The following is a 50,067-nucleotide window of genomic DNA, read 5'->3' as shown; positions in this document are numbered from 1 at the left end:
CAAGATAGGAAATGTTGTTTTGGGAATGTGAATAGGGCAGGAATAGGGCAGGGACAGGTCGCGACCTGTCCGTACGTTAGTGATTATTCGCAAAATAATTTATATTTCGTTACGATTTGTGTACAAAATAGAAAATGTTGTTTTGGGAATGTTAATACGGCAGGAACAGGTCGCGACCTGTCCGTACACGAGCCAATGAATCCGTATATGGAATGGAATGAATATGGTTCTATTGCACAAAAACAATGGAATTGGTTGGATAATCAGTATGCGTATGTTATTTTACATTCTTTTATAGTAATGCCGAATCATGTCCACGCAATTTTGGAAATTGATAGTAATTTGATTTCTGATTGTGAAATAAAAATAAAATCAGTATCGGAACTAATTGGTGCTTATAAAACGACCTCATCAAAACAAATTCATTTAGCCGGTTTGTCTGATTTTGCCTGGCAGCGTTCTTTTCATGATCATATAATTAGAAACGATGGGTCTTATGAAAGAATTTATAATTATATCGAAACAAATCCTGAGAGGTGGAATACAGATGCGCTTTTTGAAAAATAAAATTATTGTTTAAAACAATTCCAACTGTGTTGGGGCATTACTATTTTCCTGTTTGGCTTTTCCTAAATAGTTGATAATCATTCCAAATTGTTTGTCGGTAATACGTAAAACACTAACTTTTCCTAACGAAGGAACGAGTCGGTTAATGCGTTTTTCATGAACATCAGCACTTTCTCCACTCGCACAATGCCTAATATAAACTGAAAATTGCATCATGCTAAAGCCATCTTTTAAGAGATTTCCTCGAAACTGAGAGGCATTCCTTTTGTCTTTTTTAGTTTCTGTAGGCAAATCGAAAAACACGAACAGCCACATTATTCGGTATCCGTTAAGTTCCATAATTTAGGATATTTAATTTTTTTTCGGTGACCTGTAAAACAGTGCTGGAGCGAACTAGCCGTTTTTTGCAATCCTACCATTAAAGGGCTTTTTTCTTCTTTGAAATAAACAGTTTGTGTCAGCATTTGTAATAGTTCCGCTTTTATTGCGGTGTTTAGTTCTTGTTCTTGATACCGGTTCATAATATCAAAAACTTTTTCGTCAACAATGGGACGAAAAGGTTCCATAATATCATCAGCAAGTGCAAAAGCATTGTATTTACTTTTATGATGAATACCAAGTGTATTCAATAATCCGCTTCCGGAAAGTGCTCTAGCTGTAGCGGCTCTTAAAATAGCATACCCGTAGTTTAAAAAATTGTTGGGATAATCACCATAACGTTCTCTTTTTATGCCATTTTTTGCATGATTAGGTAACGGAAAATTTTTCCAATATTGTTGTGCAGCAACGCCTTCCATATTTGTGGTGTCACCGCTTAATACTTTGCTAGCCAGAAACTCAAACGTATTTTTATTTTCAGTTATTTTTGCTAACAATTCCCCTTGATTTTTAATTTTTTCAATAATAGTTTGTTGCCATAGTTGTTTTTTCAGAGGAATTGAAGCTTCGATTTGATTTTTGAATATTTCCTGCTGAATGTGATGGCTGTTGAGGTTGAGTAACATTCCATTGGGTAAGTGGTTGCTACCACAAATAATAATAGCAGTATTATTTTCTACAATTAAGTTCATAGCAGGAATACTCAGATAAATTTCAGCATGATCGAGTACCAGAAAACCAATGTCTTCTATTGGAATGGTACTTTCTCTTATTTCTGATTTTAGTATTAGCTGTTGGTTTTTTGTCGTGATTGAGGATTTATTTTCGATAAGAATTGTTCTTTTGATCATAATTTAAGCCGTTAAATTAATTGCAAATATTTGATTATCAATCAAATTAACATATTTAATAATCAGTTATTTTACGGGAAACCTCAATCTGCCTTTTAAATTGCTGATATAAAAAAAGCGTCTCGTTTTAAAACAGTTTGATGCTGTTTTAAAACGAGACGACCTAAAGAAATTTTAATACTAATTATTTAGTTTAAGCGAGAGTTAAAACAATAATCTTGATTACGCTCGATTTGACAAGAAATAAACTTCTTAGTTATTTATTCCAAATCTTCCACGCTTTCTCTGCTTGAAAAATAAGCATATCCAAACCATTTTTGATTTGTGCTCCTTGCTGTTTGGCTTTTTTTAGGAATTGTGTTTCTGCAGGATTGTAAATCAAGTCAAATGCAATGTGCTTTCCTGTGAAAAACTCATACGGGATCAATGGAAACGCATCCACATTTGGACTTGTTCCTACTGGAGTCGAGTTGATGATGATTTGGTAATTGTCGAATGTTGTTGCGTTGATTCGGTTATACTCAATCGCATTTTCTTTAGCTTCTCTCGACACAAAAGTATAAGGAATGTCCAGTTCATCCAAAGCAAAAGCGACTCCTTTAGAAGCTCCTCCTGTGCCTAAAATCAAGGCTTTTTTGTGGTGCGGTTGCAACAGGGGTTCTAATGATTTTTTGAAACCATAATAATCGGTATTATACCCTTTCAACGTTCCTTTTTTGGTAATTTTGATGGTATTTACAGCGCCAATTAATTCCGCTTTTTTAGATAATTTATCCAGAAACGGAATGACGGTCTCCTTGTATGGAATAGTTATACTTAACCCTTTTAAATTTAAAGTGTTTTTTAGTATCTCTGGAAGTGCTGTTATTTCTGGAATATCAAAATTTTCATAGGTGCAACCAGTAAAATTTTCATTGTTAAATTTATCGGTAAAATATCCTTTAGAAAAAGAATAACTAATATTGCGACCCAGTAACCCAAAACGTTTTCTAACTGTTTCTGTCATTATTTTTTTTTATGTTTTGCAATGTAGTTTTGCACCATTTTTTTGGCCCAAACTACTGGAAATAAATCTTCTAAAAGGATGTAATTATCAAAATTTAATCGTAAGGCATTGCTTAAATGGAATTTTGCTTTTGTATTATCTGTTAGCATAAAATACAATCCTGCTAAGCGGTATTCAACTTCATTTTCTTCCGGAAAATATTCTGAAGCTTGTAATAAGGTTTGAATGGCACTTTCGAATTCTCCTAAAAATTGTAGAATATCCACCCAGAATAACCAGGTGTCAAGTTCAGTATCGCCAAATTCAACTGCTTTCCTGTATCCAAATTCAGCTTCTTCAAAGAAGTTCATTTGCTTATTGATAGTCGCAAAGCGTTTCCAATACAAGCGATTTTGGTTGTCAATCGCTAATGCTTTATTGACATAAAATAATGCTTTTTGGTAATTTTTTTGACGTACGTAAAAGTCCGTGATGGCAATCCAACCTTTATCTAAGAGTGGATCTTCATGCACTGTTTGATTGAAATATTTTAAGGCTAAAGCTTTGTTTCCTAATCTTTCATAACATTTTCCCATTCGAAGTAACGCATACGAAGTTGCATCATCTAATTCAATGGTTCTGCTATAACTTTCTATGGCTTTCTCGTATTTTTTTAATCGTTCAAAAGCTTTTGCTTTTTCCATGAAAGCACCAAGGAATTCATCATCAATTAAAGTAGCGTAATCAAAGGCACGAATCGCATTTTCATATTCTTTTACACCATAATGCAAACGGCCCAGTTGGTGCCAGGCAATTTCGCTGTATGGATTTTTGTCAATGTATTTATTTAAATAAGTAATCGCTTCTTGGTTTTGATCTAAAAATTCAAAACAATACACTACGTTATACAAAGCGGATTGGTCTTCCAGATCTTCTTCTAAACACTTGATGAAGCTTTCTTTTGCCAGTTCAAGATTGTCCATAAAAAGATATTCCATGCCTATTAAATTATAGACATCAGCATAATCATCTGTGTATTTTAACGCGGTTTGTAATAATTCAACCGCCTTTTCGTGTTGGTCTCTTTTGGAGCAGATATTGGCTTTTTGAATGTAAATTTCTTCATTGGTTGGTTCAATGGCATACAACTCGTTCAATAGCTTTTCGGCTAGTTCGAGTTTGTCGTCATAAACTAGCATTTCCACCTGAACTAATTTTAGTCCGGTAGATTTTGGGTGCTGTTCTAATGCCAGTTTGAGTGCTTTTTTTGCTAAAGCGGCCTTACCCATATCGAGGTAATGAAGAATAATTTCTTCAAATTCTTCGGAGTCAAAAAAGAGTACTTTGTTGGTTTTCAACATGGACTCAAATTTAGACAATGATAAGTTATAGTCTTCTTCTTCGTTGCTTAATTGCATACTGTGTGTTTTTAATTTGGCCTAAATAAATTTAGGGAATCGTGCGTGTACTGCGAGGGAAAGTTGGAATTGTTGTGAACAATTTAATTAACAAAAAAAGAGGTAGTTTAAACGTATGCCCTAGCCCTGATAAGAGTGGAAATCCTTTTGCTTTTTGCTGACAAAAAGTAAAAGATTAAAACGGATAGCAGGAATAGCTCCCAATTTTTTTAATTGTTTTGAATAGGTATTTCAATATGTATCCAATAGTACAACTTCTGCTATCAAAAATCGTTAATCATTTTTCTTCAATCATTATTCCATCCATTACTTCTAATATGATGCTGCAACCTTCTCGTATCTCTTGTTCAGAAATGGTAAGCGGTGGCGTAATTCTTATGGCGCAATCTTCAAATAATAACCAGAATAAAATGAGTCCTTTGTCTTGACATTTAAGAATCACTTCGTTTGTTATATCGGCACTTTGGGTCATTGCAGCCAGCATCAATCCTTTTCCTCTTATATCCTGTATCAAAGGATGTACCAAAAGTGATCTGAATAGCTTTTCTTTCTCCATCGCCTCATCCATGAGATTGGTCTCGGTAATTTCCTGCAAAGTAGCCAAGCAGGCTGACGCAATGACAGGGTGGCCTCCAAAAGTCGTGATATGACCCAGTTTTGGATTATCGCTCAACAAATCCATCATTGCTGATGAAGCCGTAAAAGCACCTACAGGCATGCCACCTCCCATTCCTTTTCCCATAACTACGATATCAGGAACAACATCATAATTTTGGAATCCAAAAAGTTTTCCGGTTCTCCCAAAACCTGGCTGAATTTCGTCCAGAATCATTATCGCGCCCACTTCAGTACAGCGTTGACGAACTTTTTTAAGGAAATCATTATGCGGCTGAATAAATCCGGCGCCACCTTGAATGGTTTCCAGAATAATTCCTGCAGTTTTGGTCGTTATTTTTTGTAAATCGGCTTCGTTGTTGAAGGTAATAAAATCAACATCAGGTATCAATGGACGAAAAATTTGTTTGCGTTCTTCAAATCCCATGACGCTCATAGCACCCATTGTATTGCCATGGTATGCGTTATGACACGAAATCAATTGGCTTCTTCCGGTAGTTCTTCTAGCTAGTTTTAAAGCACCTTCAATGGCTTCTGTTCCTGAATTGACCAAATAAGTTTTATCTAAAGGTGCGGGCAGGAGCGAGGCTAACAATTTGCAATACTGAACCGCCGGACTTTGTGAATATTCGCCATAGACCATAACATGAGAATATTTGTCTAACTGATCCTTTATGGCTTGATTGACTCTAGGATGTTGGTGTCCCAATGTGCAAGCGGAAACTCCCGCCACAAAATCCAAGTATTTCTTAGAATTAGTATCGTAAATGTAAGAGCCTACAGCATGCGAGACTTCCATACCCAATGGATATGGTGAGGTTTGTGCTTGGTATTTTAAGAAATCGTTGTTCACGGTTATTTTTTTAATCTTTTATTTGTTAAACTGAGAGAATAGTGACTGACCAGTATACCTAGCAGACTGACCACTAATCCCAAAGAGTCAGGACTGCTCACTGATCACTTACTTCTTCTTCTTCTTATCGTAATTCAGAGTTTCTTTTCGGATTTTCATAGGAATATCCTCTTTGGCCTCTGCCGCTTTAGTTGCTTTATCTATTTTATCGTTGTCTTCATTTTCTTCGGCAGGAAAAATATCGTCCTTGGATTTTATTCGTTCCTCTCCTCGCCAAAGCAGTCCTCTTAGAATACGTGCATTTTCTGGCAACTCTTTCTCTGGATAAATATCGCCATCCACTTGCTGGAAAAACGTAATAGTTTCTATCGCATTTTCTTCTAAAATAAGATTGATTTTGCTGCTTACATTCTTATTGATACCAATGAGTTCCTGAGCTTCGTTGCGCATGTAATAAATGACTTCGGCATTCTTTATTATATCAACATCATGGAGTTTTCCGTCTTTAAATTTCCCATAGAGATTTTGACCCTTGACTTGATTATATCCAGTTCCTATCGTGTCTTTGGAGACTATAAATGTGTTATTGAGTACTTTGAGCGAATCTAATTTTTGGGTATTGTTGTCTCCTATGAGATGCATGACATCTCCTGTGATTTGGTTTTCTGCGTTCCAAAGTATTGGATTTCCAATCATTTTGGTCAACGCTGTTTTAGAACTTGAATGAATCGAATCACATTTTCCGCTCATATCAGTTTTGAAAAACCGGACATTGTTAAACGCTCTGATAATTCGGTTTCCTTCTTTTCCAGTAACCATTAATTTTTTTCCATGGATGTAAACCGAGTCATTTTCGACAAAATTCACGGCAACAGCTCTTTTGGTTACGTACATAGAATCCAGTTTTTTATACACCTCAGCATAATGCCCTTTTATAATTCCGCGATTGATGGAATCCGTTATTTTTACGTTTCGCGTTGCCGATGCAAATTCCCGATTTCGGTCATAGTACAAACTGTCGCCTTTAATCACCCGATCATCGTATTTGATGTACGATTTATTCAGGAAATGAGCCAGATTTTTTTTGGTATCATAAAATCCTTTTTCGGTATATATATAATTGGCTTTACTGGTAATTGTGGATGGTCCAAAAAGATACGAATGCCCGGAATTACTGAAATAATCCAAGTGATTTGATTTAATTACATAGGTTGGATTAGTAATAGTAACAGCTGTAAGGAATTGGAATTTCTTTTGTTTCACATAATATCTTCCTGAATTGCTTTTTAGCGTATTGTCTTTATTGGTAATTGTTCCTGGCGTATCGTAAAATACTTCTTGAGTGTTTCGGTCAAAATTAATAATCTCTGTTACCAAAGTCGCATCAGGGGAACTCATTACGGCATCTCCGGAAGCATAGGCTTTTTTTACATTTCCATTGTATTCCGCATATTTACTGTTTAGGAATAAAGTGTCACCTTGCACCATTTGAACATTGCCAAAAGCCTTGATGTAGTTTTCTTTTTGAAAATAATACGCTTTATTACAAGTCATTATCACGCCATCATGATTGACACGTACGTTCCCAATCAGCAATAATGCATCCGGTATTTCTACCTGATTTACATCGGCAAAATCTGAGTTTTCTACAATAATTTTTTTTGGAGCTTGCGCCAAAACTAAATTAGCAGTGAACAGTATGAAACAATAACGAAGGAAAAAAAACGATTTTTTCAATGGATTTAATTTTTGTCAAATTTATGAAAAAGGATACAATCCTAATCCATATTAGGATTTATTTATAATTAGTCAAAAGTGCATGATAAACGATGATTTTTCCTTTTTAAAGTTATCAACAAATGCGGCAACTCCTTCGTTGTAGTTTGTTCTAATGGAGAGATGATTATATAATTTCAAATAATATAGAGTTCTTTATATTTAAAAAATATTAAATTTAAAAATTGATATTCATTTTAGTATCAAAAGAATTAAAATCAGCATAAATAATTTTATATGATGAAAAAAACAACTATTGTTGCCGGTATAAGCGTAGTGCTTTTGGCGACAGCCTGTAAAACGAAAGAGTTAAAAATGAATACGGAACAAAAGGAGTCAGTTTCCCATAAAAAAGAAGTGGTGTATCAGGTTTTTACCCGATTATTTGGGAATAAAAATACGAACAACAAGCCTTGGGGAACCATTGAAGAAAATGGAGTAGGAAAGTTCAACGATTTTACAAATACGGCCTTAAAGGAAATAAAGGATTTGGGAGTTACTTATATTTGGTACACCGGAGTTCCGCATCATGCTGTGATTCGAGATTATTCCGCTATTGGAATTTCTAATGATGATCCGGAAGTGGTCAAAGGACGAGCCGGTTCTCCTTATGCCGTAAAAGATTACTACAATGTGAATCCAGATTTGGCTGTAAATCCTGAAAATCGTTTGCAGGAATTTGAAGCTTTAGTTGTGCGAACTCACCAAGCTGGATTAAAGGTGATTATCGATATTGTTCCCAATCACATTGCGCGAAAGTATGAAGGAAAAAGTAATCCGGTTGGTGTCAAAGATTTTGGTGCAGATGATGACACGACCGTTGAATACAAAAGAGACAATAATTTTTATTATATTCCAAATACACACTTTGAAATCCCTGACACAGACAAGCCATTAAATGGAGAAAAGAATCTGTTAATTGATGGAAAATTTGTAGAAAGTCCAGCAAAATGGACTGGTAATGGTTCTCGTATGGCAAAACCAGATCGAAATGACTGGTACGAAACCATCAAAGTAAATTACGGTATTCGTCCGGATGGTTCCAAAGATTTTCCGGAACTTCCTGCTGGTTTTGATTCCAAATCCTATCAGGAACATTTCGATTTTTGGAGAGGAAAAGATGTTCCAAACTCTTGGGATAAATTCAAAGACATTGCCTTGTACTGGACGGCAAAAGGAGTCGATGGTTTTCGATTTGACATGGCCGAAATGGTGCCGTATGAATTTTGGAGTTATATGAATTCAGCCATTAAAGTAAATAATCCGAATGCTTTTTTATTAGCCGAAGTCTACAATCCTAAAGAATATAGAAATTATATTCATCTAGGTAAAATGGATTATTTGTATGATAAAGTAGAAACGTATGATAAATTGAAAGATATCATTCAAGGAAAAGCTTTGCCTGATGGCTTATCTGACATCCAAAACGGAATTTCAGATATTGAGCATCACCTGTTGCATTTTCTGGACAATCATGATGAACAACGTTTAGCAAGTCCGGAATTTGCGGGAACGCCGCAAAAAGGGAAGCCTTTGATGGTGGTATCTACAACCATAAGTACGTCGCCTACGATGGTTTATTTTGGACAGGAAGTAGGAGAGGCTGGAAATGAAAATGCTGGATTTGGTACCCATTCCAGAACGTCAATCTTTGATTATATAGGTGTTCCCAATCACCAACGCTGGATGAACGGAGGAAAATTTGATGGTGGTCAGTTAACGCAGGATGAAAAGGACTTGCGAGATTTTTATAAAAAATTATTGAATTTCTCTTTGAATAGTACTGCTTTAATGGGGAAATACCAAGAAATACAAACGGTGAATCGCCATACGACTCAAGGATACGATTCTGGAATTTATGCATTCACACGCTGGTCTGATACGCAAAAATTAATCGTTATCACTAATTTTTCCTGGCTTACTACTAGCAATTTCGAGTTAAAAATCCCTTCAGATGTAATCCAAAAATGGAATTTGAAAGACGGAAATTATACACTTACGGATCAATTATACCATAAAAGTTCTGTTGATCTGAAAGTATTCAATGGTGAAGGAAACGCGAAAATTACAATAGCACCTTCAGAATCGTTTATTTATCAATTGTAAAGGATTTTTAGTTAGCAAAAGGATAAAAAAAAGCTGATATAAATTTATATCAGCTTTTTTTTAGCTCAAACGAATACTATTTTTTTGTTACAGCATCATAATTTTCTTCTATTTTTTTCCAATTAATTACATTAAAAAAAGCATCAATATAATTTTTTCTTCGGTATTGGTAGTCTAAATAATAAGCGTGTTCCCATACATCTAAAGCTAATATTGGAGTTCCGGGAACAACTGCATTACGCATCAAGGGATTATCCTGATTAGGTGTGCTGGTTACTTGTAATTTTCCGGATTTATCTAGAATCAACCATGCCCAACCGGAGCCAAATTGTTTTGTCGCTTCAACTTTGAACGCTGTGGTAAAGTTTTCAAATGAATCAAAATCTCTGGTAATTGCTTCAGCCAATGCATTTGATGGTTGACCTCCCCCTTTTGGCGTCATGCATTTCCAATACAAAGAATGATTGTAAAAACCTCCTGCATTGTTGCGAAGTGTGGGGTCATTTGGATCTAATTTACTTAATACTTCCTCAATTGTCAGATTTTCAAGTGGAGTTCCTAAAATAGCCTTGTTCAAATTGTTAGTATAAGTCAAATAATGTTTGGAATAATGGATTTCTAAAGTAGTAGCTGATATGTTTGGAGCTAATGCATTATACCCGTACGGAAGTTTTTCCAGTTGAAAAGAACCTTCGTTAGCCTTTACGTCCTCCGGAATTCCGGTTAATACTTTCTCTTCGGTCGTAGGTAAGGGAACTTCAACGACTTCGGTAAATTTTTTTTTATTACATGAAATTATGCCAATCAGTAGCAGTATAACTGGAATTAAAAAATATAACTTTTTCATAATAATACTATTTTTTTAACAAAGAATAAATAGTTTCAATGTACTGTTCTTTGGCCTCATCTGGGGTAAGGTGGCTGATTTGCATCCATGCATTGGTTTTAAAAGCATCTCTCAAATGGTAAGTAGAAGTTTGTTTTAGATCTAAAGTTCCAAAAGTAGCTTGTTTGTAAAAGGCATAAAGTCGCAATTGAACATCTTGCGGTAAAGATGCCTGTGTCATCGATGAAGCTATTTTTACAGCTTCCAGAAATTGTAGCTCTAATTCTTTTTCATTCATTATCTTTTGGTAGCAATAATAGTTTTACCTCCAATTGCCTTTTGATTCAATTCAACATTCACTTCTGTTCCTAATGGTAAAAAGAGATCTACTCGTGAGCCAAATTTGATAAAACCGGCATCAGTTCCCTGAATAACCTGCATTCCTTCTTCAGCGTAATTTACGATTCTTCGCGCTAAGGCTCCGGCAATTTGACGGTATAGTACTTCACCAAAGGTTTTATTTTCGATGACAATCGTAGTTCTTTCGTTTTCCTCGCTTGCTTTTGGGTGCCATGCTACTAAAAATTTGCCAGGATGGTATTTGCTGAATTTTACAATTCCGCTCAATCCATAACGGGTGACATGCACATTAATGGGCGACATGAAGATGGATATTTGCAAACGTTTGTCTTTAAAATATTCGCTTTCATACACTTCTTCAATAACCACAACTTTACCGTCTACCGGCGCAAGAATTTGGTTTTCAGTGATGATTACGGTTCTTTTTGGATTTCTGAAAAATTGCAATATGATGATCAAAAGTAACAGCGCTGCTATTTGTATGGCCATTTTGAGCCAGATGGTGTCTATGAAATTATCAGACAATAAGAGCACAACGGCAGTAAAAATAGTGCCTAATAAAATAGATTGGGTTCCTTCTTTATGAAACATAGTTTAAAATTTGATAAAATAAAAATATAATTGGTGCTACAAATATAACACTATCTAGTCGATCTAGGATGCCTCCGTGACCAGGCATTATTTTTCCGCTGTCTTTGACACCGGCAATTCGTTTGAATTTAGATTCAATTAAGTCTCCTATAGTACCTGCAATTCCAACAATAACAGCTATTGAAGTCCAGATTAGTATGGATCGTTCACTAAATTCAGGGTTGGCTTTTATGTAGTACTTCGAGATCAAATAACCGGCTAAAATAGCAAAAATGATTCCGCCTAAGAACCCTTCAATTGTTTTTTTGGGCGATATTTTTTCAAATAATTTGGTTCGGCCTATTGATTTCCCAACAATATAAGCAAAGGTATCATTAGTCCATATTAAGATGAATAATCCAATTATAATTTTGGGATTATAGTCATTTATTCCAAATGAAATTTTAGTAATAAATACAAAAGGCAAAATGATGTAACCTAGTAAATACAAGTATTTTGATGAAGTGCTTATTTTTTGAATGTTATCATAAAATAAGAAAAGGATACATTTTATAGATACAACTAACGCTATAACCAGTAAAACAAGATCTAGTTGCTGTATGTTTATTGAAATTTCTAAATTAGAATTAAATAGCTGATTGAGGGTATCCGTAGTGATTTTATTATAATGGCTTACTAAAGTAACAGCTGTATACAAGGTTGCACCAAAAAGAACCGGTAAAATTTTATGTATTTGAATTAAATGACAAAATTCATAAATGGCAATTAGTAGAAAAATACCAAAAAGAATAAAAAAGCTTTCAGTAGAGTATAAAATAGAAGCAAGTAATAATAGGATATAAACAGCTCCCGATATACCTCGTTTTAGAGTTTCATTCATCTTACAGATCTTCTAAAAGCAATAAATAAAGATTTTTTGCAGAACTTCCGTATTGCGTGAAGTCTTCTTCTTTGGCTTTTTCGAAATATTTTATAGTAGTAATATTAGTAGGATAGTCCCTTTCATATTTCTTTTTTATAGCGCTAAGTCCATCGCTTTTGGCTTCAAGAATTTGACTTGTATTTGCTAAAATTATAATGTTTGTAGGTAATTCGTTTGGTTTGTCTTGCTTAATTTGTTTTGAAGAAAACAATATAGATCCTTCGTCAGAAATTAAATTTTCACAACTGGCCAGTAAAAATGAAGGATTCTTTGGTTTAGAGAAACTTAATTTATTATCCTCAAGCATACTATAAAGTTCTGGTTCATAGCATAAAACTTCACTTTCGAACCAGTCATTCTCTTCAAGAATATTTTCAAAGTGTTCTTTTACTTCCTCTGCATTTTCACAGTATAAAAACTTACCTCCATTTTTTTTAAAATTACTGATAAATTTTTCATCTATAGAGATCGTGCTATCAGCATTTGTTTTACTAAATTCACTTTCTTTATCTTCCTCAGAAGCCGGATTAATTGAACCAAAAATTTTTCTAAAAAGACTCATATCGCTGTCAACTGCTTTAATTTATTACTTGAAAACGTTCAAAGATAAAAAAATCTTAATTCAAAAGTAGTTTTTGAATTAAGATTTTAAAAATAATTAAATATTTAGATGTTTCTAAGACACTACTTCTTCAAGATTTTTATCAAATGTTCTTTTTCCGAATATAGCTTCTAAATCATCTTTAAAAATAACTTCTTTTTCGATCAAAATATTTGCAAGCTGATTCAGTTTGTCTTTGTTATCCTCTAAAATTTGAATGGCTCTTTGGTATTGGCCTTCGATTAGTAATGATATTTCTTCATCAATAACTTTAGCCGTTTCTTCAGAATATGGTTTAGATAAATTATATTCGCTTTGGCCAGTTGAATCATAATAGGTAACATTTCCTATTTTTTCATTCAAACCATAAACCGTTACCATAGCACGAGCTTGTTTGGTTACTTTTTCTAAGTCACTTAGCGCTCCTGTCGAAATTCTATTGAAAGTTACTTTTTCAGCAGCTCTTCCACCCATAGTAGCGCACATTTCGTCAAGCATTTGGTCAGGACGTACAATTAAACGTTCTTCCGGCAAATACCAAGCGGCACCTAGGCTTTGTCCTCTTGGAACAATTGTTACTTTTATTAGTGGTGCTGCGTGCTCAAGCATCCAACTCACTGTAGCATGACCTGCTTCATGAATAGCGATTGCTCTTTTTTCATCAGGTGTTACAATTTTATTTTTCTTTTCCAGACCTCCTACAATTCGATCAACTGCATCAAGGAAATCTTGTTTGTCAACTGCTGTTTTGTTATGCCTAGCTGCAATCAAAGCGGCTTCATTGCACACATTAGCAATGTCTGCACCTGAAAATCCTGGAGTTTGTTTGGCTAAGAAGTCAGTGTCTAGTCCTTCCACTTTTTTCAATGGCTGTAGGTGTACTTTGAATATTTCTGCACGTTCGCGAATATCGGGTAAGTCAACAAAAATTTGTCTGTCAAAACGTCCGGCACGCATTAAAGCTTTATCTAATACATCTGCTCTGTTTGTAGCGGCTAGAACTATTACATTTGAATTTGTTCCAAAACCATCCATCTCTGTCAGTAATTGGTTTAATGTATTTTCACGTTCGTCATTTCCTCCGGACATGTTGCTTTTTCCTCTGGCTCTACCTACGGCATCAATTTCATCAATGAAAATGATTGCAGGAGATTTTTCTTTGGCTTGTTTGAACAAATCACGCACACGTGATGCGCCCACACCTACAAACATTTCTACAAAATCAGAACCGGATAAAGAGAAGAACGGTACTTGAGCTTCACCAGCTACAGCTTTAGCCAATAATGTTTTACCGGTGCCTGGAGGTCCTACGAGTAAAGCTCCTTTTGGTATTTTTCCTCCCAAGTTAGTGTATTTTTCAGGATTTTTCAAAAATTCAACAATTTCTTGAATCTCTTCTTTCGCTCCTTCTAAACCAGCAACATCTTTGAAAGTAGTTTTAATATCTGTTTTTTCGTCAAATAGTTTTGCTTTGGATTTTCCAATATTAAAAATTTGGCCACCACCACCGCCGGCTCCACCAGACATTTTTCTCATTATAAAAATCCAAACGGCTATAATAATTATAATTGGCAATAAACTGATTAGAATATCTGACCAATTACTTTTTGCCAAGAAATTAAAATCGTTTAATTTACCTTTAGCAACTGCTTCTTCCAGTTTTTTTTGAAATATTTGATCGTTACCAATATTAAAAACGTAATGTGGTCCTTTATTGGGTCTGTCAAAAACATCTTTCGAAACTTTCTTGTGTGCTGCATCTTTCATTGCTGCCGCATTCAGAAAAACTTCAGCTTCGGTTTTGTTATTTACAACAACTTTATCGATCTGACCTTTCTCTAAGTAGTCGTTAAACTTAGACGAGGTTAATTGTCCAGGTTCATTAAGACTGGAGCCATTAGTTATAAAACTTATAAATAAGAAAATTAATAATATTGCAGCATAAATTAGCCAAGGGCTTACTTTAAACTTATTCGGATTTGGATTATTTTCTTTAGCCATTACTACGGATTATGTGTCTTTAGTATTTGTTTTCTATGGTTGTTATTTTAGCATCGCCCCATAAACTTTCGATGTTGTAGTACTCTCTAATATGTTTTTGAAATACATGAACCACTATATTCACATAATCCATTAATACCCATTCTGCATTATCAGTTCCCTCAACATGCCAAGGCTTGTCTTTTAATTCTTTTGAAACGGTTTTTTGGATGGAGTTGACTATGGCATTAACCTGAGTGTTTGAATTTCCATTACAGATTACAAAATAGTCGCAAACTGCAGTGTCTATTTCTCTTAAATCAAGGATAGTGATATCATTCCCTTTTACCTCTTCTATCCCTTTAATGATGTTCGCTAACAGAACGTCATTGTTTATAGTCTTTTTCGCCATGAATTATTTTTAATATAAGTTTGTAAAGTTACCATTTTTTGTGATTATTTTTGAACCTTAACACAATATTAAATTATGTTTCACAAAAAAACGTATAGTAAGCTAATCAAACTCGATGCCATAGATTCTACAAACGAATTCCTTAAAGGGTTATCGAACAAACAAGATCTCGAAAACTTTACTGTTGTTACCGCTGAGAGTCAAACAAAAGGAAAAGGACAAATGGGAGCTGTTTGGGTTTCTGAACCAAGTAAAAACTTAATAATGAGTGTTTTGGTCAAGGATTTTTTAGCAGATATTTGTCAGATTTTCAGCTTAAATATTTTGGTTTCACTTGCCGTAATTGAAGTTTTACAATCGCTTAAGATTCCTGATCTTAGTATCAAATGGCCGAACGACATTATGTCATATAATAAAAAAATAGGTGGCATTTTGATAGAGAATAGCATCAAAAGCGACGGAACAATTGTTTCTGTTGTAGGTTTGGGACTCAATGTAAATCAAACTAATTTCGAAAATTTAGCAAAAGCTTCCTCTTTGGCCGTGATTTGTGCAACTGAATTTGATAAAGAAGTACTTCTTTCCTCAATTGTTACATCCTTAGAAAAAAATAGAGCATTATGGAATCAGCAATCCAGTATTTCTTGGAACAAATACACAAACACATTATACAAAAAAGGAATTCCCATGGCCTTTTCAGCTCAAAATAACAGTAACTTTATGGGAATTATTCAGGGCGTTTCGGTAGCGGGGAAACTTCTGGTTCTTCTGGAAGATGATCGAGTCGCTGAATTTGACATCAAAGAAATTCAAATGTTGTATTAAATGCTAAAATTCATAAATAAATTTTCTCTTAAATAAAACCGCATCAGTGCATTATTGTACAGCAGTTCGTATTTAGATTGGATTAATCCAGCCTGAGAAGTATTAAGTAAGTCAAAAGTTTAAACTTCATAAAGTCAAAAGTAGCACTATCGTAAACAGTAGTTTTAAATCAATCTGTTGCGTCATTTTGTCTAATTTTAAAACCGTACATATACAATGGTTATTACTTAGTTAAGATTGTTGTCAATTTTATTGAATAATTTTTTATAATATTTTTGAGAAATATTTTTTTAGTAAATATTATAAATGGTTTTAATTGCGCTTATGCTGTAATCCTTACTCTTTAATGGGGATCGGTAATTGGCATAGGAGTTGGTATTTGTCTTTGGTTAAGGATAACATAAATTCAAAATACACAATTAATGTATTAATAATCAGTAATTTAATCATAAATAATGGTTAATTTTTTTTTATGACTATCCGTTACTAATATCAATGCGTTTTATTTTGTCATTTCGACGGAGGAGAAATCACATCAGTTGCTCTCGTTATGTGATTTCTCCCGTTGGTCGAAATGACAACAGAGCTGAATTTCATTTGTAAAATTTAGTTTGGTACAAGTAACGGACAACCATATATTTTTATACCCACGACGAACCAACAAACTTGATAAAATGACAATTTCTTATTAAAAAAAAGTCTCTTAGTGTATCCTGAAAGACTTTTAAATTATTATTATATTGTTACTATTTAAACAGTTTTTACAATTTATTCATATTGGTTGCTAAAGTTTCTATAAATTTTCCAATTGGTCCTTTTATCATCATGGCCATCATAGGGTTAAATTCTCCTTCAAAATCAAGTTTTACAGCACTGGATTGCTCTGTTATAGCCTCAATATTTGCTATAAGAGTAAATGGAAGTTTGTCACTTGCAGCTCCCAAAATAATTTTTACAGGCGCTACTTTTTCTTTCATTTTAAGTTTGATTTCAGGCATGCCTTTTAATCCAAAAATAAATGCATCATCACCAATAACCTCAAATTTAGCAATGTTTTCAGGCATTAGTTTTTCAAAATTTTTTACATCGCTTAATAAATCAAATAATTCTTGAGCGGATTTGGGTACAGTAACTTTTGGACTTTCTAAGTTCATGTTTTGTAGGATTTTATTTTTTATTTTTTTAAACTTAAATGTTCCAGGTAGACGGATTTACATTCCATTCTCTTAAAGTTTGTTCTTCTTCTTCAGTAATGTATCTTTTGGCTACAGCCAAATTTAATAAATTTTGATAATTACTTAAAGTGTATAAATCTACATGTGCGCTCTTGAAATTAGTTTCAGCTACATCAAAACCATACGTAAATATCGCGGCCATGCCCTTGACATTGGCTCCTGCTTCGCGCAGCGCTTCCACGGCAAGTAAACTACTGTTTCCGGTACTGATTAAATCTTCCACCACTATTACATTTTGCCCTTTTTGTAAAAAACCTTCGACTTGATTGAGTCTCCCGTGTTTTTTAGGTTCCGGACGCACATATACAAACGGGACTCCTAAACTTTCAGCAACCAGCATACCAATTCCTATTGCTCCAGTGGCTACACCGGCAATAACATCTGGTTTACCAAATTGTTTCTGAATATTCTTGGAAAATTCATCCCGGACATAATTTCGTACCGCTGGAAATGAGAGGATTAATCGGTTGTCACAATAAATAGGCGATTTCCATCCAGAAGCCCATGTAAAAGGATTTCTTGGATTCAATTTAATTGCATTTATTTGCAAAAGAAATTCGGCTGTTTTTTCGGCTGTATGTTTATTAAAAATCATAGTACAAATGTATAAAGTTTTTGTTAACGACAAACCACTTTTTTTAACAAATCACATCTCCAAGGAGACCGATTTTCAATTATTTTTGCTGGAAAGCATTGATATAGAGCAACTTATAGTAAAAATATTTCAAAATAAAATTAATAAAGCCTATTTATACCATCCGGATGAAAGCTTGATTATGAAGACTTTGAAAGCAAAAATCCCAGTTACTAAAGCAGGAGGTGGCTTGGTGTACAATAAAAAAGGAGAAGTTTTATTCATTTTTAGAAATGGAAAGTGGGATTTGCCCAAAGGAGGAATCGAAAAAGGAGAGGAAATTGAAAATACCGCCATGCGTGAAGTAGAGGAGGAAACCGGAGTCAATGGCTTGACAATTTCCCATAAACTTCAAAAAACGTATCATGTTTTTAGACGCAACGGCAAGTACAAACTAAAAATCACACATTGGTTCGAAATGCAATCTGATTTTGAAGGAACACCTCATGGACAATTAGAAGAAGGAATTGATAAAGTAGCTTGGATGAATCCGGAGCAAATTGAGGAAGCTTTGAAAAATTCTTATGAAAATATAAAATTATTATTTGAAGAAGAAAAGCACTTGAGATAGTACTTCATTTTGTCTAAAGATAAGCTGATTGAACAGTTTTGAACTGATTTTTAAATTGGCATAGTAAGTTAAACACTAATTTTACTAATTTCCACGAATTAATCTGTTGGAATTCGTGAAATTTGTGTGTGTAATAAACATTTTAACGAGCGTTTTTTTATTTTAAAACACGATACACAGGATAGCGTAAATGTGCCTTTTCATAATAAACGGAATGTTTGTAGATCCAGTCCAGTTGCGCTTCCGGATTTTTGATAAAGGTAACGTCACTTTGTCTTTTTAAATCAAATTCGGCTTTTAATTTTGGATTATCTTTTAAAATTTTTATTGCAGAATCTTCAAAAACATAACCAGAATAGCCTTCTTTTTGTTGCAACATGGTATCGAAAAAATTCCAATTGAAAAAAGAATCGACGGCCTCTGGTTCTAATGTTTCCAGTATGTATTTGATTCCTTTTTGCTGTGTAGGAATTACGTAATCTCCTTTGGCAAAAGTCACTTTCTCCATTTTTGATGTTACCGAAGTGTTTCGGTGTAAATAATGCCCTTCGTATGCGGAACTTGCCGTTTTGAAATCCGCAATTCTATAGCTTTCGACTTCAATTATAGTATCCTTTTTTAATTGGCGATAGGTGATTGTATTGCTCTTTAATAATTCAATTACAGGCCAAAATCCTCTCGGAATTATATATGCCTTTGGTATTACTATCTCTTTTACCGATTTAAATTCCTTACTGTACGGAATGTCTTTTTTGTACGGTTTTGTTTGATCATAAAACAAACGGTTTCCGGAGGTGACGTCGCTTTTTTTGTAACTGGCTTCATAGCCTAAAAACGAAAAAGGAATCGTTTTTGTACTGTCAATTTCCCATTTTATCGTGTACGATTGTTGTGGTTTATACTGCTCTTCATTTTTTAATCGCAGTTGTTTGATTTTTTTGTAATTAGCATCTGTAAAATCAATTACGGAACGCATGTATTCATACGTCACTTTCACGCGATCGGCATATTTTTTAAGCATGTGTGTTTCCACCACAAAACCAATGGTATTAAACAATGAAGTATAACCGGTTGCGAATCTTGGGCTTTCAAAAAATTGACCAAAACCTTTGTCCGGTGTGTCCTGAAAAGCATTTACATAGGGCGTAGTTTCGATATTCTTTTTTTGTAAATCCTTAACTAAAGCAGGCATCATTTCAGTATTTAAAAAATCACCTAAAACAGTTCCTAATTTATTATGTTGGGTCATAATATACGTCAGTTTGTATTGGTAATCCGCGCCATTGCTGACGTGATTGTCAATAAAAACATCTGCATTTACTTTATGGAATATTTCTACAAAGCTTTTCGTGTTACGGGTGTCTGATTTGATAAAATCTCGATTCAAATCGTAGTTTCTGGCATTACCACGAAAACCATAGATTTCAGGTCCGTCCTGATTGGCTCTTGAAGTGGAGTTTCTGTTTAAAGCGCCGCCAATATTGTACACCGGAATACAAACGATAATGGTGTTTTTTGGCACTTTTATTTTGCCTAACGCTAAATCTCTAAATAGTTGCATAGAAGCGTCAATTCCGTCAGGTTCCCCTGCGTGAATGCCGTTATTGAGCAGAATTACCGCTTTGTTTTTTTGGATGACTCCAAAGTCAAATTGCTGTTCCGGATTAAAAATAACCATGTGCAGAGGCTCACCACTATCCGTTAAACCCATTTTTCGCATTTCGATAGTAGGGAAATCATTCGCCAGAAGTTTGAAGTACGCAATTGTTTCTTGGTAAGATGCCGATTGATTTCCATTACCTTTTTCGAAAAAAGTATCGTATTTATTGTTTTTTTGTGCAAAAGCACTGATGAAGAATAGTAAAAAAAGGAATGTGAAAAGTCTCATTTTTCGGTTTTTTAAATGGAATATCAAATGTAGCTTTTTTTAGACAGCTGTAGAAATGAATGTAAGAAAAGGAAATACCCGATTGAAAAAAGAATGAAAATACAAAATTCATAACTGAGAATTAAAAATTACCTTTGTCCAAATAAAAAAAATGAATAAGAAACACCATTCCAACAATATACTTTTAAATTTAGGCATCGAAAGCTTGAACAAAATGCAGGAAGTAGCACAAGATGCAATCTTGAATGACAATAATATTTTATTACTTTCCCCAACAGGTTCCGGAAAAACTTTGGCTTTTTTGTTGCCGATCTTAGAAATGTTACAACCCGAAATTCAATCGGTTCAATGTTTAATTTTGGTTCCTTCACGCGAATTAGGATTGCAGATTGAGCAGGTTTGGAAAAAAATGGGAACCGATTATAAAGTAAATGTGTGCTATGGCGGACATTCCATCGATACCGAAATCAAAAACTTAAGTAATCCACCAGCTGTTTTAATAGGAACTCCGGGAAGAATCGCGGATCATATCGACAGAGGCACTTTCCGAGTAGATAAAATTCAAACCTTGATTTTGGATGAGTTTGATAAATCGTTGCAATTGGGTTTCCATGAACAAATGTCTTTTATAATTGGAAAATTAACGAAACTCAATAAACGCGTTTTGGTTTCGGCCACTTCCGATATTGAAATTCCACGATATACAAGAGTCGTAAACCCGACTATTTTGGACTTTATTCCAGAAAACGTGGCCGAAACGAATCTTTCGATGAAAATGGTCGTTTCGAAAGAAAAAGATAAAATAGGAAGTTTATTCAACTTGATTTGTTCGTTGAAATCACAATCGGCAATTGTTTTTTGTAATCATCGTGATGCTGCAGAGCGTATCAGCGAGACGTTGAACGAAAAAGGAATTTATGCCACGTATTATCATGGCGGAATGGATCAGGACGAAAGAGAACGCGCCTTAATCCAGTTTAGAAACGGAAGTGTAAGTTATCTAATCACAACTGACTTGGCTGCTCGTGGACTCGATATCCCTGAAATGAATCATGTTATTCATTATCATTTGCCATCTAAAGAAGACGAATTTACCCATAGAAACGGACGTACAGCACGTATGCTAGCTTCTGGTACGGCGTATATTATTGCTCATGAAAGTGAGAAAAAAATGGATTACATCGATTACGGAATGGAAGCTTTGAAAGTGGAGAATTCCACTTCATTGCCAAAACCACCTGAATTTCAAACGATTTACATCAGTGGCGGAAAGAAAAATAAATTGAATAAAATTGATATCGTAGGTTTCTTTTCCCAAAAAGGGAAATTAGAAAAAGACGATTTAGGTTTGATTGAAGTGAAAGATTTTATCTCATTTGCCGCGGTGAAATTCAATAAAGTGAAAGATTTACTTCACGCCATCAAAGACGAAAAAATGAAAGGCAAGAAATTCAAAATCGAAGTCGCTAGAAAAGTGATTAAGAAAGAAGAGGAGTAATTAGTGATCAGTAGTCAGCTTTTAGTGATCAGTTTAAAAAAGTGCTCAATGTTCAGCTTTTAGTGAGCAGTAAAAAAAAATCTAATAAAAAAATCGTTAACAGTAAATTTGATTTACTGTTAACGATTTTTTGTTTTAATGAAGTATCTGATCACTCTTTTTCTGAACACTATTTTTTTATCAACTTAGGCACTGATCACTAAAAAAACTGACCACTGACCACTATATTTTCTTCACGTATTGTGTAATAATGACAATAGTCTGACCGTCTACTTTACCCTCAATATATTCGGCATTTTCGTGATCTAATCGAATGTTACGCACTGCAGTTCCTTGTTTGGCCACCATGCTTGAACCTTTTACTTTCAAATCTTTGATTAAAACTACTGAATCGCCAATTTCAAGAATCACACCGTTGCTGTCACGGTGAATGACTTTGTTCTCCTCTTCTTCGCCTTCACCTGTTGCTTGTGCCCAAGCCAAAGTATCTTCGTCTAAATACATTTGGTCTAATAATTCTTGAGGCCATCCAGAACCACGCAAACGGCTTAACATTCTCCACGCGACAACTTGTACGGCAGTATGTTCACTCCACATGCTATCATTTAGACATCTCCAATGATTTAAATCTACGGTATCCGGATTTTCAATTTGGTCAATACAGGTGCTGCAAGCCATGATGCTTTCCTCAATTCCTCCTTTTTTGGTAGGTAATACTTGATACACTTTCAGGTTCTCAGTGGCGCCACAAAGTTCACATTTTGACCCGCTGCGTTTGCTTAATTCTCTTTCTATACTCATGTTTAACGGCTTTTATTTTTGGCAAAATTACGGATTATTGCCTCGTTTTACAAGTTGTATTGGGACTGTTTATTTGTCAAGTCGAGAGCTATCCATTAGTATCTACTGCGCTCGACGTGACAAAATCGCTTTTAAATTATTTAACTCTCACGGCAGCGGGAACCAGCATTTCATATTGCCCGTTGTTGCGAATTACATCTCGTACAATACTGGAGCTGATGTACGACGTTTTTGCAGCGGTCAATAAAAACACAGTTTCAATTTTTGATAAACGACGATTGGTGTGAGCGATGGCTTTTTCGAATTCGAAATCAGCAGGATTGCGCAGACCACGGAGTATAAAATGGGCATGCAGTTTTTTACAAAGTTCAGTGGTTAAACCTTCATAGGTAATCACGGAAATTTTTGGTTCGTTTTTGAAGGTTTCCTCAATGAATTGTTTTCTTTCTTCCAGGGAAAACATGTATTTTTTTTCGGCATTGATACCAATAGCAATAACAATTTCATCAAATAAGGAAATACTTCTTTTGATGATGTCTTCATGTCCTAAAGTGATGGGGTCAAATGAACCCGGGAATATTGCTTTTCTCATTTATTTTTTCTGTTTTGTCATTCTGACAACGGAGGAATGACATTTTTTGAATGTACTCCTTTGTTTAAATAACACGTTCGTTTAGTATTTAAGAATTAAGTGATTTATTACAGAGCCAGTTCTATTGCATTACTAAACAAATCCTCCAATGAAATTCCGGCAGCTTTGGCTTGTTGCGGAATCAAACTTTCCGTTGTTAATCCCGGAATAGTGTTCATTTCCAACATGTGTGGCTCTCCGTTTACCAATATAAATTCACTTCGGGAAAAACCTTTCATTTTCAGGACTTCATATGCACGTTTAGCAATTTTACTCACTTTTTGAGTCATTTCATCCGAGATTCTCGCTGGAGTGATTTCCTGTGATTTACCCAAATATTTGGCTTCATAATCGAAGAAATCATTGTCTGAAACAATTTCAGTTATCGGTAATACGGTTACTTTTCCTTTATAATTGATTACTCCTACAGAAACTTCGGTGCCATCCAAGAAGCTTTCTATGATAATTTCGTTGTCTTCTTTGTAAGCAACTTCTATTGCAATGGGCAATTCGGCAGCAGTTTTTACTTTGGAAATGCCAAAACTAGAACCGGCTTTGTTGGGTTTTACAAAACAAGGTAAACCTACTTTAGCTACAATTTCGTCCGTATTGATACGGTCACCTTTGTTTAAGTAATAGGAAGTGGCTGTTTTTATACCGTATGGTTTTAAAACTGATAATAAATCGCGTTTGTTGAACGTTAATGCTGCTTGGTAATAATCGCAGGAAGTTTGCGGAATATGCAATAATTCAAAATAGGCCTGCATTAATCCGTCTTCGCCTGGTGTTCCATGGATGGCGTTGAATACACAGTCAAAAGTAATTTTTTTACCATCAACAGTTACTGAAAAATCATTTTTATCGATAGTGAATTCGGCTTCCTCAGCATCAACATAAATCCATTTTTCTTTGAAAATATGGATTCGGAATCCGTTGTATTTTGTTTTGTCCAGAAATTGATATACAACGTTTCCGCTGATAAGAGAGATTTTATACTCGCTGGAATATCCGCCCATGATGATAGCAATGTTTTTCATTATATACATTTAATCGTTTAAACGTTCAATCGATTGACCGACTAAACGAATTCAAAACAAAATTATCATTTTTTTTGAAACGAAATAGCTTTATCTTTGCCAGATATAAAAATAAATTTATGAGTTTACGTAAGTATCTTACCAGCCGTGTTTTCTTTGTTCAAATACTAATTGCACTTGCCATTATTGTCGTTTTGGGTTATTTATTTATGCATTGGTTGACTTTTACAACAGATCATGGACATGAAATTACCGTGCCGGATTTGCGTAAGTTGACAGAAGAACAAGTCGAGGAAAAACTGAATGAGCTGGATTTAGATTATGTACTTTTAGACAGCGTAGATTATAGAAGTGATTTTCCGCAATTTAGTGTAGTTAAGCAAGATCCAACGCCCGGTACGAAAGTAAAAGTAGGACGAAAAATATATATTAAAATAAATACTTCGGGGTTTTCATCGGTTCGTATTCCGGATTTAGTCAATAAAACGTATCGCGAAGCAGTACCTACATTGAAAGCCTTAGGACTTGAGGAAGGAGAAATTACCTACGTTCCTAATCTTGGAAAAGACATGGTGCTGGAAATGCGTTTCAAAGGCAGAAACCTGAAAGCAGGGGACAGAGTCTTAAAATCCTCCAAAATCGACTTGGTTTTAGGAGACGGAAAAATGAGTTATGAAGAGACCAGTGCTGCAGATACACTGGCAACACCAATAGAAGAAATACCAGTTGATGAACAATAATAGTGATACAATAGATTTAGAAGACGAGTTATTTGAACATTTTAGATTTGAAGTTCCTAAAGGACAAACGTCTTTGCGGATTGATAAATATTTGATGAGTTTGATTCAAAATGCAACTCGCAATAAAATACAAATTGCGGCGACCGATGGCAATATTTTTGTAAACGATGCCACCGTAAAGTCGAATTACAAAGTGAAAGCCAATGATGTTGTTCGCGTTATGCTTTCGCATCCTCCTTATGAAAACCATATTATTCCGGAGAATATTCCGCTTGATATTGTGTATGAAGACGATACTTTGTTATTGATCAACAAATTGCCAGGAATGGTAGTGCATCCTGGTCATGGGAATTACACCGGAACTTTAGTACATGCTTTGGCGTATCATTTTGATAATTTGCCAATGAACAGCAGCGAACGTCCCGGATTAGTGCATCGAATTGACAAAGACACTTCTGGTTTATTAGTAATTGCTAAAACCGAAGCGGCTATGACACATCTTGCCAAACAATTTGAAGCTAAAACTTCCGAAAGAGAGTATGTGGCTTTGGTTTGGGGAAATGTAGTCGAAGAACAAGGAACGATTGAAGGAAACTTGGCACGTCACCTTAAAGACCGCATGCAGATGGCGGTTTTTGCTGATCCGGAAATAGGGAAGCCAGCCGTGACGCATTACAAAGTGTTGGAGCGTTTTGGTTATGTTACTTTAATTTCATGCCAACTGGAAACCGGGAGAACGCACCAAATTCGGGCACACTTGAAGCACATAGGACATCCTTTATTTAATGATGAGCGGTATGGCGGTCATTTGATTTTAAAAGGAACTACGTTTACGAAATACAAACAATTTATAGACAACTGTTTCAAAGCATTGCCAAGACAGGCTTTGCACGCCAAAACTTTAGGTTTTGTTCATCCTACAACCGGAGAGATGCTGCGTTTTGATACGGAACTTCCGCAGGATTTGCAGGACTGCATCGAGAAATGGAGAGGCTATTCAAAGTCGCATAGTACGGAGGAAGAGGAATAAAACAGGAAAAGCCCCAGATTGAACATGCCCCAAAAAGTTAGACACTATTTGGGGCATGTTCTGTTTCTAGTCTTAAAGCCTAGACTTAGAGTAACTTTCGACTTGTTTAGTTCTATAAATTTAAAAAATTAACCTGAAAAGATTGAGCAGAATAGCAGAAATACTTAACATAAAGTTTAGCAAAAACGTTTGGCTCTCGATTGTAGGTTGTAGAGTTTTTAACTGGTCCGTTTTGCGTGAAGGATGGAAGTGAAAATCCTTTTATGAAGCGCAGCACAGTAAAAGATTGTAGCGGAGAGCCTGACCTTATTGTGGTGCTAAAAAAAGTAATTTATACAATAGTTTTGCAACAAGGACACGCCCATAAAAAAATACGATAAAAAAAACCGACTTGTTTTCACAAATCGGTTTGTATTTTAATGAAGATTTTTGTTTAGACAAATAAGCCTTCGATGCTTAAATAATGTTCGCCAGTGTCGTAACAAAAGGTTAATATTTTAGCATTTTCTGGGATTTCTGGTAGTTTTTTTGCCACCGCAGCGAGAGATGCTCCAGAGGATATTCCTATGAACATGCCTTCTTCTTTTGCGGCTCTTTGGGTATAGGCAAATGCATCGTCTTTGCTTACTTGGATGGTTCCGTCCAGTAAATCAGTACGCAAGTTGGTAGGTATGAATCCTGCTCCAATTCCCTGAATAGGGTGGGGAGCCGGGGTGCCACCGCTGATAACGGGAGAAGCATCAGGTTCAACTGCATATACTTTAAGGTTTGGGAAATGTTTTTTCAATATTTCGGCACAACCCGTGATGTGCCCTCCGGTTCCTACGCCGGTGATCAAATAATCCAGACCGTCAGGGAATGCTTTTATAATTTCCTGCGCGGTGGCTGTTTTATGAATTTCGATGTTGGCGGGATTTTCAAACTGAAGTGGTGACCAGGCATTAGGTATTTCGGTAAATAATTCCTGTGCTTTTTCCAACGCGCCTTTCATCCCTTTTTCACGGGGCGTCAAGACAAATTCAGCACCATAAAGGCTCATGAGTCGGCGTCTTTCTATGGACATTGATTCAGGCATTACCAGTATTAATTTATAGCCTTTTACGGCCGCAACCATCGCGAGTCCAATTCCTGTATTTCCAGAAGTGGCTTCAATGATAGTACCTCCGGCTTTTAATAATCCTTTGGTTTCGGCATCTTCAATCATGGCAAGAGCGATCCTGTCCTTGATACTGGCACCGGGATTGGCACGTTCTAATTTGATCCATACATTGTGATTGGCACCAAATAAACGATTGATTCTTACATGTGGGGTGTTGCCTATTGTTTCGAGTATGTTATTGTATTTCATAATATTTATATAGAGAAAAAATTAATATCTTTTATTTCCAGCTGATTCAGAACCGTGTTTTTATTGGATTGCATAACAAAGGAATACGGATTCATACTCTTGGTGATAAACGTGTTTCCGCCTACAATACTGTGGTTTCCTATGATGGTGCTGCCGCCCAAAATAGTGGCATTTGCATAAATAATTACATAATCTTCTACGGTAGGATGGCGTTTTTTTTCCTGCATATTTTTCTCTACTTGCAATGCTCCCAAAGTGACTCCTTGATAAATGCTTACGTGTTTCCCTATGATTGTAGTCTCGCCAATGACAATTCCGGTACCGTGATCAATCATGAATGGAACATCAATTGTGGCACTGGGGTGAATGTCGATTCCGGTTTTGCTATGAGCATATTCGGTTAGAATTCGCGGCAGCAGACACGAGGTACGAGAAGCAATAGCGTTAGCAATACGATAAACTTCTATAGCAAAAAAACCGGGATAGGAATTGATAATTTCCTGAATGCAATCAGCAGCGGGATCGGTATCCAGAATAGCTTGTGCATCTTTTTGCATCGAATCATAAAGTTTTGGAAGCGCGCGATAAAAAGATTCGGCATCATCTAGAATTTCATTGGACGTTTTGTCTTTTACAATTTCCGATAGGATAGCAATAAAACAGGCTTTGTTTTGGTCCAAAAGCAATTCAATTTGGATCGTTTCTAAAGCTTTCTCCGGAAATAATATTTTGAACAAATCATCAATCCAATTGATGATTTTAGAGGAATCGATGGCTCTTACCCAACTTTTATTTTGGTTTTCATGCAGTGTATTCGAAAAACGGTTGGTTTCAGTATTCATTTATAATGGAATAAAATCAGAATTAAACGAGTAAAAATCCTCGAAATACAAATATAAAGCAGAATTGAATAGATTCATAACCCTGCTTTGTAAATAAATGTTAATATGTTAAATTCCCACAAAATAATCGTTTGGTGTTGGAAATGATTTCATAAAAAAATCCGATTTGTAGGAACAAATCGGATTAATAAATCTGAAATAAAAAATTGTTAATTTACTAACTATAAGTGTATTACCTCGCCATACGCATCAGCAACCGCTTCCATAACCGCTTCACTCATGGTTGGGTGTGGGTGAATTGATTTTAAAATTTCGTGTCCTGTCGTTTCCAGTTTACGCGCTACAACTGCTTCAGCAATCATATCGGTAACTCCGGCTCCAATCATGTGACATCCTAACCATTCTCCGTATTTAGCATCAAAAATTACTTTTACAAAACCATCCGGTGTACCGGAAGCTTTTGCTTTTCCGGAAGCTGAAAATGGGAATTTACCAATTTTTAATTCGTATCCTTTTTCTTTAGCTTGTTTTTCAGTCAAACCTACAGAAGCAATTTCAGGAGTGGCATAGGTACAGCCCGGTACGTTTCCGTAATCGATAGGTTCCACGTGTAATCCTGCAATTTTCTCCACACAATTGATTCCTTCGGCAGAAGCTACGTGTGCTAGTGCTTGTCCTGACGTAACATCACCAATAGCGTAATAACCCGGAATGTTAGTTTGGTTGTAAGCATTTACCAAAATTTTATCTTTGTCAGTAGCGATTCCTACTTCTTCTAATCCTATGTTTTCAATGTTTGTTTTGATTCCAACAGCCGAAAGTAAAATCTCAGCTTCTAACACTTCTTCTCCTTTTGCTGTTTTTACATACGCTTTAACACCTGCTCCAGTGGTGTCAATTTTCTCAACAGAGGAGCTGGTCATAATTTTGACACCTGCTTTTTTCATAGAACGCTCCATTTGTTTCGAAATGTCTTCGTCTTCAACAGGAACTACATTAGGCATAAATTCTACAATAGTTACCTCGGTTCCCATAGAGTTGTAGAAATGTGCAAACTCTACTCCAATCGCTCCAGAACCAACGATAATCATTGATTTTGGTTGTGTTGGTAATGTCATTGCTTGACGATATCCTATTACTTTTATACCATCTTGAGGCAAGTTTGGCAATTCACGAGAACGTGCTCCAGTAGCGATAATGATATGATCTGCACTGTATTCAGTAATTTTATTGTCTTTGTCCGTAACATCAATTTTTTTTCCTGGTTTTAGTTTTCCAAAGCCATCAATCACATCGATTTTATTTTTTTTCATCAAGAATTGAACCCCTTTGCTCATTCCGTCAGCTACGCTGCGACTGCGTTGTACAACAGCAGGGAAGTCTTTATCAAATGATGAAATAGTCAATCCGTAATCAGAAGCGTGTTTTAGATAATCAAAAACCTGAGCTGATTTCAGCAACGCTTTCGTAGGGATACAGCCCCAATTCAAGCACACACCACCTAAATTTTCTTTTTCGATTACGGCTACTTTAAAGCCTAATTGTGATGCTCTAATAGCTGTAACATAACCACCTGGACCACTTCCTAAAACTATAATATCGTATTTCATTTTTATGTGTTTTTCTTATTTAATTGATTGGGCGAATTTAAGGATTTATTCTGTTTTGAGAAAGTTTCAAACTAATAAAGTAGCAAACTAACTAATTTTCAAGAAAACATCTTTGTTTTGAACAAATTGCAGAAGTGTAAATCGATCTTTGTTTTTGTAACTGCTATTCCTTTGCAGCAAAAACTAATTTGCTACCGAAAACTGAGAATCATACAAATTCTTGTAGTACCCACTTTCGCGGTTGATTAATTCCTGATGCGTTCCTTGTTCTACAATCAATCCTTTGTCCATTACCACAATTTTATCAGCATTGACAATCGTGGCCAAACGGTGCGCAATCACAATCGAAGTTCTGCCTTTAGTAATGGTTTCTGTAGCACGCTGAATCAATTCTTCAGAGTAGGTGTCAATCGATGAAGTAGCTTCATCCAGAATCAAAATACTTGGATTACTAACATACGCTCTCAAGAAAGCAATTAATTGACGCTGACCGGAAGAAAGCATAACGCCGCGTTCCTTCACGTCAAAATCATAATTATCCGGTAAGCTCATGATGAATTCATGGACGCCAATATTTTTGGCTGCAGCCAAAACCTGTTCCCGATTAATTTCAGGATTATTCAAGGTGATGTTGTTGAAAATAGTATCGGCAAAAAGGAAAACATCCTGCAATACTACCGCAATTTGTTTACGTAAGGAACCTAAAGTGTAATTCTCAATATTGTGATTATCGATGTAAATAGAGCCACTGTTGATTTCGTAAAAACGATTCAGTAAGTTAATGATCGTAGATTTTCCGGCACCTGTAGACCCTACGATGGCAATCGTTTGACCGGCACTTACCTCCAGATCGATTCCTTTTATTACTTCTTCATCCGCAATATATCCAAAACGGACATTCTTGAATTCGATATCTCCTTTAAAAATTGGAGCTTCTATAATTCCGGTATCCTGAATTTGATCTTCGGTGTCTAAAATGTCAAAAACACGGTTTGCCGCAATCATTCCCAGTTGCATCTCGTTGAACTTATCAGCAATTTGGCGCAACGGGTTAAACAACATTCCAATAAACATTGTATAGGAAAATAAATCTCCAAAAGTGGTGAAATTATCTCCGTTCAAGATCTTGATACCGCCATATAGTACAATAAAACCAAGGGTTAAGGACGAAATGATATCTGCAATAGGGAAAAATATGGAGTTATACAGAATGGTTTTTATCCACGCTTTTTTGTGCTTGTCATTTATGTTTTTGAATTTGTTGTATTCAATTTTTTCACGATTAAAGAGTTGTACAATCTTCATTCCTGTCACACGTTCCTGAACAAACGAGTTCATGTTAGCGATTTGATTTCGCACTTCTTCAAAAGCGACTTGCATTTTACGCTGAAAAATTCGGGTAAAATAAACCAGAATGGGCATTGCAATAATTACGATCCAAGTCAGTTTCCAGTTCATGTAAAACATGAAAATCAGTACTACGAACATTTTCATCAAGTCACTGATAATCATAAACAAACCCTGACTAAAAATACGAGCAATGGATTCTATATCCGAAACCGAGCGTGTCACGAGCTGTCCTACGGGAACGTGATCAAAATATTTCATTCGGAAACTCAAAATGTGTTGAAACAGTTTTGTCCGAATGTCTTTTACAATATCCTGACCGAGCCAGTTTGCCCAATACACAAAGTAAAACTGCGAGAATACCTCCAGCAATAGTACAATTCCCATCAGGATCACATACAATAATAATCCCTGTTGGTCTTGGGTTGAAATGTAACCATCTACAGTTTGTTTCAATAAATACGGGCGCAATGCCGCAAATACTGATAGCGAAACGGCAAAAATAATCACTCCGTTAAAACGCCATTGATAGGGTTTAGTAAATTTTAATATTCGTTTGAATAATCTAGTATCAAATGCTTTTGCTTTCATGTTTTTTGGAGCTGTTTCCTGCTATTCGTTGCAATCTTTTGTGTTTTTAAAGAAAAACATAAAAGGATTTTCACTACTATCAGGGCTATTGCGTAATGTAATCATAATCTATTTTGGTTAAATACAAACCATGTGCCGGAACCGAAAAACCAGCTTTATCTCGGTTTTTACTTTCTATGATGGCAGTAAAATCAGCCAGTGTATTCTTGTGTAATCCTATATTTACTAATGTTCCCACAATGGAACGAACCATATTGCGTAAAAAACGGTTGGCACAAATGGTAAAAATCAAATTGCTGTTTTCTTGTTTGTCTGCGCCCTGTTCAGCTGTGCTGCGAGTCCAATATGCTTCAAAAATAGTGCAGTCAAAGGTATTTACATCTGTGTTGACTTTTGAAAAACATTGAAAATCAGTGTGATTGAATAATAGTTGCGCCGCTTCATTCATCAAATCAATATCTAATTTTTGATGGAAATACCAACTTTGTTCTTGCAAAAAAACATCTTTGAATGTATTGATGTGATATTCATAGGTCCTTTTAGTGGCATCAAAACGAGTGTGCGCTTCATCGTGAACCGGTATAATGTCATAAATAACAATGTCTTTGGGCAAGTAGGAGTTGAGTTTGTGCAGTAAACTTGGAATATCAATTGGTGTTTCAAAATCAAAATGGGCATACATTTCTTTGGCGTGAACCCCGGAATCCGTTCTACCGGCGCCCATAAGATTGATGGTTGTGTTCAATAGCACCGAAAACGCTTTGTTCATCGTTTCCTGAACAGAGGCAGCATTGGGTTGGTATTGCCAGCCGTGATAATGGGTTCCGCTGTATGCTAATTTGATAAAATATCTCAAGTGAATTTTTTTGAAGCCACAAAGATACTTATTAATTTTTTTGCCACGAAGTTGCCAAGGTGCAAAGTTTGTTAAGTTTCGATTTGATTTTTTATTTGGAATTCGAATGTTTATTTTTACCACAAAATCGTAGCCCAGATTACTTCACTAAACTTTTATTTTCATAGGAGTTCAGTGAATGTAAACATTTGCAGCGGGAATCCTTTATTGTTTTTTCTTTAAAAACAATAAAGATTGAAACGGATAGCTGGAAATTGCTTCAGATTACTTCGTACCTCGTAATGACACTATAAATATGAAAAAAATACTTTTGCTTTCTGACACGCACAGTTATATTGATGATACCATTTTGAAATATGTTGCATTGGCTGACGAAGTATGGCATGCGGGTGATATTGGTGATTTGGTAGTGACTGATGCGATACAAAAGCTGAAACCGTTACGATGCGTGTATGGAAATATTGATGATGCAATGGCACGACTGGAATTCCCTTTACACAACCGTTTTATGTGTGAAGGCGTTGATGTTTGGATTACGCATATTGGCGGTTATCCGGGGAAATACAATCCCAATATTAAAGCTGAGTTGGAAGCCAATCCGCCAAAATTATTTATTTGTGGACATTCTCACATTCTAAAAGTCATATTCGATAAAAAACATAATTTATTACACATGAATCCTGGTGCGGCGGGAAAAAGTGGTTTTCATCAGGTGCGAACGATGTTGCGTTTTGTGATTGAAGGAGATAAAATCAAAGATTTGGAAATTATTGAGATTGAAAAATGGGTCTAATTATTTTTTTTTGATAGGTGATGGGTACTATTATTTTTATGGTTGTACCGAAACCTATTTTGGAGTTTATGACAATAGTTCCTTTCAGATTATTGATACGGGCTTTGATTTGGTTGATGCCAAAACCTTCAAGGATATGAAATTTACTAGAATCAAAACCTTGGCCATTATCCATAACATTGACATTCAGAAAATCATTATCTTCGTGAATGCTTAATTCTGAACGTGTTGCCTGACTATGTTTTATCGTATTGTTGAGGAGTTCCATAATTATGAAATAAATTTTAATTTCGAAATCTTCATCATAACGGGTTTTTCGATCTACGGAACTTGCGTATTCAAAGCACAGAATGGAATTGGAGTTTTTTTCACACAAATCGTCTAATGCATCAAATAATCCAAAACGGGCTAAAAGCGAAGGCATCAGTTCGTGGGATAAATCCCGTACTTGATCGTGTGCTTCTTCAAGAATAGCCTTAGTTTTTATAATTTCTTGTGCTGAATATTGATTTTGGGATGTGTACGCATGAAGATGTAGTCCTGCTGATGAAAGTAAAGCACTAATATTATCATGCAAAAAGGCCGCGATTTTTTTTCGTTCTAATTCTTGTCCGTCAATGGATGCGTTGATGATGTTTTCCTGAACTTTGCTTTGTAAGTCCTTTAATTTGTTTTTTTGTTTTAGTTGTGTGTTTTGAGAATAGAAGTAAAAAAGGATAAAAAACAGTAATAGAATTACAATTAGTACGATCACAATTTTTTTATTTCTGGATTGTTCTTGCAGTAAAAAAAGTTGTTTTGCTTTATATTCTGTTTCAATCTTGTCGATTTCTCTTTTGTACTCATCGATTGCCAGGTTGATGCCTGCGACATTCGCTTTATTGTGTTTTTCTTCGTTGTTTAGTTCCTCAGTAATTGTATTGTAACGAACTAAATTTTTATAGGCATTTTTATAATCATTGTTTTTCAATAAAAATTTAGAAAATTCTAGGTGAGAGTATGATAAATCAGATTTTTCAGTTCCTTTAATTCCTTTTTCAATTGCTTTTTGGAAAAAATAATGGGCTTTTTTAATGTTGTTTGTATGGCTATGATACATGCCGTTGAGCATATTTAAAGCTACAATTGTAGACTCGTCTCCATGTTTTTTGTGATGTTTGTTGATGTAGTTTAAATAAGGGAGCCCTTCTTGATAGCGATCATTGTCGAAATAGGCCCACGTCAAATTGAGTTTTGTAAATATAATTTGTGCTGAATCTTTTGTTTTAGTGCTGTAATGCAGTGATTTTTTATAATAATAAATTCCTTTTTCATATTGTTTTTTATCAAAGCAATAGATATTTCCTAAATTATTGTTTAACCAATTTTTTAAAACATCATTATTAGTTTTATTCGCGTATTCCAGTCCTTTGTTGTAGTAGAAAAAAGCTTTGTCAGATTCTGATAATTGATCAAAATTAGCAGCAATGGTATTATAAGCTCCTGCTATCAGGTTGTTGTCCTTGATTTTGATTGCTTGGCTCAAAGCAAGTCTCGATTGTATTAAGGACTTTTCGTAATTACCTGCTTTCATTAGCTGGTTAGCTTCTTTTGCTAATGTCAGGGCTTCCTTTTTTGAAGTTTCTTTCTTTTGAGCACTAACAAAACTACCAGTGAGGTTCAATAGTAAAATCAAGACTATAGCAATTTGTTTCTGAGACATAAATAATTGAATCGATTGGTTATTTCTGGTTTTTTAAACCCGCCTTATTTTTCAAATAAACAGGCTTTAAATCAAAGTTAAATTGGTTGGTTTTCTTTTTTTAATTAATAAAAAACAGTATTTAAGTTTCACCCAAATTCATTCAGGATTTGATTAATTTATTTTTAAGGGCATATTTCACTAGACTAATAGAGTTTTTTGCGCTGAGTTTTTTCATTATGTTTTTGCGATGGGTCTCTACGGTATTAACACTAATAAACAATTGGTCACTGATTTCTTTGCCGCTATATTCTAATGAAATCAGGATTATGATTTCTAGTTCTCTTTCTGTTAAAAGTGAATTTGGACTAGGGACTTGTTTGTTTAGTTTAGGATTGTCTTTAGTTACGGTATTGAATATTTTTTCTCTTACGGATTTACTAAAATATTCTTCACCATTAATAACTGCTTGAATGGCTTCAACTATATTTTCTCCGGCACATTTCTTGGTTAAATAACTGCTGCAGCCTAACTTCATGACTTCTTTTATTATTCGTAAGTCATCATAACTGGACAAAATGATAACCTTACACGGAAACCCTTTTTTAGCAAATTCTTTGAGGACCTCAATGCCGTCTTTTTCCGGCATGTTAATGTCTAAAACAAGGATATCTGCTTTATTATTTGTGACTTCCTCATAAATATTAGTGCCGTTTAAGGAATAACCCACTACTTCAAATGTAGGGATTGTGTGTAATAAAGTTCTAATTCCATCAATAAGAATTTGATGGTCATCAGCAAGATGAATCCGTATTTTTTCTGCCATGTTGTAATTATCAGATCCAAATTTATAAAAAATATTCAGCTAAATTTTAAATTATAAGGTTTTTATTGGATTGCAGATATAAAAAAAACCCGAATTGTTACATTCGGGTTTCCTTCGCACAAATAAACTAAAATTTATAGGTTTACCTCAATCTGTCCACAGATTTTACAAGATCCTCATCCTTTTTGATTGCTTTATTGGCCAAAACCAATAATATGATAGCAGCTACAGGAAGAAACATCCCAATACCTTTCTCCGAAACAGCAGGTGTTTCTCCAGATACATTTAGGGAACGATATACAAACAATCCTAATAAAATCAAATTTAATATGATATTCAATCTGCCAATAACAAATTGATTTTGTCTCTTTTTATAGGAAACAATACTAAATAAAGACAACGTAGTACTCAATCCCAATAATATAGTGTACACTTGACTTTGCATAAAATAAAATGCCTTACCGGTATCCATTGTCCATAATGGAATAAAAAACAGTAAAATACCAGTTACTACAAATGCGAGTAGTAAATAAATGGTTTGAATTCTTTGTATCATTTGTTAAATATCTACTACAAAAATATATTTTCTTTTTTATAAATACTATTGTATCATTAAATTTTATTCGTATTATTGCATCAAAATACCGTAAGCACTTCATACTGCGGTTGATTCATTTTAATGTTTACTACCTATCTTTTACATTATTTTCAAAATTAATTAAACTCCTAGAACATTCATGTTTGATATTTCTGCATTAAAAGAAATGAAGCTTTCTGAGCTTCAAGAAATAGCTAAGTTAGCTAAAACCATAAAATTTAATGGTGTTAAAAAAGAGACTTTAATCAGTCAGATTCTTGCGCATCAAGAGGCTAACGTTGATTCAACGTTAGAGATAAAAACCAATAGTAATCCGGAAGACGATAAACCAAAAAGAACCAGAATACTGCCTGTAAAAAAAGTTGCTATTCAAAAATCAGTAAAAAATTCGCTTTTTGAAGCCGAAGAAAATTTGACAGTAGCTCCTGTTTCCGTTGAAGACTATTTTGTTGAAATGTTACAAGTTGACAAAAATGACGATATATCTTCTGTTCAGGAACTTGAATCCGAAGATAAAAAAACAGGAAAGGTGATTAAGTTTAATAAGTCAGCGTACGAGAAAAAAATTGCTTTAAAAAAGGATAAGGAAGAAGGAAAAGAAACAGCTAAAGATACTGATACAGTTGCAAATATCACTTCACAGGAGAAGGAAGAAGTTTCAGCTCCGGTTAAAAAAATAAATCCAAACCAATTACACAAACAAAATCCTAATCCAAGTCAAAATGGCAATGGGAGTCAAAATCCAAACTTCAAAAACAAAAAAAATAATTTTGCTGCTTCTGATTTTGAATTTGATGGAATTATAGAAAGCGAAGGTGTACTGGAAATGATGCCGGACGGCTATGGTTTCTTGCGTTCTTCGGATTACAACTATTTAGCGTCGCCGGATGATATTTATTTGTCGACTTCTCAAATCAGATTGTTCGGTCTTAAAACCGGAGATACTGTAAAAGGTGTAGTTCGCCCACCAAAAGAAGGAGAGAAATTTTTTCCATTAGTTCGGGTTTTAAAAATAAATGGACACGATCCTCAAGTGGTTCGCGACAGAGTTTCATTCGAACATTTAACGCCTGTTTTTCCATCAGAAAAATTCAAATTGGCAGAAAAACAAAGTACGATTTCAACACGAATTATCGATTTGTTTTCACCATTAGGAAAAGGACAACGCGGAATGATTGTGGCGCAGCCAAAAACAGGTAAAACCATGTTGTTGAAGGAAATTGCCAATGCTATTGCGGCCAATCATCCTGAAGTATATTTGATTGTTTTATTGATCGATGAACGCCCGGAAGAGGTTACGGATATGCAACGTAGTGTGCGTGGTGAAGTAATTGCTTCTACTTTTGACAGAGAGCCACAAGAGCATGTTAAAATTGCGAATATCGTTCTTGAAAAAGCAAAAAGATTGGTTGAATGTGGTCACGATGTAGTGATATTATTGGATTCCATTACACGTTTGGCCAGAGCGTATAATACGGTTCAGCCTGCTTCAGGTAAGGTGTTAAGTGGTGGTGTGGATGCAAATGCATTGCAAAAACCAAAACGTTTCTTTGGAGCTGCCCGTAATGTAGAAAATGGGGGTTCGTTGAGTATCATTGCTACTGCATTGACTGAAACCGGATCAAAAATGGATGAAGTTATTTTTGAAGAATTTAAAGGTACCGGTAATATGGAATTGCAATTGGACAGAAAAATTGCGAACAAGCGTATTTTTCCGGCTATCGATTTGACTTCTTCAAGCACCAGACGAGATGATATGTTATTAGACCAAAAAACATTACAAAGAATGTGGATAATGCGAAAATACCTTTCGGATATGAACCCAGTAGAGGCGATGGATTTTATCAATGATCGTTTCAAGAAAACGAAAAATAACGAGGAGTTTTTAATCTCTATGAATGATTAGGGATATTAAAAGAGAATAGAATAAACAAAACAGATAACGCATAAAAAAATCCTCGATTTATTCGAGGATTTTTTTTTGAATTCTAGAATCTTAAATCTAGATACTATATTATTTCTTTTTGTACTCTTTTTTCTTTCTGTTCTGAGCTTTCTTTACGTTCTAATAAAGCCATATAAAATCCATCAAAACCTGACTCTGAAGCCAATATTTTTTGGTCTTTAATAAAATTAAATTGTTTTCCAATGTCAGTTGTCAGGAAACGAGCAATTTGATCTTGATTTTCGGAGGGTAGTATAGAACAAGTAGCATACACTAATTTTCCACCGGGTTTTACAATTTTAGAATAGCTTTCTAAAACTTCCGATTGTACTTTGCGAATGTTATCAATAAATTCTGGTTTCAATTTCCATTTAGCATCTGGATTTCTTTTCAGCACCCCTAAACCACTGCAAGGGGCATCAATTAATACACGGTCTGCTTTTTCGTGTAATTTTTTGATGATTTTTGTAGAGTCAATAATGCGGTATTCAATATTGAAAGCACCGTCTCTTTTGGCTCTTATTTTTAATTGCTTTAATTTGCTTTCATACAAATCCATAGCAATTAATTGTCCTTTATTTTCCATCAATGAAGCAATGTGCAACGTTTTTCCACCAGCACCTGCGCAGGTATCTACAATACGCATTCCTGGTTTTACATCAAGAAAAGCAGCCACTAATTGGGAGTTGGCATCCTGAACTTCAAAGAAACCTTGTTTGAAAGCATCGGTCAAGAAAACATTAGCTCTTTCTTTTAAAACCAAAGCATCTGGTTGATTTTTTAACGTTTCTGTTTCAATGTTTAAATCCATCAAAATAGCACGCAGGGCCTCTCTGGTTGTCTTAAGCGTGTTTACCCTCAAGATAACTTTAGCGGGCTGGTTTTGAGCTGTAATTTCAGTTGCCCAAACTTTTTCGCCTAGTTCCTTAACTCCTAATTCGTCCATCCAGTCTGGAATAGATTCTTTTAAAGCTCTCACTTTTGAAAGTTCATCAAATCGTCCTTTTATTTTTCGTTCTGGAGTGCCTTCCAGTTGGCGCCAATCCGGAATAGGATAGCCTCTTAATACCGCCCAAACAGAAAACATTCTCCAAAGATTGTCTCTGTCAAAGGGCTCTTTTACTTCGGCTATTTCTGCGTATAATCTTTTCCAACGGACAATTTCGTAGATGGTTTCGGCAACAAACTTTCTATCGGAGCTTCCCCAACGTTTCTCTTTTTTTAAAGATCGGGCAACGACTTTATCCGCATATTCTCCTTCGTTAAAAATAGCGTTCAAAGCGTCTATTGTTGTGTAAACTAAATTTCTGTGTAATCTCATTTTAAATAATTGAGGTGCAAAGGTACTATTAATTGATTAAATGATATATTTTAAGTAATAAATGTTGTTTTTAAATTTTTCGACAGAAAAAAACACTGTATTATTACAGTGTTTCTTGGATCATTTAAATAACAGAAAGAATTATTTTACTCTTGTCAATCCAATATTCTCAGGAGCATGCAGCACCATTGGAAATTGTTCCACTTTTACGGAACTGCTATCCAATCCAAAAGCTCTTTCTTCAGATAAACTTAATTTTTTAATGAAGAAATAGGAGTTCATAATTATTTTTTCATGCCAACGTAAATCACTGTCATTGGAAAGGAATTTTTCGGATAATACAAATTTGAAATCACCTATGATATTATTTTTATTCAAAGATTCGTAGCGGCTGGTTATATCTACTTCTCCTTTTTGCACCATATCCCGGATTACCTCTCTAAACATCAGATTTATTTTTGTAGGTTCTCTAAAACCAAGATTAAAGTCTACACGATACAAATCATCTTTGACAATTTCAGTCACTTTATATTCGGTTTTATAAGGTTCAGTCAATATATTCACGTGAACAAACCAATAAATATCAGCTCTTTTGGGTCTTTTTTGTAAGATGGAATACATTACTTTTTCTTCGATCTCGTCAATTCTTCCGGCATTAGTCATATATACTAAATGTGTTGCGTATTTAGGAATGGATAAATCAGCACTTAACTCCACTAGTACTTTTTTGTAGTCCTCAATTTTAACAATTTTGGTGTAACTTTTGTTAATTTTTTTGGCAAGGTACCAAATAGTCATTATACCTATTAAAGCGATTGCTATAAATAGTGTTACGTAGCCACCTTCAGCAAACTTCGTAATATTAGCAGCAAGAAAACTAAATTCGATTATTAGATAAATAGTAATTAATGGAACTATAAAATATAGTTTCACTCTTTTCATTATTAGGTAAAAATTCAGTAAAATAGTGGTCATTATCATACACAGAATGATCGCCAGTCCGTATGCATGTTCCATGTTACTGGATTCTTCGAAGTGTAGTACAATTCCAACACACCCAATAAATAATAACCAGTTAATAGACGGAATGTACAATTGCCCTTTTAATTCTGTAGGATATTTTATTTTTACTTTTGGCCAAAAATTCAAGCGCATTGCTTCATTAATCAAAGTAAATGACCCACTAATAAGTGCTTGTGAGGCTATAACAGCGGCAAGAGTTGCTATTATAATTCCTACAGGCTGAAACCAGTCTGGCATAATGAGATAGAAAGGGTTTCCGTTTTTTCCTCCCAGAGTTTGTAAAGTTTCTCCTTCGTGACGAATTAAATAAGCGGCTTGTCCAAAATAATTCAACACTAATGCAGTTTTTACAAAAATCCAGCTAATTCGGATGTTTTTTCGTCCGCAATGTCCCATGTCTGAGTACAATGCTTCTGCGCCTGTTGTGCACAGAAACACAAAACCTAAAACAAAAAAACCTTCTGGATGGATGGTCAATAAATGATAGGCATAGTAAGGATTGATTGCTTTTAAAACTTCAGTGTGTTGTGAAATTTGTGCGATTCCAAGTATTGCCAGCATCCCAAACCAAATAAGCATCATTGGAGCAAAAAATTTACCAACTAGCTTGGTGCCGAATTGTTGAATGGCAAAAAGCACAAAGAGAATACTTATTACAATTGGTATGGTATTAATTTCAGGATAATAGGTTCTTATTCCTTCAACTGCTGAGGATACTGAGATGGGTGGCGTTATGATTCCGTCGGCTAATAAAGCGCTTCCGCCGATTATAGCGGGGACGATCAACCACTGAATTTTTGTTTTTTTGACCAAAGCATATAAAGCAAAAATCCCGCCTTCGCCATGATTATCAGCGCTTAACGTGATTAGTACGTACTTGATTGTGGTTTGCAGTGTAAGGGTCCAAAACACACACGATATTCCACCTAAGACAATATCCGAATTAATAATGTGGGTGCCTAGTATAGCTTTCATTACATACAATGGTGACGTTCCTATGTCACCGTAAATTATTCCTAATGAAATTAATAAACCCCCTAATGTCCATTTACTGTGCAGGTCTTTGTGCGATACGCTCATGTGTAATTTTTAAAAAACTTTTCAAATTTACACTTTTAAAATAAATTAGCGGTTTTTATCCAATAAAAAAAACACGGTTTTGTGCGCCGTGTTTCTTTTTGTGTGTTTAAGATTTTTAGGATCTTCTATTTTCATTTCTTGAAGAAGAATTGCCTCTTTGAGATTCAGTTCTCTGAGGAGCTGATGGTCTAGATGTGTTGCCTCTGTTTTGAGATTCCGCTCTTTGTGGGGTGACTTGCCTAGAAGGACTGGTTCTGTTTTCAAAATATTCTCTAGAAGATTCAGCTCTTTGTGGGAGGGCTTGTCTTGAAGGACTGGTTCTGTTTTGAGAATATTCTCTAGACGATTCTGGTCTTTGTGGGGTGACTTGCCTAGAAGGACTGGTTCTGTTTTGAGAATAATCTCTGGACGATTCTGTTCTTTGTCTTGAAGGACTTGTTCTATTTTGAGAAGTTCCTCTCTGTACTATTGCTCTTCTATTAGAATAGCTGGTTTCATTTCTGGAGACTCTTCTTTGATCTAATTCATAGCGGTTATTTACATTATCATTTCTTCTGGAAAAAGACGCATTTGGATGTTGTCTTTCATATCCGTTTGAACGTCTTGAATTGTATAAAACTACGCCACGATTACTTCTACGGTTATTGACATAGTTATAATTGTTGTTGATATTCAAATTAATATTTATGTTATTTCTATATCTAAAAACGGGAAATGGATTCCAAGCATAATAATAGGACGGATAATAATTCCAATTCCAAGTGGAATAGTAAGGGCGGTAATTAGTAGACCAGAAGGATGCATAAATTACTGGAGTATTGTAATAAACTGGCTGATAAATGTAATTTTGGCCATACATAAATTCATTACCAACTATTTGTACATGAATTTTATTATTTCTGTCTTTTTCAACATCAATTGTAGCTACATCTTGGTAAACATCTTCATCAATCACTGATTGAACGATGATGAGATGGGTTCTGTTTTCTACCGTTTCAATAACCCGTAAATAATCAACTTCGTTGTCATTATTCAAATCTAAATTTGAAATTTGCAGCTCAGGATCATTAAGGCGTCTTTCAAAATCCTGTAAGTCTCTGGAATCACCAAAGATATCTGCAACAGCTCTCAGGTCAAGATTATCACTAATTTCGGCATTCATTGCATTCACTGATGTTCTGTTTTGTGCCTGTATTTGTGTTGTGAAAACAGCGGTCAACAGACTCAATAGTAGTAGTTTCGTTTTCATAATTAATTGGATTAAGTTTTTCCTTTTTTTTCAATATCCAATTACTGTGCCAATGTAATTTAGATGCTATTTGTATTTATATTATTAATTGTAAATTAGCCTTAAAATGTACGAAAATGAAAAATATTTTTTTAATGCTGCTGGTTTTAAATGGATTTGTATCTTGTAAAACGAGTGTTTACAAGTCGGAAAAGTTACACAATGGTAGTTTTCTGTCCGTTGAAATTGACACCTTATTTCAAGATCAAATAAGTATCAGAGCGATTCAAATTGATAAAAATAAAATATGGTATGCTGCTGATAATGGTAGATACGGGTTCTATAATTTAGATAGCAATCAAAAAATAGAGCACAAAATCACCAAGGATTCTTTGAATCTTGAATTTAGGAGTATCGCTCAAACAGCCAATCATATTTTTATCCTCAATGTGGCAAATCCTGCAGTGTTGTATCAAATTTCAAAAGAGGAAAAGGATTCACAAATAGTATATCAGGAAAGCCATGAGAAGGTCTTCTATGATAGTATGCAATTTTGGAACGATACAGAAGGTATTGCTATGGGAGATCCAATCGCTGATTGTCTTAATATTATTACAACGCGCGATGGAGGCCGATCATGGAATAAAATTTCGTGCGATAAATTACCAAAAGTGATGCAAGGCGAAGCTGCTTTTGCGGCAAGCAATACTAATATTGTAATTAAAGGGAATAATACATGGATTGTTTCTGGTGGAAAAAAATCAAGGGTTTTTTATTCTCCTGATAAAGGAAAGTGTTGGACCGTTTTTGAAACTCCAATGGCACAAGGAAAGGCAATGACCGGAATTTTTACTGCCGATTTTTATGATGCAAAAATCGGTTTTGTAGCCGGAGGGGATTATGAAAATCAAAACCAGAATTTTTCCAATAAAGCCCGTACTGCTGATGGTGGGAAAACATGGGAGCTTATTGCTGAAAATAAAGGCTTTGGGTATGCTTCCTGTGTGCAATATATTCCTGAAAGCAATGGTAAGAAACTATTCACTGTGGGGACTTCAGGGGTTTATTACTCCTCGGATGGTGGTGAATCATGGCAACAAATAGCAAAGGATAAAAGTCTTACTACGCTCCGGTTCCTAGATAAAAAAACGGCTGTTGCTGCAGGGAAAAATAAAATGATTCGGATCGATTTTAAATAACAAAAACATCCTAAGCTCAAGTTTTTACTTGTGTTTAGGATGTTTTATCGAACTAATAAAAAAAGATGTTATTTTTTTTGCGCTTTGTTGCGGTATTGTTGCAACAGTTTTCTATTAAAGTCTTCCTCTGCTTTTTTAAGTTTTAAAATTTTTACAGATGGAAATATTTCTCTCAAATTTTGAACAAATTTCTTCCGTAAAAAAAACAATTCTTCTTCGGTTTCTTCTATTTGAACTAAAAATGAATTGGCTTCTTTCTCCGTGATTTGATCTAAAGATCCATCATTCATTCTTCTCATGAAACTTTTCATTTTATGATGTCTTAATTCAAATTGTTTGTCATCAAACAGGTTATATATAGGCCAGAATTTTTCGGCTTCACTAGTGGTCAAGTTTAACTCAGTCGTCAAAAATGCTACTTTCAAAGCTTTAATTTGTTCTTTTTTCTCTTTCATGTTTTCATGTTGACCATAAAAATTAAAGGAAAGAAGTAGCAACAGTATTGGGAATATTTTTTTATATCTCATTTTTGTTTTATTTATTGTAATCGGTGAACGCGTTTTTTATTCTAAAAGAAGATGCTCCAGATTTGCATTTTCGGATAAATGATCCTCTATAACGTCATCTTCTAAAACTTCATTATCTGCTTTAATATTATTGATATCTTCGGTTTCTAATTCACTTATTAAATCATAAGGGTTTACATTCGATTGATCGGTTAAATAATTTTCCAGAGTGAGCGTGTCTATTTCGTTAGGGTTGTTTACTGACGGGCTTAAAACAGGAATCATCAGGGCTATTACTAAAATTGCAGCGACCAGTAGTATGCTGTTTTTTCTTTTTTGAAAAATAGAAATTACTTTTGGCTCCTCTATTGGTAATTGCTTCAACATTTTTGCTGAAAAATTTTCAAAATAATGGTCAGGGATCTTAAATCCAGTCTCAATTTTGGGCTCGTTTTCTAATTTAAATGTTTTCATACTATTCATTAGACAGTGGTATTGCAAAAAGGTTTAATTAGTAGATACAAATGCTTCTATTTTTTTTACAGCAAGGTGATAGGAAGCTTTTAATCCTCCAACTGAGGTGCCTAAAATAAGAGATATTTCCTCGTATTTTAGTTCTTCAAAATATTTCATTTTAAAAACTAACTGTTGTTTTTCAGGTAATAAAGCAATTGCTTTTTGTAATTTTAGTTGAATGTCGTTTCCATCAAAAAATACATCTGCTTCGAGATTATCAATAGTTTTACGTTGTAAAATTACAGACGATACCGTATTGATTTTTGATTTTTGTTTCAAAAAAGTCAATGCTTCATTAGTAGCAATACGGTACATCCAAGAGAAGAGTTTACTGTCTCCTTTAAAATTCTTTAAATTTTGAAATATTTTGATAAAAGTATTTTGCAAAATATCATCCGCATCATCGTGATTTAAAACAATGTTACGAATGTGATTGTATAAGGGTCTTTGATACTCTTGTAACAACTGCTGAAACGCTTGATTTTGTGTTTTCGAGTTCAACAAGTTATTTATATATTCCTGTTCGTCTTGCAAATTTTTTATTTATGAATTTAGAATACTCTTTATCAAAAAGGTTTAATTCGGTAGAAAGATAATATTAAAATTCAGATTGTTCTTCTTCCTTTTTTTGTACAGGTTCCGGTGTTTTTGCCGCTGTAGATTTAAGGATTTCTGCTGGAACAAAGACTTTAGCAGGAATTACTTTTGGTTTTATTGGAAAGTAAATATCAGTAATCCACTTTGATGGATTTTTTATTTCCGTTTTTCCGATGGTATAGTTCTCTAGGTGTGAAAATTTAGTGTCAATGCTTATTTTGTTAGCATTGCTGTACGCTGTTGTTTTATCTAGCGCTTTTTTTATGTGTGAATAATCACCGGTTAAGGTTGTTTTCAAGGCTTCGAAAGGTTCGAGTTTACCGGATAAAATATCACTGCCTGAACTGGTTAAAATTTGATTTTTTATAGGGATACAAAAAGACAATCTACTCAATCCATTTACTGGATCGTAAGTGTGATAAATAATAAAAGGCTTTCCATTCAATTCTATATTGTTTTGCTCACAAAAAAGAATGATTTTTGGAAAAACGATACGGGCATTTTTAGTGACATTTGAAATTTTGCTTGTAAAAGTTTGGTACAAATAAAAAGTTGCTAGTTTTTTTACCACACCTTTTACCTTTATTTGATGGGTATTTATCTCGTAAACTAGTGTTTTGTCCAGATTAGCCAAGCTTTTTTCCTGCATGGCACCTATAACTGTATCGATACCGCCGTTTAAAGCAGCAGTGATCTTCATAACGAAACTCATTTTTCCGGTGGTTTTCCAGGTGACCTTTGTTCCGCCAACCGTGTCTTTTAAACTCAAGAAAACGGATGAATCACCTCCGTTGTAATTCATTTTTTGAGAAATACTTTCATTTTCTTTTACAAAAACCGTTTGCATATTCCCTGTGACTTCTTTTCCTTCCCAAGTGAAGGAAGCTCCCTTTCCTACAGTGTTTTTAGGATAGGTGATTATAATTTCAGGATCTTCAACCATCCAGGCGCCAAAATCCTGCCAATTTTTATAATCATTAACAAAATTAAATACCGTAGATTTAGGAGAATTAATAATATGACTTCTTTGCACAGTGAATTCCCCTTTTTGTGTAGCTACAAAAATGGATAAAGCCACTAAACTAAGCAGCAGTAAAAGAAATAAATATTTTATAATCCTCATGATATCTAATTGTATTAATTTTTGTAAAGTTAAAAATTTAATTTACAAGTCGCCAAAAGTGTTAAATAAAAAAACGCGACTTGAATATTTTAATTGAATAGTTATTTTACGAAAGGAATACTATGGAAGAAGGAGTTCTAGAATAAAATTTATAAGGGAAATGTTCAGGCAGGACTATTTGGCACCTTGCACTAGTTAGCAATTAGGATTTGTTTTTAAATAAGAAAGGAACAAACTAAAAAAGTCCTCTTTGAAGAAGACATTTTTAAAAAAACTAACGTTTGAAAAACACTTTTATCAAAAATAAAATGCCAATAAACACTCCAAAACCAATTAAAATTTTATAATTTCCTTTATAAAATTTTCGGTGTAACGCTAAATCTTTTCGGTAGGCGTAAATCATTGCAATACTGAATGCAATAAAAAAAAAGCCTGCAAAAATGAATTGTCCCTGACTAAACATACTTTATATTATTTTTGACAAATTTAGCTATTTGTTTAATAATAGTTTGCTTATTTGTATTTTCATTTAATAAAATTTAAATTATGCAAAAACAAATTAATGCCGTCAAAGAATTCCATACCGCTTTCAAAATTGGGCATAGCGAAACTCCAATAGCCGGCTTAGCTGAAACCAAACATATCCTTCGTTTCAATTTGATGAAAGAAGAGAATGAAGAATATTTAGAGGCTGTTCAGAATAATGATTTAATAGAAATTGCCGATGCATTAGGCGATATGATGTACATTTTATGTGGAACGATTATTGAGCATGGGCTGCAAGACAAAATAGAAGCCGTTTTCGATGAAATTCAACGTAGTAATATGAGTAAGTTAGGTCAGGATGGGGAGCCTATTTACCGTGAAGATGGTAAGGTCATGAAAGGACCAAATTATTTCAAGCCTGATTTCTCTAAAATAATTGGGAAATAGCGGTAGAAATTTCACTAATATTTTGATGATGTATGCTATGATATAAAAAAGCGATTTTCACACTGAAAATCGCTTTTTTTTAATTTTTAAATCTTTGAATTATACTTTAACAGTCCAGCCAAAAGGATCCGCATCTAATTTATTTTGGATATTTTCTAATTTAGTTTTCAGTTGCAAAGCCATTGTGTTTTCAATTTTTGGCAATTCATGATATACATCCTGATAAGAGAATCCAGAAATGGGGCTTACCACAGCAGCTGTTCCGGCCCCAAAAATTTCTTTTAAAGTTCCGTTTTTAGAAGCCTCAACAAGTTCTGACACTAAAACTGAACGAATCTCTACAGTTATACCTTCACTTTTTGCTAAATCAATCAGTGTTTTTCGAGTAACACCATCAAGTATTCTTTCACTTACAGGAGCCGTTAATAATGTGTCATTTATTCTAAAAAACACATTCATAGTACCGGCTTCTTCTAATTTTGTGTGTGTGGCATCATCAGTCCAGATTATTTGTTGAAAACCTTCTTTATTCGCTAAAGTAGTTGGATAAAATTGGGCTGCATAATTTCCGGCTGCCTTAGCAGCTCCTATTCCACCATTAGCCGCTCTGCTGTAATGCTCCGCAATTATTACTTTTACATCACCTGAATAATAAGAGGAAACAGGCGATAAAATAATCATGAACTTATATTCATTTGATGGGTTTGCAATTACTCCGGTACCTGTTGCAATCATAAAGGGTCTGATATATAAGGCATTTCCTTTTCCTTTTTTTATCCATGCTTCGTCTAATCGCAGCAATTGATTTAAACCATTCAGGAATATATCTTCTGGAACTTCCGGCATAGCCATCCTAACAGCCGAGGTGTTGAAACGGATATAGTTTTGATCGGGTCTAAAAAGCCAAACGTCATTATTCTCATCTTTGTACGCTTTCATGCCTTCAAAAATAGCTTGACCATAATGAAAAACTCTGGATGATGGATCTAACAATAAAGGCGCATAAGGCTTAATGACTGGTTGCTGCCATTCCCCATTTTTAAAATCACATTCAAATAAATGATCTGAAAAAACAGATCCAAAGCTTAAATTTTTAAAATCAACTTCATTTATTTTTGAAGTGGGTGCATTAATTATTTCAATTTTGCTACTTTGAGTTGTACTCATGATAATGTATTGTTTGGTTTTATATGTTACTACAATTGGGAATTAAAATCTTGATTATGCAAAAAGAACTTTAATAATTGCAAAATTAAATAAAAATCACTAAAATACTTGACAAAACACCATTAATTATAGTCTTTATGTACGATTTATTTATTTTTGAAAAAACAGAAAAAATCAGCATTAATTTTATGAGATTTGCATAATAAATGTACTTTATTTAAGACAATCATTTTAGTTTTGATTAAATTTGGTCTGCCCTTATAATTATAAAACTTCAAATAACCTCAAATAACAATTTTGAAAAGAGAAATAATACAAACACTTGATGGTTCCACAACCATACGAATAGAGGAATGGGATGAGTGCTACCATTCTAAACATGGCGCCATTCAGGAAGCGCAGCATGTCTTTATTAAAAACGGACTTTCCTTATTTCAAAATAAAGCAGTTTCTATTTTAGAAATTGGTTTTGGTACCGGATTGAATACTTTTATTACCTTATTAGAAGCAAAAAAAATGAATCAGTCTATCGATTACGTTGGCGTTGAGGCATATCCTATTTCTTCTGATGAAGTTTCATGTATGAATTATGTTACAGAGTTGAATGCTACTCAAGAAAGCGACATTTTTATAGCAATGCATAAAAGCGTCTGGGGAGAGAAAATAGCGCTAAGGAATGATTTTTTGTTGACTAAAAGAAAGCAGTTTTTTGAAGAAATTGACGACAATAACACATTTGATTTGATTTACTTTGATGCTTTTGGTTACAGAGTGCAACCTGAATTATGGAGTACGGATATTTTTAA

General features: G+C 34.6%; 48 protein-coding genes (1 of these 48 only partly in view). 12 read left to right on the top strand and 36 right to left on the bottom strand.

The window, feature by feature from the left end; all coding sequences use genetic code 11:
• A partial coding sequence (locus tag EKM00_RS05470) for a transposase (RefSeq protein WP_370453920.1) occupies window positions 1-567 on the top strand: 567 nt, incomplete at its 5' end.
• Between the two features lie 9 nt (window positions 568-576).
• On the opposite strand, the gene cas2 is transcribed toward EKM00_RS05470, so the two are convergent.
• The 6 genes from cas2 to EKM00_RS05440 all read right to left on the bottom strand — a co-directional run bounded on the left by cas2 (window position 577) and on the right by EKM00_RS05440 (window position 7,404).
• Window positions 577-906, bottom strand: a complete 330-nt coding sequence (gene cas2, locus EKM00_RS05465) for a CRISPR-associated endonuclease Cas2 (RefSeq protein WP_126455227.1) — start codon at window positions 904-906, stop codon at window positions 577-579.
• A complete protein-coding gene (gene cas1 / locus EKM00_RS05460) occupies window positions 882-1,796 on the bottom strand; it encodes a type II CRISPR-associated endonuclease Cas1 (RefSeq protein ID WP_126455229.1) in 915 nt (304 codons plus the stop codon). Before cas1 ends, cas2 begins: the two co-directional genes overlap by 25 nt.
• A gap of 256 nt (window positions 1,797-2,052) precedes the next feature.
• Window positions 2,053-2,802: a shikimate dehydrogenase family protein gene (locus EKM00_RS05455; protein ID WP_126460530.1), complete on the bottom strand. Its 750-nt coding sequence runs from the start codon at window positions 2,800-2,802 to the stop codon at window positions 2,053-2,055.
• A complete protein-coding gene (locus EKM00_RS05450) occupies window positions 2,802-4,199 on the bottom strand; it encodes a tetratricopeptide repeat protein (protein ID WP_126460534.1) in 1,398 nt (465 codons plus the stop codon). The genes EKM00_RS05455 and EKM00_RS05450 overlap by 1 nt, the downstream gene beginning before the upstream one ends.
• A 277-nt stretch (window positions 4,200-4,476) precedes the next feature.
• Window positions 4,477-5,667, bottom strand: coding sequence for an aspartate aminotransferase family protein (locus EKM00_RS05445; RefSeq protein WP_126515516.1), 1,191 nt, complete (start codon window positions 5,665-5,667; stop codon window positions 4,477-4,479).
• 108 nt (window positions 5,668-5,775) lie between these two features.
• Complete coding sequence (locus EKM00_RS05440; protein ID WP_126515515.1) at window positions 5,776-7,404, bottom strand: OstA-like protein; 1,629 nt, start codon at window positions 7,402-7,404, stop codon at window positions 5,776-5,778.
• 276 nt (window positions 7,405-7,680) lie between these two features.
• Between EKM00_RS05440 and EKM00_RS05435 the strand changes: the two genes are divergently transcribed.
• Window positions 7,681-9,549 carry an alpha-amylase family protein gene (locus tag EKM00_RS05435; protein WP_126515514.1) on the top strand — a complete coding sequence of 623 codons (1,869 nt, stop codon included), beginning with the start codon at window positions 7,681-7,683 and terminating at the stop codon, window positions 9,547-9,549.
• A 76-nt stretch (window positions 9,550-9,625) separates the two neighbouring features.
• Here the strand turns inward: EKM00_RS05435 and EKM00_RS05430 are convergent, their stop codons facing one another.
• The 7 genes from EKM00_RS05430 to rsfS form a co-directional block, all read right to left on the bottom strand.
• Complete coding sequence (locus EKM00_RS05430) at window positions 9,626-10,396, bottom strand: superoxide dismutase (protein WP_126515513.1); 771 nt, start codon at window positions 10,394-10,396, stop codon at window positions 9,626-9,628.
• Between the two features lie 7 nt (window positions 10,397-10,403).
• Complete coding sequence (locus EKM00_RS05425) at window positions 10,404-10,673, bottom strand: acyl-CoA-binding protein (RefSeq protein ID WP_126455810.1); 270 nt, start codon at window positions 10,671-10,673, stop codon at window positions 10,404-10,406.
• Window positions 10,673-11,326 carry a phosphatidylserine decarboxylase family protein gene (locus EKM00_RS05420; RefSeq protein WP_126460552.1) on the bottom strand — a complete coding sequence of 218 codons (654 nt, stop codon included), beginning with the start codon at window positions 11,324-11,326 and terminating at the stop codon, window positions 10,673-10,675. The genes EKM00_RS05425 and EKM00_RS05420 overlap by 1 nt, the downstream gene beginning before the upstream one ends.
• Window positions 11,316-12,206 (bottom strand): phosphatidate cytidylyltransferase, encoded by an 891-nt coding sequence (locus EKM00_RS05415; protein WP_126515512.1) that lies wholly within the window; start codon window positions 12,204-12,206, stop codon window positions 11,316-11,318. Before EKM00_RS05415 ends, EKM00_RS05420 begins: the two co-directional genes overlap by 11 nt.
• 1 nt (window position 12,207) lies before the next feature.
• Window positions 12,208-12,810, bottom strand: coding sequence for a lactate utilization protein B/C (locus EKM00_RS05410; protein ID WP_126455816.1), 603 nt, complete (start codon window positions 12,808-12,810; stop codon window positions 12,208-12,210).
• 114 nt (window positions 12,811-12,924) lie between these two features.
• Window positions 12,925-14,850 carry an ATP-dependent zinc metalloprotease FtsH gene (gene ftsH / locus EKM00_RS05405; protein ID WP_126455818.1) on the bottom strand — a complete coding sequence of 642 codons (1,926 nt, stop codon included), beginning with the start codon at window positions 14,848-14,850 and terminating at the stop codon, window positions 12,925-12,927.
• Window positions 14,851-14,869: 19 nt separating this feature from the next.
• Window positions 14,870-15,241 (bottom strand): ribosome silencing factor, encoded by a 372-nt coding sequence (gene rsfS, locus EKM00_RS05400; RefSeq protein WP_126455820.1) that lies wholly within the window; start codon window positions 15,239-15,241, stop codon window positions 14,870-14,872.
• A gap of 75 nt (window positions 15,242-15,316) precedes the next feature.
• On the opposite strand from rsfS, the gene EKM00_RS05395 reads away from it, so the two are divergent.
• On the top strand, window positions 15,317-16,066 hold the full coding sequence (locus EKM00_RS05395; protein WP_126515511.1) for a biotin--[acetyl-CoA-carboxylase] ligase: 750 nt from the start codon (window positions 15,317-15,319) through the stop codon (window positions 16,064-16,066).
• A gap of 761 nt (window positions 16,067-16,827) precedes the next feature.
• On the opposite strand, the gene EKM00_RS05390 is transcribed toward EKM00_RS05395, so the two are convergent.
• Entirely contained in the window at window positions 16,828-17,220 is a 393-nt protein-coding gene (locus EKM00_RS05390; protein ID WP_126515510.1) for an SRPBCC family protein, read from the bottom strand.
• Between the two features lie 34 nt (window positions 17,221-17,254).
• On the bottom strand, window positions 17,255-17,896 hold the full coding sequence (gene pyrE / locus EKM00_RS05385) for an orotate phosphoribosyltransferase (RefSeq protein ID WP_126455824.1): 642 nt from the start codon (window positions 17,894-17,896) through the stop codon (window positions 17,255-17,257).
• A 7-nt stretch (window positions 17,897-17,903) separates the two neighbouring features.
• Between pyrE and EKM00_RS05380 the strand changes: the two genes are divergently transcribed.
• Window positions 17,904-18,506 carry an NUDIX hydrolase gene (locus EKM00_RS05380; RefSeq protein WP_126515509.1) on the top strand — a complete coding sequence of 201 codons (603 nt, stop codon included), beginning with the start codon at window positions 17,904-17,906 and terminating at the stop codon, window positions 18,504-18,506.
• 157 nt (window positions 18,507-18,663) lie between these two features.
• Here EKM00_RS05380 and EKM00_RS05375 read toward each other — a convergent pair whose 3' ends face one another.
• A complete protein-coding gene (locus tag EKM00_RS05375; RefSeq protein ID WP_126515508.1) occupies window positions 18,664-20,394 on the bottom strand; it encodes a M14 family metallopeptidase in 1,731 nt (576 codons plus the stop codon).
• A gap of 151 nt (window positions 20,395-20,545) precedes the next feature.
• On the opposite strand from EKM00_RS05375, the gene EKM00_RS05370 reads away from it, so the two are divergent.
• Entirely contained in the window at window positions 20,546-21,892 is a 1,347-nt protein-coding gene (locus EKM00_RS05370; protein WP_126515507.1) for a DEAD/DEAH box helicase, read from the top strand.
• A 222-nt stretch (window positions 21,893-22,114) separates the two neighbouring features.
• Here EKM00_RS05370 and EKM00_RS05365 read toward each other — a convergent pair whose 3' ends face one another.
• The 3 genes from EKM00_RS05365 to EKM00_RS05355 form a co-directional block, all read right to left on the bottom strand.
• Complete coding sequence (locus EKM00_RS05365) at window positions 22,115-22,693, bottom strand: PhnA domain-containing protein (RefSeq protein ID WP_126515506.1); 579 nt, start codon at window positions 22,691-22,693, stop codon at window positions 22,115-22,117.
• A gap of 136 nt (window positions 22,694-22,829) precedes the next feature.
• Window positions 22,830-23,285: a pantetheine-phosphate adenylyltransferase gene (coaD, locus tag EKM00_RS05360; protein ID WP_126455834.1), complete on the bottom strand. Its 456-nt coding sequence runs from the start codon at window positions 23,283-23,285 to the stop codon at window positions 22,830-22,832.
• A gap of 107 nt (window positions 23,286-23,392) precedes the next feature.
• Entirely contained in the window at window positions 23,393-24,361 is a 969-nt protein-coding gene (locus EKM00_RS05355; RefSeq protein ID WP_126515505.1) for a D-alanine--D-alanine ligase, read from the bottom strand.
• A gap of 119 nt (window positions 24,362-24,480) precedes the next feature.
• On the opposite strand from EKM00_RS05355, the gene EKM00_RS05350 reads away from it, so the two are divergent.
• A complete protein-coding gene (locus EKM00_RS05350) occupies window positions 24,481-25,101 on the top strand; it encodes a PASTA domain-containing protein (protein ID WP_126455838.1) in 621 nt (206 codons plus the stop codon).
• The gene (locus tag EKM00_RS05345) at window positions 25,091-26,131 is read left to right on the top strand and encodes an RluA family pseudouridine synthase (protein ID WP_126455839.1); all 1,041 of its coding nucleotides are present in this window, start codon (window positions 25,091-25,093) and stop codon (window positions 26,129-26,131) included. Before EKM00_RS05350 ends, EKM00_RS05345 begins: the two co-directional genes overlap by 11 nt.
• Window positions 26,132-26,564: 433 nt before the next feature.
• On the opposite strand, the gene cysK is transcribed toward EKM00_RS05345, so the two are convergent.
• From cysK to truA, 5 genes are all read right to left on the bottom strand, one after another.
• The gene (cysK, locus tag EKM00_RS05340; RefSeq protein WP_126515504.1) at window positions 26,565-27,479 is read right to left on the bottom strand and encodes a cysteine synthase A; all 915 of its coding nucleotides are present in this window, start codon (window positions 27,477-27,479) and stop codon (window positions 26,565-26,567) included.
• A 5-nt stretch (window positions 27,480-27,484) separates the two neighbouring features.
• A complete protein-coding gene (locus tag EKM00_RS05335; protein WP_126515503.1) occupies window positions 27,485-28,321 on the bottom strand; it encodes a serine O-acetyltransferase in 837 nt (278 codons plus the stop codon).
• A gap of 221 nt (window positions 28,322-28,542) precedes the next feature.
• Window positions 28,543-29,931, bottom strand: coding sequence for a dihydrolipoyl dehydrogenase (gene lpdA / locus EKM00_RS05330; protein WP_126455845.1), 1,389 nt, complete (start codon window positions 29,929-29,931; stop codon window positions 28,543-28,545).
• Between the two features lie 183 nt (window positions 29,932-30,114).
• Window positions 30,115-31,869 carry an ABC transporter ATP-binding protein gene (locus EKM00_RS05325; protein WP_126515502.1) on the bottom strand — a complete coding sequence of 585 codons (1,755 nt, stop codon included), beginning with the start codon at window positions 31,867-31,869 and terminating at the stop codon, window positions 30,115-30,117.
• An 85-nt stretch (window positions 31,870-31,954) separates the two neighbouring features.
• Window positions 31,955-32,725: a tRNA pseudouridine(38-40) synthase TruA gene (truA, locus tag EKM00_RS05320; protein WP_126515501.1), complete on the bottom strand. Its 771-nt coding sequence runs from the start codon at window positions 32,723-32,725 to the stop codon at window positions 31,955-31,957.
• 295 nt (window positions 32,726-33,020) lie between these two features.
• On the opposite strand from truA, the gene EKM00_RS05315 reads away from it, so the two are divergent.
• Window positions 33,021-33,518 (top strand): metallophosphoesterase family protein, encoded by a 498-nt coding sequence (locus EKM00_RS05315; RefSeq protein WP_126515500.1) that lies wholly within the window; start codon window positions 33,021-33,023, stop codon window positions 33,516-33,518.
• Here the strand turns inward: EKM00_RS05315 and EKM00_RS05310 are convergent.
• The 3 genes from EKM00_RS05310 to EKM00_RS05300 form a co-directional block, all read right to left on the bottom strand.
• On the bottom strand, window positions 33,493-35,220 hold the full coding sequence (locus EKM00_RS05310) for an ATP-binding protein (protein WP_126515499.1): 1,728 nt from the start codon (window positions 35,218-35,220) through the stop codon (window positions 33,493-33,495). The genes EKM00_RS05315 and EKM00_RS05310 overlap by 26 nt on opposite strands.
• 142 nt (window positions 35,221-35,362) lie before the next feature.
• Window positions 35,363-36,025 carry a response regulator gene (locus EKM00_RS05305; RefSeq protein ID WP_126515498.1) on the bottom strand — a complete coding sequence of 221 codons (663 nt, stop codon included), beginning with the start codon at window positions 36,023-36,025 and terminating at the stop codon, window positions 35,363-35,365.
• Window positions 36,026-36,167: 142 nt separating this feature from the next.
• Entirely contained in the window at window positions 36,168-36,581 is a 414-nt protein-coding gene (locus tag EKM00_RS05300) for a DUF4293 domain-containing protein (RefSeq protein WP_126515497.1), read from the bottom strand.
• A gap of 181 nt (window positions 36,582-36,762) precedes the next feature.
• Between EKM00_RS05300 and rho the strand changes: the two genes are divergently transcribed.
• Window positions 36,763-38,529: a transcription termination factor Rho gene (rho, locus tag EKM00_RS05295; RefSeq protein WP_126515496.1), complete on the top strand. Its 1,767-nt coding sequence runs from the start codon at window positions 36,763-36,765 to the stop codon at window positions 38,527-38,529.
• A gap of 103 nt (window positions 38,530-38,632) precedes the next feature.
• Here the strand turns inward: rho and EKM00_RS05290 are convergent, their stop codons facing one another.
• The 3 genes from EKM00_RS05290 to EKM00_RS05280 all read right to left on the bottom strand — a co-directional run bounded on the left by EKM00_RS05290 (window position 38,633) and on the right by EKM00_RS05280 (window position 43,241).
• Window positions 38,633-39,889: an RsmB/NOP family class I SAM-dependent RNA methyltransferase gene (locus tag EKM00_RS05290; protein WP_126515495.1), complete on the bottom strand. Its 1,257-nt coding sequence runs from the start codon at window positions 39,887-39,889 to the stop codon at window positions 38,633-38,635.
• Between the two features lie 141 nt (window positions 39,890-40,030).
• Window positions 40,031-41,992 carry a KUP/HAK/KT family potassium transporter gene (locus tag EKM00_RS05285; protein ID WP_126455604.1) on the bottom strand — a complete coding sequence of 654 codons (1,962 nt, stop codon included), beginning with the start codon at window positions 41,990-41,992 and terminating at the stop codon, window positions 40,031-40,033.
• 115 nt (window positions 41,993-42,107) lie between these two features.
• Window positions 42,108-43,241: a hypothetical protein gene (locus tag EKM00_RS05280; protein ID WP_126455606.1), complete on the bottom strand. Its 1,134-nt coding sequence runs from the start codon at window positions 43,239-43,241 to the stop codon at window positions 42,108-42,110.
• A gap of 116 nt (window positions 43,242-43,357) precedes the next feature.
• Here EKM00_RS05280 and EKM00_RS05275 point away from each other — a divergent pair, with 116 nt between their 5' ends.
• Window positions 43,358-44,419, top strand: a complete 1,062-nt coding sequence (locus EKM00_RS05275; protein ID WP_126515494.1) for a sialidase family protein — start codon at window positions 43,358-43,360, stop codon at window positions 44,417-44,419.
• Window positions 44,420-44,487: 68 nt separating this feature from the next.
• Here the strand turns inward: EKM00_RS05275 and EKM00_RS05270 are convergent, their stop codons facing one another.
• The 5 genes from EKM00_RS05270 to EKM00_RS14890 all read right to left on the bottom strand — a co-directional run bounded on the left by EKM00_RS05270 (window position 44,488) and on the right by EKM00_RS14890 (window position 47,624).
• Window positions 44,488-44,946 (bottom strand): sensor of ECF-type sigma factor, encoded by a 459-nt coding sequence (locus EKM00_RS05270; RefSeq protein WP_126515493.1) that lies wholly within the window; start codon window positions 44,944-44,946, stop codon window positions 44,488-44,490.
• 36 nt (window positions 44,947-44,982) lie between these two features.
• Window positions 44,983-45,399, bottom strand: coding sequence for a hypothetical protein (locus EKM00_RS05265; RefSeq protein ID WP_126515492.1), 417 nt, complete (start codon window positions 45,397-45,399; stop codon window positions 44,983-44,985).
• Window positions 45,400-45,432: 33 nt separating this feature from the next.
• On the bottom strand, window positions 45,433-45,975 hold the full coding sequence (locus tag EKM00_RS05260) for an RNA polymerase sigma factor (RefSeq protein WP_126515491.1): 543 nt from the start codon (window positions 45,973-45,975) through the stop codon (window positions 45,433-45,435).
• Window positions 45,976-46,039: 64 nt separating this feature from the next.
• On the bottom strand, window positions 46,040-47,161 hold the full coding sequence (locus tag EKM00_RS05255; RefSeq protein ID WP_126515490.1) for an SRPBCC family protein: 1,122 nt from the start codon (window positions 47,159-47,161) through the stop codon (window positions 46,040-46,042).
• A gap of 274 nt (window positions 47,162-47,435) precedes the next feature.
• Complete coding sequence (locus tag EKM00_RS14890; RefSeq protein WP_126455618.1) at window positions 47,436-47,624, bottom strand: hypothetical protein; 189 nt, start codon at window positions 47,622-47,624, stop codon at window positions 47,436-47,438.
• Between the two features lie 83 nt (window positions 47,625-47,707).
• Here EKM00_RS14890 and EKM00_RS05245 point away from each other — a divergent pair, with 83 nt between their 5' ends.
• Complete coding sequence (locus tag EKM00_RS05245) at window positions 47,708-48,094, top strand: nucleoside triphosphate pyrophosphohydrolase family protein (protein WP_126455620.1); 387 nt, start codon at window positions 47,708-47,710, stop codon at window positions 48,092-48,094.
• A 99-nt stretch (window positions 48,095-48,193) separates the two neighbouring features.
• Here the strand turns inward: EKM00_RS05245 and EKM00_RS05240 are convergent, their stop codons facing one another.
• Window positions 48,194-49,261: a branched-chain amino acid aminotransferase gene (locus EKM00_RS05240; RefSeq protein ID WP_126455621.1), complete on the bottom strand. Its 1,068-nt coding sequence runs from the start codon at window positions 49,259-49,261 to the stop codon at window positions 48,194-48,196.
• Between the two features lie 297 nt (window positions 49,262-49,558).
• On the opposite strand from EKM00_RS05240, the gene mnmD reads away from it, so the two are divergent.
• Window positions 49,559-50,067, top strand: partial view of a tRNA (5-methylaminomethyl-2-thiouridine)(34)-methyltransferase MnmD gene (gene mnmD, locus EKM00_RS05235; RefSeq protein ID WP_126515489.1) — the 5' portion only. It continues 154 nt past the right edge of the window; the window shows 509 of its 663 coding nt (coding positions 1-509); the start codon lies at window positions 49,559-49,561; its stop codon lies off the right edge, out of view.

The sequence above is a fragment of the Flavobacterium sp. RSP15 genome (assembly GCF_003968755.1).
GTDB lineage: Bacteria > Bacteroidota > Bacteroidia > Flavobacteriales > Flavobacteriaceae > Flavobacterium.
The sequence above is the reverse complement of the archived record's forward strand: the minus strand, read 5'-3'. Positions and strand labels throughout refer to the sequence as shown.

Coding starts and splice junctions, on each gene's coding strand:
- lpdA (WP_126455845.1), bottom strand. CDS start 29,931: ATGAAATACGATATTATAGTTTTAGGAAGTGGTCCAGGTGGTTATGTT.
- EKM00_RS05365 (WP_126515506.1), bottom strand. CDS start 22,693: ATGAGTATAGAAAGAGAATTAAGCAAACGCAGCGGGTCAAAATGTGAA.
- EKM00_RS05410 (WP_126455816.1), bottom strand. CDS start 12,810: ATGAGTCTTTTTAGAAAAATTTTTGGTTCAATTAATCCGGCTTCTGAG.
- EKM00_RS05240 (WP_126455621.1), bottom strand. CDS start 49,261: ATGAGTACAACTCAAAGTAGCAAAATTGAAATAATTAATGCACCCACT.
- pyrE (WP_126455824.1), bottom strand. CDS start 17,896: ATGATTTTTAATAAACATACAGCCGAAAAAACAGCCGAATTTCTTTTG.
- EKM00_RS05380 (WP_126515509.1), top strand. CDS start 17,904: ATGTATAAAGTTTTTGTTAACGACAAACCACTTTTTTTAACAAATCAC.
- EKM00_RS05420 (WP_126460552.1), bottom strand. CDS start 11,326: ATGTTTCATAAAGAAGGAACCCAATCTATTTTATTAGGCACTATTTTT.
- cas2 (WP_126455227.1), bottom strand. CDS start 906: ATGGAACTTAACGGATACCGAATAATGTGGCTGTTCGTGTTTTTCGAT.
- EKM00_RS05315 (WP_126515500.1), top strand. CDS start 33,021: ATGAAAAAAATACTTTTGCTTTCTGACACGCACAGTTATATTGATGAT.
- EKM00_RS05355 (WP_126515505.1), bottom strand. CDS start 24,361: ATGAAAAACATTGCTATCATCATGGGCGGATATTCCAGCGAGTATAAA.
- EKM00_RS05285 (WP_126455604.1), bottom strand. CDS start 41,992: ATGAGCGTATCGCACAAAGACCTGCACAGTAAATGGACATTAGGGGGT.
- EKM00_RS05290 (WP_126515495.1), bottom strand. CDS start 39,889: ATGAGATTACACAGAAATTTAGTTTACACAACAATAGACGCTTTGAAC.
- EKM00_RS05305 (WP_126515498.1), bottom strand. CDS start 36,025: ATGGCAGAAAAAATACGGATTCATCTTGCTGATGACCATCAAATTCTT.
- cas1 (WP_126455229.1), bottom strand. CDS start 1,796: ATGATCAAAAGAACAATTCTTATCGAAAATAAATCCTCAATCACGACA.
- EKM00_RS05415 (WP_126515512.1), bottom strand. CDS start 12,206: ATGAATGAAACTCTAAAACGAGGTATATCGGGAGCTGTTTATATCCTA.
- EKM00_RS05270 (WP_126515493.1), bottom strand. CDS start 44,946: ATGAGATATAAAAAAATATTCCCAATACTGTTGCTACTTCTTTCCTTT.
- EKM00_RS05430 (WP_126515513.1), bottom strand. CDS start 10,396: ATGAAAAAGTTATATTTTTTAATTCCAGTTATACTGCTACTGATTGGC.
- EKM00_RS05370 (WP_126515507.1), top strand. CDS start 20,546: ATGAATAAGAAACACCATTCCAACAATATACTTTTAAATTTAGGCATC.
- EKM00_RS05450 (WP_126460534.1), bottom strand. CDS start 4,199: ATGCAATTAAGCAACGAAGAAGAAGACTATAACTTATCATTGTCTAAA.
- EKM00_RS05255 (WP_126515490.1), bottom strand. CDS start 47,161: ATGAGGATTATAAAATATTTATTTCTTTTACTGCTGCTTAGTTTAGTG.
- EKM00_RS05350 (WP_126455838.1), top strand. CDS start 24,481: ATGAGTTTACGTAAGTATCTTACCAGCCGTGTTTTCTTTGTTCAAATA.
- EKM00_RS05375 (WP_126515508.1), bottom strand. CDS start 20,394: ATGAGACTTTTCACATTCCTTTTTTTACTATTCTTCATCAGTGCTTTT.
- EKM00_RS14890 (WP_126455618.1), bottom strand. CDS start 47,624: ATGTTTAGTCAGGGACAATTCATTTTTGCAGGCTTTTTTTTTATTGCA.
- EKM00_RS05395 (WP_126515511.1), top strand. CDS start 15,317: ATGTTTCACAAAAAAACGTATAGTAAGCTAATCAAACTCGATGCCATA.
- rho (WP_126515496.1), top strand. CDS start 36,763: ATGTTTGATATTTCTGCATTAAAAGAAATGAAGCTTTCTGAGCTTCAA.
- EKM00_RS05435 (WP_126515514.1), top strand. CDS start 7,681: ATGATGAAAAAAACAACTATTGTTGCCGGTATAAGCGTAGTGCTTTTG.
- cysK (WP_126515504.1), bottom strand. CDS start 27,479: ATGAAATACAATAACATACTCGAAACAATAGGCAACACCCCACATGTA.
- EKM00_RS05335 (WP_126515503.1), bottom strand. CDS start 28,321: ATGAATACTGAAACCAACCGTTTTTCGAATACACTGCATGAAAACCAA.
- EKM00_RS05345 (WP_126455839.1), top strand. CDS start 25,091: ATGAACAATAATAGTGATACAATAGATTTAGAAGACGAGTTATTTGAA.
- EKM00_RS05425 (WP_126455810.1), bottom strand. CDS start 10,673: ATGAATGAAAAAGAATTAGAGCTACAATTTCTGGAAGCTGTAAAAATA.
- EKM00_RS05280 (WP_126455606.1), bottom strand. CDS start 43,241: ATGAAAACGAAACTACTACTATTGAGTCTGTTGACCGCTGTTTTCACA.
- ftsH (WP_126455818.1), bottom strand. CDS start 14,850: ATGGCTAAAGAAAATAATCCAAATCCGAATAAGTTTAAAGTAAGCCCT.
- coaD (WP_126455834.1), bottom strand. CDS start 23,285: ATGAGAAAAGCAATATTCCCGGGTTCATTTGACCCCATCACTTTAGGA.
- EKM00_RS05275 (WP_126515494.1), top strand. CDS start 43,358: ATGAAAAATATTTTTTTAATGCTGCTGGTTTTAAATGGATTTGTATCT.
- EKM00_RS05390 (WP_126515510.1), bottom strand. CDS start 17,220: ATGAACTTAGAAAGTCCAAAAGTTACTGTACCCAAATCCGCTCAAGAA.
- EKM00_RS05325 (WP_126515502.1), bottom strand. CDS start 31,869: ATGAAAGCAAAAGCATTTGATACTAGATTATTCAAACGAATATTAAAA.
- rsfS (WP_126455820.1), bottom strand. CDS start 15,241: ATGGCGAAAAAGACTATAAACAATGACGTTCTGTTAGCGAACATCATT.
- EKM00_RS05245 (WP_126455620.1), top strand. CDS start 47,708: ATGCAAAAACAAATTAATGCCGTCAAAGAATTCCATACCGCTTTCAAA.
- EKM00_RS05310 (WP_126515499.1), bottom strand. CDS start 35,220: ATGTCTCAGAAACAAATTGCTATAGTCTTGATTTTACTATTGAACCTC.
- EKM00_RS05455 (WP_126460530.1), bottom strand. CDS start 2,802: ATGACAGAAACAGTTAGAAAACGTTTTGGGTTACTGGGTCGCAATATT.
- EKM00_RS05300 (WP_126515497.1), bottom strand. CDS start 36,581: ATGATACAAAGAATTCAAACCATTTATTTACTACTCGCATTTGTAGTA.
- EKM00_RS05265 (WP_126515492.1), bottom strand. CDS start 45,399: ATGAAAACATTTAAATTAGAAAACGAGCCCAAAATTGAGACTGGATTT.